This is a genomic window from Gemmatimonadota bacterium (genome assembly GCA_016719105.1).
Classification (GTDB): Bacteria; Gemmatimonadota; Gemmatimonadetes; order Gemmatimonadales; family Gemmatimonadaceae; genus SCN-70-22.
In genome coordinates, this window is sequence record JADKAQ010000017.1 from 1 (window position 1) to 57,671 (window position 57,671).

43 protein-coding genes (1 of these 43 running past the window's edge) are annotated in these 57,671 nt (G+C 69.6%); 19 read left to right on the top strand and 24 right to left on the bottom strand.

Annotation, left to right across the window (positions count from 1 at the left end; translation table 11 throughout):
* Positions 1–927 precede the first annotated feature (927 nt).
* Positions 928–1,077: a hypothetical protein gene (locus IPN47_17265; protein ID MBK9409755.1), complete on the top strand. Its 150-nt coding sequence runs from the start codon at positions 928–930 to the stop codon at positions 1,075–1,077.
* Positions 1,078–1,176: 99 nt separating this feature from the next.
* Here IPN47_17265 and IPN47_17270 read toward each other — a convergent pair whose 3' ends face one another.
* The 10 genes from IPN47_17270 to IPN47_17315 all read right to left on the bottom strand — a co-directional run bounded on the left by IPN47_17270 (position 1,177) and on the right by IPN47_17315 (position 16,222).
* On the bottom strand, positions 1,177–1,581 hold the full coding sequence (locus tag IPN47_17270; protein MBK9409756.1) for a DUF4198 domain-containing protein: 405 nt from the start codon (positions 1,579–1,581) through the stop codon (positions 1,177–1,179).
* A gap of 491 nt (positions 1,582–2,072) precedes the next feature.
* Positions 2,073–2,366, bottom strand: a complete 294-nt coding sequence (locus IPN47_17275) for a hypothetical protein (GenBank protein MBK9409757.1) — start codon at positions 2,364–2,366, stop codon at positions 2,073–2,075.
* Between the two features lie 64 nt (positions 2,367–2,430).
* Positions 2,431–3,096, bottom strand: coding sequence for a HupE/UreJ family protein (locus tag IPN47_17280; GenBank protein MBK9409758.1), 666 nt, complete (start codon positions 3,094–3,096; stop codon positions 2,431–2,433).
* A gap of 97 nt (positions 3,097–3,193) precedes the next feature.
* Complete coding sequence (locus IPN47_17285; protein MBK9409759.1) at positions 3,194–6,229, bottom strand: efflux RND transporter permease subunit; 3,036 nt, start codon at positions 6,227–6,229, stop codon at positions 3,194–3,196.
* Between the two features lie 17 nt (positions 6,230–6,246).
* Positions 6,247–7,767, bottom strand: coding sequence for an efflux RND transporter periplasmic adaptor subunit (locus IPN47_17290; protein MBK9409760.1), 1,521 nt, complete (start codon positions 7,765–7,767; stop codon positions 6,247–6,249).
* 5 nt (positions 7,768–7,772) lie between these two features.
* A complete protein-coding gene (locus IPN47_17295) occupies positions 7,773–9,029 on the bottom strand; it encodes a TolC family protein (protein MBK9409761.1) in 1,257 nt (418 codons plus the stop codon).
* 895 nt (positions 9,030–9,924) lie between these two features.
* Positions 9,925–12,210, bottom strand: a complete 2,286-nt coding sequence (locus tag IPN47_17300) for a carbohydrate binding family 9 domain-containing protein (protein MBK9409762.1) — start codon at positions 12,208–12,210, stop codon at positions 9,925–9,927.
* Between the two features lie 35 nt (positions 12,211–12,245).
* On the bottom strand, positions 12,246–13,178 hold the full coding sequence (locus IPN47_17305) for a DUF1259 domain-containing protein (protein MBK9409763.1): 933 nt from the start codon (positions 13,176–13,178) through the stop codon (positions 12,246–12,248).
* A 109-nt stretch (positions 13,179–13,287) separates the two neighbouring features.
* Positions 13,288–13,890 carry a chromate resistance protein gene (locus IPN47_17310; GenBank protein MBK9409764.1) on the bottom strand — a complete coding sequence of 201 codons (603 nt, stop codon included), beginning with the start codon at positions 13,888–13,890 and terminating at the stop codon, positions 13,288–13,290.
* A 1,843-nt stretch (positions 13,891–15,733) separates the two neighbouring features.
* Positions 15,734–16,222, bottom strand: a complete 489-nt coding sequence (locus IPN47_17315) for a hypothetical protein (GenBank protein MBK9409765.1) — start codon at positions 16,220–16,222, stop codon at positions 15,734–15,736.
* Between the two features lie 290 nt (positions 16,223–16,512).
* Here IPN47_17315 and IPN47_17320 point away from each other — a divergent pair, with 290 nt between their 5' ends.
* Positions 16,513–17,946 carry a hypothetical protein gene (locus IPN47_17320; protein ID MBK9409766.1) on the top strand — a complete coding sequence of 478 codons (1,434 nt, stop codon included), beginning with the start codon at positions 16,513–16,515 and terminating at the stop codon, positions 17,944–17,946.
* A gap of 514 nt (positions 17,947–18,460) precedes the next feature.
* Here the strand turns inward: IPN47_17320 and IPN47_17325 are convergent.
* Positions 18,461–19,252, bottom strand: coding sequence for a Spy/CpxP family protein refolding chaperone (locus IPN47_17325; protein ID MBK9409767.1), 792 nt, complete (start codon positions 19,250–19,252; stop codon positions 18,461–18,463).
* 241 nt (positions 19,253–19,493) lie between these two features.
* On the opposite strand from IPN47_17325, the gene IPN47_17330 reads away from it, so the two are divergent.
* The 3 genes from IPN47_17330 to IPN47_17340 all read left to right on the top strand — a co-directional run bounded on the left by IPN47_17330 (position 19,494) and on the right by IPN47_17340 (position 22,559).
* Positions 19,494–19,817 (top strand): hypothetical protein, encoded by a 324-nt coding sequence (locus IPN47_17330; protein MBK9409768.1) that lies wholly within the window; start codon positions 19,494–19,496, stop codon positions 19,815–19,817.
* A 128-nt stretch (positions 19,818–19,945) separates the two neighbouring features.
* A complete protein-coding gene (locus IPN47_17335) occupies positions 19,946–21,223 on the top strand; it encodes a hypothetical protein (protein MBK9409769.1) in 1,278 nt (425 codons plus the stop codon).
* 160 nt (positions 21,224–21,383) lie between these two features.
* Positions 21,384–22,559, top strand: coding sequence for a membrane dipeptidase (locus IPN47_17340; GenBank protein ID MBK9409770.1), 1,176 nt, complete (start codon positions 21,384–21,386; stop codon positions 22,557–22,559).
* A 21-nt stretch (positions 22,560–22,580) separates the two neighbouring features.
* Here IPN47_17340 and IPN47_17345 read toward each other — a convergent pair whose 3' ends face one another.
* Together IPN47_17345 and IPN47_17350 are read right to left on the bottom strand one after the other, a co-directional pair.
* Positions 22,581–23,042, bottom strand: a complete 462-nt coding sequence (locus tag IPN47_17345) for a VOC family protein (protein MBK9409771.1) — start codon at positions 23,040–23,042, stop codon at positions 22,581–22,583.
* A gap of 254 nt (positions 23,043–23,296) precedes the next feature.
* Positions 23,297–25,348 (bottom strand): PQQ-binding-like beta-propeller repeat protein, encoded by a 2,052-nt coding sequence (locus IPN47_17350; protein MBK9409772.1) that lies wholly within the window; start codon positions 25,346–25,348, stop codon positions 23,297–23,299.
* Between the two features lie 362 nt (positions 25,349–25,710).
* Between IPN47_17350 and IPN47_17355 the strand changes: the two genes are divergently transcribed.
* A complete protein-coding gene (locus IPN47_17355) occupies positions 25,711–27,690 on the top strand; it encodes an MCP four helix bundle domain-containing protein (GenBank protein ID MBK9409773.1) in 1,980 nt (659 codons plus the stop codon).
* Positions 27,691–27,771: 81 nt separating this feature from the next.
* On the opposite strand, the gene IPN47_17360 is transcribed toward IPN47_17355, so the two are convergent.
* Positions 27,772–28,497, bottom strand: a complete 726-nt coding sequence (locus IPN47_17360) for a hypothetical protein (protein ID MBK9409774.1) — start codon at positions 28,495–28,497, stop codon at positions 27,772–27,774.
* Between the two features lie 194 nt (positions 28,498–28,691).
* Between IPN47_17360 and IPN47_17365 the strand changes: the two genes are divergently transcribed.
* The 7 genes from IPN47_17365 to IPN47_17395 all read left to right on the top strand — a co-directional run bounded on the left by IPN47_17365 (position 28,692) and on the right by IPN47_17395 (position 37,710).
* Complete coding sequence (locus IPN47_17365; protein MBK9409775.1) at positions 28,692–29,816, top strand: NAD-dependent epimerase/dehydratase family protein; 1,125 nt, start codon at positions 28,692–28,694, stop codon at positions 29,814–29,816.
* A gap of 3 nt (positions 29,817–29,819) precedes the next feature.
* Positions 29,820–31,667, top strand: coding sequence for a gamma-glutamyltransferase family protein (locus tag IPN47_17370; GenBank protein ID MBK9409776.1), 1,848 nt, complete (start codon positions 29,820–29,822; stop codon positions 31,665–31,667).
* A 116-nt stretch (positions 31,668–31,783) separates the two neighbouring features.
* Complete coding sequence (locus IPN47_17375) at positions 31,784–32,236, top strand: DUF1801 domain-containing protein (protein MBK9409777.1); 453 nt, start codon at positions 31,784–31,786, stop codon at positions 32,234–32,236.
* Positions 32,237–32,343: 107 nt separating this feature from the next.
* Positions 32,344–32,793 carry a DUF1569 domain-containing protein gene (locus IPN47_17380; GenBank protein ID MBK9409778.1) on the top strand — a complete coding sequence of 150 codons (450 nt, stop codon included), beginning with the start codon at positions 32,344–32,346 and terminating at the stop codon, positions 32,791–32,793.
* A gap of 35 nt (positions 32,794–32,828) precedes the next feature.
* Complete coding sequence (locus IPN47_17385; protein ID MBK9409779.1) at positions 32,829–33,215, top strand: VOC family protein; 387 nt, start codon at positions 32,829–32,831, stop codon at positions 33,213–33,215.
* A gap of 54 nt (positions 33,216–33,269) precedes the next feature.
* Positions 33,270–35,198, top strand: coding sequence for a CocE/NonD family hydrolase (locus IPN47_17390; GenBank protein ID MBK9409780.1), 1,929 nt, complete (start codon positions 33,270–33,272; stop codon positions 35,196–35,198).
* 133 nt (positions 35,199–35,331) lie between these two features.
* A complete protein-coding gene (locus IPN47_17395) occupies positions 35,332–37,710 on the top strand; it encodes a protein kinase (protein MBK9409781.1) in 2,379 nt (792 codons plus the stop codon).
* A 6-nt stretch (positions 37,711–37,716) separates the two neighbouring features.
* On the opposite strand, the gene IPN47_17400 is transcribed toward IPN47_17395, so the two are convergent.
* The 5 genes from IPN47_17400 to IPN47_17420 form a co-directional block, all read right to left on the bottom strand.
* On the bottom strand, positions 37,717–38,163 hold the full coding sequence (locus tag IPN47_17400; protein ID MBK9409782.1) for a HEAT repeat domain-containing protein: 447 nt from the start codon (positions 38,161–38,163) through the stop codon (positions 37,717–37,719).
* 45 nt (positions 38,164–38,208) lie between these two features.
* Entirely contained in the window at positions 38,209–40,065 is a 1,857-nt protein-coding gene (locus tag IPN47_17405) for a hypothetical protein (protein MBK9409783.1), read from the bottom strand.
* A gap of 311 nt (positions 40,066–40,376) precedes the next feature.
* The gene (locus tag IPN47_17410; GenBank protein MBK9409784.1) at positions 40,377–41,096 is read right to left on the bottom strand and encodes a hypothetical protein; all 720 of its coding nucleotides are present in this window, start codon (positions 41,094–41,096) and stop codon (positions 40,377–40,379) included.
* Positions 41,097–41,279: 183 nt separating this feature from the next.
* Positions 41,280–42,515: a hypothetical protein gene (locus tag IPN47_17415; GenBank protein MBK9409785.1), complete on the bottom strand. Its 1,236-nt coding sequence runs from the start codon at positions 42,513–42,515 to the stop codon at positions 41,280–41,282.
* 148 nt (positions 42,516–42,663) lie between these two features.
* A complete protein-coding gene (locus tag IPN47_17420; GenBank protein MBK9409786.1) occupies positions 42,664–44,097 on the bottom strand; it encodes an amidohydrolase family protein in 1,434 nt (477 codons plus the stop codon).
* A gap of 519 nt (positions 44,098–44,616) precedes the next feature.
* Between IPN47_17420 and IPN47_17425 the strand changes: the two genes are divergently transcribed.
* From IPN47_17425 to IPN47_17435, 3 genes are all read left to right on the top strand, one after another.
* On the top strand, positions 44,617–45,000 hold the full coding sequence (locus IPN47_17425) for a nuclear transport factor 2 family protein (protein ID MBK9409787.1): 384 nt from the start codon (positions 44,617–44,619) through the stop codon (positions 44,998–45,000).
* A gap of 162 nt (positions 45,001–45,162) precedes the next feature.
* Positions 45,163–45,492 (top strand): DHCW motif cupin fold protein, encoded by a 330-nt coding sequence (locus tag IPN47_17430; protein MBK9409788.1) that lies wholly within the window; start codon positions 45,163–45,165, stop codon positions 45,490–45,492.
* Positions 45,493–45,499: 7 nt separating this feature from the next.
* Positions 45,500–47,149 (top strand): acyl-CoA synthetase, encoded by a 1,650-nt coding sequence (locus IPN47_17435; GenBank protein ID MBK9409789.1) that lies wholly within the window; start codon positions 45,500–45,502, stop codon positions 47,147–47,149.
* Positions 47,150–47,232: 83 nt separating this feature from the next.
* Here the strand turns inward: IPN47_17435 and IPN47_17440 are convergent, their stop codons facing one another.
* Positions 47,233–48,324 (bottom strand): metallophosphoesterase, encoded by a 1,092-nt coding sequence (locus tag IPN47_17440; protein ID MBK9409790.1) that lies wholly within the window; start codon positions 48,322–48,324, stop codon positions 47,233–47,235.
* Positions 48,325–48,499: 175 nt separating this feature from the next.
* Here IPN47_17440 and IPN47_17445 point away from each other — a divergent pair, with 175 nt between their 5' ends.
* Positions 48,500–49,285 (top strand): enoyl-CoA hydratase, encoded by a 786-nt coding sequence (locus tag IPN47_17445; GenBank protein MBK9409791.1) that lies wholly within the window; start codon positions 48,500–48,502, stop codon positions 49,283–49,285.
* Between the two features lie 88 nt (positions 49,286–49,373).
* Here IPN47_17445 and IPN47_17450 read toward each other — a convergent pair whose 3' ends face one another.
* From IPN47_17450 to IPN47_17465, 4 genes are all read right to left on the bottom strand, one after another.
* A complete protein-coding gene (locus tag IPN47_17450; protein ID MBK9409792.1) occupies positions 49,374–51,914 on the bottom strand; it encodes a hypothetical protein in 2,541 nt (846 codons plus the stop codon).
* A 153-nt stretch (positions 51,915–52,067) separates the two neighbouring features.
* Positions 52,068–53,960, bottom strand: coding sequence for an acyltransferase family protein (locus IPN47_17455; protein ID MBK9409793.1), 1,893 nt, complete (start codon positions 53,958–53,960; stop codon positions 52,068–52,070).
* Positions 53,961–54,352: 392 nt separating this feature from the next.
* A complete protein-coding gene (locus IPN47_17460; GenBank protein ID MBK9409794.1) occupies positions 54,353–55,096 on the bottom strand; it encodes a hypothetical protein in 744 nt (247 codons plus the stop codon).
* Positions 55,097–55,115: 19 nt separating this feature from the next.
* Positions 55,116–56,639, bottom strand: a complete 1,524-nt coding sequence (locus IPN47_17465) for a fumarate hydratase (GenBank protein ID MBK9409795.1) — start codon at positions 56,637–56,639, stop codon at positions 55,116–55,118.
* A gap of 137 nt (positions 56,640–56,776) precedes the next feature.
* Between IPN47_17465 and IPN47_17470 the strand changes: the two genes are divergently transcribed.
* A complete protein-coding gene (locus IPN47_17470) occupies positions 56,777–57,103 on the top strand; it encodes a hypothetical protein (GenBank protein MBK9409796.1) in 327 nt (108 codons plus the stop codon).
* A gap of 147 nt (positions 57,104–57,250) precedes the next feature.
* Positions 57,251–57,671 carry the 5' portion of a cytochrome c biogenesis protein CcdC gene (locus tag IPN47_17475; GenBank protein ID MBK9409797.1) on the top strand. 80 nt of this gene lie beyond the right edge of the window, so 421 of the gene's 501 nt are visible here — the first part of the coding sequence; its start codon is at positions 57,251–57,253; the stop codon falls past the right edge of the window.

Consider the following 57,671-nt stretch of genomic DNA (forward strand, 5'->3'; position numbering starts at 1 on the left):
TCACGCGCAGCATCTTCGTCGGCGCATCGTCCCCCTCCGACACCTCCAGCTCTTCCGACTGGCATGAAAAAATGGCTGCGTCGTATCGCGCTCTCGGTCGTGGCCCTCTTGCTCTGCCGTGGTGGTCGCGGGAGCGGAGGTACGGGTTCCTCGGCCATCGCGGCGCCACGCGCGTGACTTCCCGCCGCCGGGGCACTGGTCGACATCGGCGGACGGCGCATTACGTCGATTGTCGCGGGGCGGGATGCCGACGGTCGTCCTGGTGTCGGGGCTCGACATCAACAGGGCGCTCGCACGGTCGGCGGTGCATGACTCCCTCGCGGCCACGTCGCGCACCTGCCGCGGCTGATCGCGCCGGCATCATGTGGAGCGATCCGTCGCCCGATCCGGTCACCGGCAGGGGTCGCGGACGATCTCCGCTGCCCTCACCAAGGCCGGCGAGCAGGCGCCCTTCGTCATGGTCAGGCACTCGCTGGGCAGGCCGTACATCATGACCTACACCAAAAGAAGTACTACGGCGATGAAGTGGCCGGACTGGTGATGGTCGACGCGTCGCATCGAGCAGATGCAACGCATGGCCAAGATTGCGCCAGCAGCGGGCGATCCGGGTCCGCGTTAGGTCCCATCAAGATCGCCTCCGCCCTGTCGTGGGGGCGTAGCTGCTCGCCACCAGCCTCACCCCGCGCATGCCGAACCAGGCGAAGCCAGCGCGCAGGCGTCGAGCGCCTATTCCACGCAGTCGCTTCTGGCGCCCTCAAGGAGATGATGGCGCTCGGCGCCATCTTCGATGAGGCGGACCTTTCGCCAGCTCGGCGATCGGCCGCTGTACGTGCTCACCGCCATGCGCCCGCTGGGCGCAGCCGGGATTGACCGCGCTCAAGCTCACCCCCCGAGAAGGGGAAGGACTTCAAGGCGTTGTGGAAGGCGATGCACGACGAGGAGGCGTCGTGGTCGACGCGCAGCCAGCACGTGTCGCTCGACGACGCGTCCCACTACGTCCAGTTCGATCGCCCCGACGTGGTCATCAAGGCGGTGCGCAGCGTGGTGGATAGCGTGCGGGTGGCGCCGACCCCCTGAACCGTCTGGAACAGAACCCGTCAATTCTGGCGACCAAGCCACGAGGCCGACGCGCCGCCGAGTCGAGCGCCGTCGCGCCGGCCGTGTACCTGCGTTTCGCTACCGCACCTCAAACGTCAGCGTCGCCCACTTCGATTCGTAGTTCACCGGGCCGCTCGGCAGCTTGGTCATGTTGATGAACTTGATGTAGTACACCCCTGCCGTCGTCAGCGGGATGCTGGCAATCCCCTCGGCGTTGGAGCGCGTGCTCTTCTGCTCCATCGCCCCCCTTCCCGACACCTCGCCGCCGTACAGCACGAACTGGTTGCCGGCCGGCTTGCCATCCACCAGCGTCTTCACCTGCAGCGTGGCACCAGCTTTCAACGTGTAGGGGTTCACCGTCGGGATGATCTCGGCCGGATATCCCATCACCGTGGCATAGGCATCGCTGCGCTCGGTCCCCACCTGTACCAGCGCCTTCACGTGCTTGTGGTAGCGCTCGCGCGGGCTTGGCCAGTTCGCCATTCTTCTTGCGCGCCTCCAGGGCGTCGGGAATCCCGTCGTCCTGTAGGTACAGGTTGAAGTCGTCGGCCGAGAGGTCGAGTTCGTTGGGCCTGGTCGAGACGCCGATCACGTATGTCCCCGCCCCGCGCGTGTGGATGTGGAACGTGCTCGTGTCGCCCTTCACCCCCCACTCGGCGGTGTCGAGCTTGATGCGCCCGCGCGGCGTGAGGACGCTGGCATCGGCCAGGCGATTGCGGGCGATGGAGTTCTCGCTCTTGGAGAAGGTCCCGTTGAGCAGGCGCACGCGCACCTCGGCGTTCTCCGGTGCGAAGAAGCGCGTGGGCTTCACGAACATGTCGTGCGCGGCGGCCAGCGTTACCGAGGCGAGGAGTAGGCCGAGCGCAATGGCGGCGGTGCGGCGGGTGCGGGTCAAACGGACGGTCATCGTCGTACTCCGTGGGAAGAAGATGGGAACGGGAGCCTGCAGGTCCATCAGGTGCAGCTGCAACAACTCAGGAAGTCGCGGTGGTGTCGGCGGCGCTGGTCGAATCGACGGCGCTGGTGTCGGCGGCGCTCGCCGCCGCGTCGCTGGCCTTGGCGGCTTCGGCCTCGGCGGCATCCATCGCTGCTTCGTCGGCGGCCGCGTCCTCCGCCGCTTCGCGCGCCAGGCGCACCTTGATCTCACCCATTTGCGTGAGACCCAGCAGTCGCCCCACTCCGGTGGGATCGATGCCGTACTCGGCGGGAAGGACCACCGTCAGTAGCAACGCTCCGGCCAGTGCCAGCGCCGCGAGTGTCGAACGCACCAGCGCACGAGTGGAGGGGAGCTCGGGGGCAGACGGGGACGGCGGAGTCGGAGAAGTCATGGTGTCAGGCGGTGAAGGAACGCGTGATGAAGTAGCCGACCATCTGGTAGCCCATGAGGACAAAGCCCGCCGCCATGATGGCAACGTTGGCCCCCCACGCCCGGCGGCCAAAGCTCGGCAGGCGCCGCCAGTACGACATGGCGATGAGGATCATGCTCAGTGCCAGCACCTGCCCGAGCTCTACCCCCACGTTGAACGCCACCAGGTTGGGGAGCAGCCCCTCGGGCGACACCTGGAAGTCCTGGATCTTGGTCGCCAGCCCCAGCCCGTGAAAGAGCCCGAAGAGGAGCGTCGCCACCCGCGCGTTAGGCGCCCGACCGAACCATCGCTCGAACGCCCGCAGGTTGTCGAGCGCCTTGTAGACCACCGACAGCCCGATGATGGCGTCGATCACGAAGGCGTTGACCGATACCCCGGCCAGCACCCCGCTGATGAGCGTGACCGAGTGCCCCACCGCAAACAGCGTGACGTACAACGCCACGTCCTTGAGCCGGTACAGGAAGAAGATCACCCCAAGCAGAAAGAGCAGGTGATCGTACCCGGTCACCATGTGCTTGGCGCCGAGGTAGGCAAAGGGGATCATGAGCACCCCCGACACCTCCTGCAGGTACCCCTTGTCGCCGCTCGCTACGCCATGCGCGAGTGCCACGCCGGGCACCAGCGGGACCATCAACAGCGCAAGCAGCAGCAACCGAAGCGGCACCACACGGTCGCCGGGACTGCGTGGTGGTTGTGGATGCAACGAAGGCACTGAACGCATGCAACGCCTAGGAGTTGGAGGGGGAGGGGAGCGCCGCGACGACGTATGCCCCGTCGTCCGCGCGTCGTGGATCCAGGACGTCCACCGAAGCGACCGCCACCGTGCGTTCGCCAAACAACCAGTACAGCGCCGGCACCACCAGCATGTTGAGCGCGGTCGCCGAGAGCAGCCCGCCCAGGATCACGATCGCCATCGGCGTCTGCAGCTCGTTGCCGGGCTCTCCGCCTCCCATCGCCAGCGGAATGAGCGCCAGCCCAGCGGTGAGCGCCGTCATGAGGATGGGCGACAGTCGCTCCAGCGAACCCCGCACCACCGCCTCCCGGAACGCCACCCCTTCGGAGAGCAGCTGGCGGTAGTGCGCCACCAGCAGGATGCCGTTGCGCGTGGCGACGCCGAAGAGCGTCACGAAGCCTACCAGTGAGGCAATGCTCACCACGCGCCCCGTGAGGTACACCGCCGCCACTCCACCAATGAGCGCCAGCGGCAGGTTGGCCATCACCAGCGCCGCCGTACGCGCCGAACGAAACTCGGCAAAGAGGATCACGAAGATCGCCGCCACCGCCAGCAACGAGAGCGCCGACAACACGCGCGTCGCCTCCCCCTGCGCTTCGAACTGTCCGCCATACTCCACGAAGTAGCCGGGGGGAAGCGTGACCTGTTGAGTCACCGCCCGCCGGATGTCGTTCACCGTGCTCCCCAGGTCGCGCCCCGCCACGTTGGCCTGCACGACGATCTTTCGCTGCACGTTCTCGCGCGACACGGTGTTGGGGCCGCGCTCCACCGTCACCGTCGCCAGTTGCGACAGTGGAACCCGCTGCCCTGTGGGCGTATCGAACGGGACGGCGGCGATGGCTGAGGCGTTGGCGCGCAGCGCATCGGGAAAGCGCACGACGAGGTCGACGCTGCGCCCCTGCTCCAGCACCTGCGACACCACCTCACCATTGAGCGCGACGTCGATCGCCTCGGCCAGCTGCCCAACGCTCATCCCGTAGCGCGCCAGCGCGGTGCGGTCGGCGCGAATGCGAAGCTGCGGCACGTCGGCCTGCTGCTCCAGCTGCAAGTCGGCGATGCCGGGTACGCCCTGCATCACGTCGCGCACCGCCGTCCCCACCTGGCGCAGCTGGTACAGGTCGGGGCCGAAGATCTTGACCGCGATGTTTGCACGAGTCCCTGACAGCATGTGGTCGATGCGATGGCCGATCGGTTGACCGATGGTGACGTTGGTCCCGGGAATGGCCGAGAAGGCGGTGCGCAGTTCCTCGAACACGCGCTCCTTGTCGATCCCGTCCTTCATCGTCACGTCGATCTCGGCGGCATTCACCCCCTGCGCGTGTTCCCCCTCGTTGAACTCCGGGAGGAAGGCCGAGCCCAGCCCGGGGACCGCGGCTACCGTCAGCAGCAATCCGAGCAAGGCGCCGCCGAGCACCGCCTTGGGGCGCGCGATGACCCACTCCAGCGTCCCGGCGTACCGCCCCTTGAGCCACCGCACCAGCGCGCTCTCCTCCTCGCGCTGCACCGCACCGGCGTTCGGCAGCAGGTAGGCGCACAGCACCGGCGTCACCGTCACCGCTACCAGCAGCGAGGCCAGGATCGAGACGACGTACGCAAAGCCCAGCGGGCGCAGCAACCGCCCCTCCACCCCACCCAGAAAGAAGAGCGGGAGGAAGACGACGATGATGATCATCGTCGCATTCACGATGCTGGAGCGAATCTCCTTCGACGCCTCGTACACCACCGCCAGCGCCCCGCGACGCTCCCCCTCGGGGCGATGGTGGTTTTCCTTGAGCCGCCGAAAGACGTTCTCCACGTCGATAATCGCGTCGTCCACCAGCGCACCGATCGCGATCGCCATCCCCCCCAGCGTCATCGTGTTCACCGTGATCCCCAGCAGCTGCATGGCGAAGATCGCCACCACCAGCGACAGCGGGATGGCCACCAGCGAGATCGCCGTTGCCCGCAGGTTCCACAGGAAGAGGAAGAGGACGATGACCACCAGCACCGCCCCGTCGCGCAGCGCAGTCACCACGTTTCCGATGGCGACCGAGATGAAGTCGGACTGCCGGAAGAGCTGCGCGTTGATTGCCACCCCCTTGGGCAGCATGGGCTGGATGGTGGCGAGTTCGCGCTCGATGCGCGCCGTCAGCTCCAACGTGTTGGCGCCCGGCTGTTTCTGCACCGCCAGCACCACGCCAGGGGCCGCGTCCACCGAACCGTCGCCGTACTTGGGCGCACTGCCAATGTGCACCTCGGCCACTTGCGACAGCAGCACCGGCACACCGCCATGCACCGCGACCACGGTGCGCGCGATGTCGTCCACCGTTTGCACGCGCCCGATGCCACGAATCACGTACTCCTGCCCCTTGTCCATGTACACGCCGCCGGAGGCATTGGCATTGGAGCCGCGCGCCGCGCGCACCACCTCGTCGAGTGTCACGCCGGCGGCGAGCATGCGTGCCGGATCGGGGAGTACCTGGTACTGCTTGACCGCCCCGCCAATCGGGATCACCTGTGCCACGCCCGGGACAGCCAGCAGCCGACGACGCACCGTCCAGTCGGCGATGGTGCGCAGCTCGCGCGCCATGCTGTCGCTGCCGGGAGTTGGGCCCGTGAGGCCAATCATCATGATCTCCCCCATCACGCTCGACACGGGGGCGAGCACCGGCGCCGCGATCCCTTCGGGGAGCGAGGCCGCCACGGTTTGCAGCTTTTCGGCCACGATCTGCCGGTCGCGGAAGATCTCCGTCCCCCAGTCGAACTCGACCCAGACGACGGAGATCCCCTGCGCGGTCGACGAGCGCACGCGCCTCACGCCGGTGGCGCCATTCACCGCCGTCTCGATGGGGAAGGTGACCAGCGCCTCGACCTCCTCCGGCGCCATCCCGTGCGCCTCGGTGAGGACCGTCACGGTCGGGGCGGTGAGGTCGGGAAAGACGTCGACCGGCATGCGCCACGCCGTCCACGCTCCGCCCACCAGCATCAACGCCGCGATGGCGAGGACCACGACGCGGTTGCGCAATGAGAGCGCGATGAGTGCATTCAGCATCGGTTCGCTCTCCGGCGCTAGTGCTCGTGGCCGTGCGCCGGGACGCTCGTCGAGAGCGACGCCAGGCGCACCTGATACGCGGCACCCGTGACGACGCGCTCACCCGCCTTCACGCCCGCGCGCACGAGGATCACGTCGCCCTCGCGCCCCACCACCACCAGCTCGCGCCGCTCGAACGTCTCCCCTTCGGGCTGCACGAAGGCGATCGGGCGCCCGTCTTCCTCCAGCACCGCCGCCGCCGCGATCGCCACGCCGCGCTCCCGCTGCCCGGTACGCACCGCCACGCGCGCGTTGGCCCCCACCTTGATGGAGCCATCGCCATTGGCCACCTCGAACAAGACCGGCACGGTGCGCGACATCGAGTCGATCACGCTCCCGATCGACACCACGCGCCGCGCCGTGTAGCGGCGCGTCGACCCTTCCACCTCGAAGTCCACCCCCGCGCTGCGCGACACCTGCGGCGCCATCGCCGCCGGCACGTTGACGCGCAGCCACACCACCGACGGATCGACGATGGTGAAGAGCGGCGCTCCCCCTTCCACGCGGCTCCCCGGCGTCACCCGACGCTCCGCGACGACGCCGGCTATCGGCGACGTCACCGTCACGCGCCCGCCGACGTCGGCGCCATACCCCGCCAGCGCCTCGCGCGCCGCCGTCAGGCGAATCTCGGCCTCGTGCACGCGGCGCTCGGGCACCGCCTCGACAGCAAGCAACCGCTTGGCCCGTTCGTACTCATCCTCCGCCTCACGCAACCGGGCGCGCGCTTCTGCGATCGCCGCTCCGCCCCCTTCGCCTAACGACGGCGTGAGCGTGGCCAGCACCTGCCCGCGCGACACGCGCTGGCCGGGGACGGGCGAAGTCGCCACCCCCGCCGCATCGACCAGTCCTCCCACCGGCGCGCTCACCTGCGCCCAGCGCCCCGCCTGCGGCTCGATCACCCCCGATGCCTCGAATGATCCCGCCACGTCTCCCTTACGCGCGAACGCGGTCGCGAAGCCCGGCGTCTTCCATTGCTGTTCCTTGAGGAAGCTGATACCGCTGTCTCCCCCGTCGCCCTCGCGCGGTGCCTCGGCGGCCGTGGCGTACACCCTCAACCCCGGCACCGAGATGCTGTCCTTCGCTTGAGGCGAGTCGACCAGGATGGTGAGGTCGTACGTGCCGGCCGCGGTAAACGTCGGCGCCGGCCCGTAGATGCCGGGGGCGCGCGGCGTTTCCTGCACCACTACCACCGGCGCGCCTCCGCCTTGCGGGCGGAAGGTGAGGGTGATGCGCCCGCTGCGCAGCGGGGCGAAGTCGGTGAGGTCGGTAAGGTGCACCGCAAACTTGTCCGGCGCCCCGACGATCAGCGCCGGATGCTCCATGAAAAGTTCGGTCGAGTCGGTCCAGAGCGTGATGGCGCCACCGGCCGGCTCACCCCCTTCGGGGGTCGCCGGCGCCTCGGCGCCCTTGTCACGAGCACACGCCGCCAGCGCGGCCAGCGACGCGCACGCAATCAGGAAGCGCGTGGCGCGGCGGCGCTGCAGAATATCTCTAGTCATCGGGATCATCGAAGGGGCGTGGCCGCGGGGAAGAGTGAAGCGCCCACGGCGCGCGCCAATGCGGCGCGGCGAACGGCCACTTCACCCTGGAGCGTGACGAGGGTCGATTCGGCTTCCTGGTAGGCGCGCATCGCGTCGAGCCACTCCACCAGCGTCACCTCGCCTTCGGCGTACGAGGCTTGAATGGCGCGAATGGCGGCGCGCCCCTCCTCGCCGAGTTGTGGTGCCAGGGCGGCGCGCTGCGCCTCGACAGCGCGCAGGTTGTCCAGCGCGTCGGCCACTTCGCGGGCCACTCGCCGCCGCACCGCATCCCGCGCCGCCTCGACGCGGCGCGTATCGGCCGCGGCGGCCTCGATGGCACCGGCGCGCCGGTCAAACAGTGGCAGCGGTACCGTGAGCCCAGCGACAACGCCGCGAAAGCCGGTGAGCGATCCTGCGGTGGGATCGGCCACGCGCTCCCCCTTGTAGCCCGCCGAGAGCACCGGCGTGGGGATGCGCTCGCGTGCGACGAGGTGGGCGTCGGCCCTGGCCGCCTCCGTGTCCAGCATGATGAGGCGCGCCTCGGCGCGGTCGCGTTGCGCCAACTGCAACAACGAGTCGAGCGGGAGCTGTTCCAGGGTGGTGCCGTCAGACGCAATGCGTGTCGAAATGGCCAGCGAATCGGCTCCGATCATCGGCAGCCCCATCAGCGTCGCAAGCGCCACCCGCGCGGTGCGACGTTCCAGCGCCGCCGCGCTGCGCACCGCCGCGAAGCGTGCCCCTTCCAGTCGCAGGCGGCGCGCGGCGTAGCCCGAGACGTCGCCCGCGGCGAGGCGGCGATCGCTCACGCGCTGTGCTTCGGCAAAGGCCGCGGCGGTTTCGTCGGCAAGGCGCGCGCGCTGGTCGGCCGTCACGACGCGCGCGAAGGTCGTGGCGACCTCGTAGTCGAGCGTCGTCGCCACGCTGTCGAGGCGTGCCATCGCCAGCGACACGCGTACGCGCGCGACCGCACGACGTGCGGCGCGTTGACCGCCCACCTCGATCGACTGCTCGAGCTGCGTGATGTTCTGCGCGTTGGTCTGGTCGCCGCGCGAGGTCTGCTCGCGCCCGTAGACGAGCACGGGGTTGAGCAGCGCCCCCGCCTGGCGCTCGCGCGCCTGGGCGGCAAGCACGGCTTCGCGCTGGGCGCGAAGGTCGGGGCTGGCCGCCTGCGCAACACGTCGCGCCGAATCGAGCGTGAGCTGTGCGGCGCCTATCGCGGGGGTGATCGCGATTGCACACACGACGCCGGCGACGAGCGCCCGCGCGCCTCGGCGCGGGGGCGCGTTGGGGCGCGGGTGCAGCGACGTGACGAGGGACCGTCTATTGAATGAGTGGCGTGACACGGGTGACCGGAGTGGCGTGAGGTCCAGCGTCCCGCTGCAGCTGTCGGCAGAGTGCGCCGCGCGACTGGAGCGAAGAGGGGGACCAGGACAGCCCACGTCGAGTGCGACGTGGGAGACGGCCAGCACGACACGCCCGAGCCACTCCCCCCTGGCGCCTCGCGAGGTCGCGAGCGCGTAGGGCGGTGGCCGGGCGTCGGTCAGCTGAGGGGTGGGCCCCTCGGGGCGGGCGGGAGCTGGTACTCGGGACCGGGACGCGCCAACAGGGCGCGTTCTTCGCACGGTGCCACCGTGCTGCAGGTCCGGTCACCGATCACGGCGATCGGATTGGGGAGTATCGCCGGGGTCGCCACCGAGGATGCGACCCGCGTCGCATCGCGCGGTCCCACGACGGCGGCGAGCGTCGCGTGCTGGTGTCCGTGCGAATCGCGAGGCGTTGAGACGGTGCCTCGTTCATTCGACACGGTGCGTGTGTGGCCTGATGCGCCGGGCGTCGTCGGAGCATGCTCGTCCCCGTCTCCGGCTCGGTGCGCCACTGGATGCGCATCGTCGTGCGCCGCCTCATGCGCATCCTTGTGCGCTGCCGCATGCGCATCCTCGTGCGCCGCCCCGTGCGCCCTGCTGAGGTGCTCATGCACCTCGCCGTGCGCCAGCGCCTGAAGCGGGGCGCTCGTGCCGGCGAGCAGTGCCGTCGCCAGCGCGACGAGTCGGGTCCGAAGGGAGAAACGCACGCCCGAATCTACGGCTTCGCCCCGGTTTTGCCTACCAGCACCGCACCTTGGCGGGTGATCGCCGCTCAGTACCGCACCGCGTACTGCACCTTCACCAGCAACTGGTTCGACCCGAACCCCCAGCGCCGGTCCAGGCGCCGGGTCGGATCGGTCACCAACCCCATGTCGATCGGGCGCCCGGTCTCCGGGTCGATGTCGTGGCGCAGGTTGTGGTTGTACACCACGAACAGGTCGCCTAACGGGGCAAAGGTCCAGCGCAGGCGCGTGTTGGCGCCAAAGCTGTCGGAGCTGTTGTCGTACTGCAGGTAGCTGTTGAGCTGCAGGTTGGAGGAGACGTTCACGCGCACGCGCGTCCCCACCAGGTCCTGCGTGAAGTTGCCCTCCGGCAAGCGCCCCACATTGCGCGTCGAGTTGAGCTCGACGATGAACAGGGGCGACGGCTTCCACGCCCCGGTCAGCACCAGCTCGTCCAGGCGCCCCGTGTAGAAGCCCCCGGTCCACCAGGTGGCCTGCCCGCTCAGGCGTCGCTTGGGGGCAAAGCCCGCTTCGAAGCGGTAGCGCATCCAGTGGTGCGACCCCGCGGGGATCACGACCCCTTTGGCGATCTCGAAGGGTAACGCCAGGCGCTCCCCGGTTGGATTGGCGTTGAACTCGAAGCGATCGCCGCTCTCCAGCCGCCAGTTGACCGGGGCAAAGAAGACGCGATAGCTCTCCCACCGGTCGTCGAGGTCGCCCACCAGGGTGAAGAACAGCTCGTTCATCATCTGCCGCACGTCCAGTCCCAGCACGTTCCCCTTGGGGCGCGGCTTGTAGGTCATGCTGAGGTTGAGCGCCTGCACGGCGGGGCGGGGAATGAACCCTAACGAGGGATCGAAGGCGTCGCCGACGCGTCGAAAGGTGAGCGCGACATCCCAGAGGTCATTGGGGTAGTCGAGCTTCCCACCGACGGCGGTGCGTTCGCCGTCGCCGAGCCCCTCGCGTCCCATGGCGAGCCCCCACACGCCGGCGAGGAAGTTCTTGTTGCCGAACAGCCGTGACGTCTGAAAGGTCGCGTCGCCTCCCGCGGTCCAGCTCCCGGCGCGCCCCAACGGGTCACCGAACGTGGCCAGCATCCCCACGCTCGACTCGCGCAGCGCATTCTGCCGCACGCGCAGGACACCCATGGTACTGGACGTCTGCGGCAGGCCCAACGCCTCCCGATCATCGATGTCACCGGTGTGCAGCACGAGGGCGCCGACATTGGCCCCGCGCCCGCGTCCGCTGACCTTGAGCCCCGCCTGGATCGGGACCTCGTTCCCGCTCAGGAGCCCGATGCGCCGGCTGAAGAAGGGGCGCACGTCGTCTCCGGTCCCCAGGCCGAAATCGAAGATGTCGGCCCCCTGCAGGAAGAAGGTCCGCTTCTCGGGGAAGACGATGGGAAAGCGCGTGAGGTTGGTGCGGCGCGTGTCGACCTCCGTCTCGGCGAAGTCGGTGTTGACCGTGAACGCGGCCAGCGTGTTCGCGCCTAACGTCTTGGTGATGTCGAGGCTCGCGTCGTGCGCCTCCTCGAAGCCCGCCTTGGGCGCCGGGACGCCGCCGCCCGCGGTGAGCGATGGGCGCACGCTCAATCCCAGCCCCAGCGAGAAGGGCGGGACGTCGGTCAGCCGGCCGGCGCGAAAGGTCTGCGTCACCTGGAAGTTGCGCTCGGGGCTCGCCCAGCGGTCGGTCTCGAGCAGGCGCTGGATGCGGCGTTGCACGTTGAACCCCCACTCGCTCGCCCCCTGCTTGAATTGCAGGCTCAGCACCGGGATGCGGATCTCGGCCGACCACCCCGTCGCCGTGCGCGCCGTCACCGCCTCCCACGCGGCGTCCCAGTTGGCGTTCTCGCTCTCTCCCTGGTTGGACACCAACGCGTCGTAGCGTGCCGCATTGGGGTTCACGGCAAACACGTACCCTGACCGTCCGTCGCGGTACGTGTCGAGCACGAGCTTGATGTGATCTTCGTTGCTCAGGTTCGCATCGCGCTCGCGGGCAAAGGCCACGATTCGGGCGGGATCAGGATCGTCGGCACGCACGCCGATCACGATCGCGTCGGCGCTGGCCAGGATGCGTACCACCGTGCGCCCCGCCGGTCTCACCCCCTGCACCGGTTCGATCTGCGTGAGCGCCGCGATCGAGTCGGCGCCGGCCCACATGGCTTCGTCAAGGCGACCGTCGAGGTGCACCACGCCGCGCACCGTCCCCACGCGCAGCGCCGGGACGTTGGTGGTGGGGAGCTGTGCGCCGAGCGACGGGGCGCGACACATCCCCGCCGCGATCGCCAGGAGCGTGACGGGCGTCGTTAGGCGATGTCGACGTGCGGCGAGAGGCATTGTCCGAAGAAGCATGTCGCGCAACCTAGCCGGGCTCAGCGTCCAGCGTCTACCGCCGCCCTCAGCCCCTTCAGCACCTCCGGCAGCGCCCCGTCGGCCCAGAAGTGGATGTAGTAGATCCGCGGCGACTCGCCCACCAGGTGCGAATGCACCGCGGTCGCCGTGATCCCGTTGGTCGCGAGCGCGCGCACCACCGGGTCGACGTGATGCTCCCCCACCGCAAAGTCGCCCGTTGCCACGGCGCGCGTGGCATCGACCATCTGGATATTCACCGGGCTCCCGTACGCCAGCGCCGGCACCAGCACCTTGCCGTGCATCGTCACCGTCCCGGGGACCAGCTGGAAGGCAAGCTGCGACACCGCCCCCGACGCGCGCCCGGTGACCCCCATCGTGCGGTGCACCAGCGCCGTGTCGATCGTGACTGGGGGAGGCGCACTGCTCGTGACGGGGCGCGGTGCCTTCGTGAGCGCGACGGCGCGGTCGAGCCTGCGCGCCAGCGTCACGGCATCCCCCTCGCCATGAAAGTGGATGTACGTGATGCTCGGGCTCTCGCCCGCCAGGTGGTTGTGGATCGACGTGACGCCGATCTCTTGTCGTGCCAGCTCGGCCAGCACCGGTTGGAGTTCATCGCGCGTGACCACCAGGTCGCCCATGAGCATGGCGTCCGAAGGCTCGCCGCTGAAGCCGGCCCAGCCGCCTAACGCCAGCATCGGTGACACCGTCACGTCGCCCATGCGCATCGTGACGTCGCGGCGCGGAAAGTTGAACCGTTGATAGCCACCGGTGGCGACGGCGGGGGTCTGCAGGATGCGGGCGACCTCGCCCCAGGTCGCGGCCGCGCCCTGCGCGCTCCCTCCGCGCGGCGCCAGCAACAACGGCAGCGCGAGCAAGACAAGCCGCCATGGGCGTGTGAGGCGCTGGCGTGAGGACGAACGACGCGCCGAAAGCACGGGAAGAGAGATGGTCATGTGCCTGAACTCCTCACAAGTGGACGAGAAATGATTGGGCGCAGGCAATCGTGCGTGCGCCTGCGGTTGCGCGATGCCAAGCGCCGTTGGTGCGCCGCCCGCGTGTGCCTCACGGCCCGCTCGGGCGAAATCCCGCGTACAGCGCGTCGAAGACGGCCAACCCGTGCTCGAGTCGCGCCTCGTCGGTGGCATGTGATCGCACGAGCCCGTCGATCAGGCGCGCCACCCCGTCGGTTTCGGGTCGAGCGAAGGTGCGTTCCTTGAGGTCGAGGTCGTGCACGATCTCGCCTAACGCCACCAGTGCCGGATCGGCCAGCGCAAAGCGCCGCAGCAGCGTCTCGAAGGTGCAATCGGCCCCTTCATGCGTGTATTCGCCCTCGAACATGTCGAAGCGACGCTGCGGCTCGGCGTGCGTGTAGGCGCTGGCCTCGACAAACAGGAAGCGCGCCGCCGGGTCGATGAACCGCCGAATGAGCCAGGCGCTGGCCAGGCGATCGACGTGAAGATCGCGACGCGTGACCCAGAGGGCGCCGCGCCCTCGCGCCTCCGCGCTCCCATCAGACGCATCGCCCGCCGGTCCAGAAAGGGCGCGCAGCGCGAGCTCGACCCCCCGCACGGACTCCGTGGCCGCCGGCCCCCCCTCGGCATCGAACCAGTCGATCGCCCGTATCTCGTCCAATCGCCGCTGCAGTCGCCCCAATTCGACGGCCACGCCCTCCCGATCCGCGGCCTCGAGAGGCGGCGGCGCGGTGAGCGTCAGCCGCAGCCGATCCCCCGTCGATGGCGACGGCCGCGTAGTCGGAATCGCGCGCCCCCTTGAAGCGCGCCACGAGATCGTCGTTGGACATCCCGGCGACGACGGAGGCCTCGAGGATCGTGCACTCTCCGCCCCCCGCCTCGACCTCGCGGCGGACCCACGACAAGTCCTCCATCGCCTCGTCCCGTCGCGGCAGGACGTACACGGAGTTCTTGAGCGCGATCGCTCCGGCGCGCGCCAGCCGCTTCCCCACCTTCGCCCGGAGGTAGTCCGGCTTGGGGGGAATCGCGTGCACCACAAGGAGCCAAGGGGGCGATGCGACGGACATAGCAACTGTGATAGTGATTCTCACAGTTGCTCGGCGCAAGGCCGCCGGGCGTGGGATTCGCTTGACACATCCGCCGGTCGCTCGTAGCGCGACCGGCTGTGCCCGCCTATCCGGATCGCCGCGGACTGTCGATGCTGGCGCTCCTGCGGTACGTCGCCGAAAGCGCGCCGCCGGCGCCGCGCCGCCGACGCGCTTGTCGCGAACGCCCGTCGACGCGGCAGCGCGAGCCGCGGCTCATGAAGCTCCCCTTCGACAGGCGACCGCGCGATGTGTACCTGCGCCGCGCCCTGACGCCCGCTTCGTGTTGCCCCGAACGCTCGTTCACGCGCCCGACCCACTTGACAAGAAAAGGGGTGCCGGGGGAAAGGGTAGGGGGGCTCGCGTCGAAAAAACGCGCGCAGGCGGCCGTCGACCGTGTCCGGCCACCGGTGAATACCTCCCAACGCCTGCTGTAACGCCATGATCGAGCCGCAGTCCGTGCGCGCTCGCGCTCGGGCCGCACGCACCCGCGCTCGGTCCGTGCGCACCCGCGCTCGGTCCGCACGCACACGCACTCGGTCCGAGTACACCCGCGCTCGGTCCGTGCACCTGTCGGGTCGGCACGTGGATGTGTCGGCTCGGTCCGTCGACGATGTCGGTCGTAGCGCCCACATCGTTGTTCGCACCGTCGACGACGACGCGCGGACCGTCGACTCGCCACCTGCAGTCCAGCGGCGCGTCGGCCGGTCCGGCGACGACGACGCTCGGTCCGTGCATCGCGCCAGTCGGTCCGTCACGGTGTCTGTCCCGTTCGTGCACGACGCAACACGAACCGTCCACCGCGTCGCCCGGTCCGCCCACGCCGTCGCTGGGGTCGTCGACCATGACGGCCCGTCCGCGCACTCGTCGCGTCGCACCGTCGACGTGTCAGCTCGGAACGTCCGCTGTACCGCTGTGAACGCGCGCGTGTCGGGCGGTGTCGGGTCGGTCCGTCGACGAGGTCGCGTGGTCCGTCGACGCGTGCGTACGGTCCGCAGAGGATGCAATCCGCACCGTCGATGTGTTGGTCCGGACCGACGACGATGCAACGCCGAACGTGTCCCGGTCGAACCTAACGAGGCACCTCGCAACAGGCACCGGTCACGTCGCGATCGCTTTCATGAGGGGATGGCGCGGCTGGTGGCGGAGCACGAGGCGCAGTTTGCCGAGCACGGGCTCCCGGCGGGCCACGCCAAGCGGCTCACCCAGGCGGCGGGCGACTTGCGGCTGGCCATCAACGCCCGCGGCCTCCAGCAGGGCAAGCGGACGGCGGCCACCAGCGGCGCGCGCGAGGTCACGCGCGAGGTCACGCGCGAGGCGCTCCGTCAGCTGCGCATCGTGTCGTCGCTGGTGGTGCCGAAACAGGCGCCTAACGCCGAATGGATGGCGGCGTGGCGGACCGCCACCGCGGTGGCGCGCCGGGGAACACGCGCGGGCAGCGGCCCGCTGTGCTCAGGGCGCCAGGCGCGGGCGAGACTCGCCCTCGGCAAGTCGCATCAAGCGCTCGCTGATGGCCAACTCCAGCTCTCCCGCAAACTCGCGCGCCGCGTCGCCGTGCCGCCTGTCGATCGTCAGCACCAACTCCCCCGGGTGCTCCATCGAGAGCCCGGTTGGACCGGCCACCGCTTCGAAGGTGCGCAGGTCGCTGGCCGTGAGGACCAGGCGCGGGGCCGCGAACAGGCGCGCTGGGCGCACCTGCGCCGAGGCGAGCTGGTTGAGCGGGACCGAGACCTCGCGCACCGGCTCGGTCACTTCCTTGGTCTCGTACCCCCTCCCCATGCGCTCGGTGGTGCGGCTCACGCGCCACTGGATCACCAGCCGGTCGTCGTCGACGCGCAGCAGCCCATGCGCCGTCTCCGACGTGCTCGTGTACTCGCTTCCCTTGAAGGCGTCGGAGGAACGCGTGAAGGTGAAGGGGAGGGCGGCGACTGGTGGGGACACGGATCGGCGGGAAAGGAGACAGAAGGAAGCTGCCCACTGCATTCGATCCTACGCAACCGCCCCACGCGGCCTGCACGCGATCCAGGTGCGGGATGATCCAATCGTCGTTCACCACGCCGCAGCAAACGCCTCGAGGCCGAGCCGCGCCGCCGCTGCACCTTCGTATCAGGCGATTGCGTGGTTGTGCCGGGTGCCGACTGTGCTGGTGACGGTCGGCTGGCTTGCCCCGACCGGCCGTCGTCTCCATTGTCGTACCGGCCTTCAGCTCCCCCTTACACCCTCCGACGCCAGTGATCGCGCCTCGCCTCGTCCATCCGCTCGCCCTGGCCGCTCTCTCTACCCTCGCGATCCCGGTACCCCGGGTGCTTGCCCAGAGCTCGGGCAGCTACGAGTTCATCGACTTCGTGGCCCCTCGGGGGTGGAAGGTCGAACGCGCCGCCGAATGGGTGGTCTTCAAGAAGGACGATGGCACGCACTACTCCAACGTCTTCATCATCAAGCCACGCCCGAGCCTCGGGACGCACCGCGCCGATGTGGACAAGGACTGGGCCCTGCACGCCGCCAAGCAGGGGCTCGCTGCGCCTGCGCAGTCGGATGGTTCGTCCAGGGACGGGTGGGAGGTGACGGTTGGTGCAGGTGCAACGAAGGGACGCAATGCCTTCGAGATTTCGGTGACCACGTTCACGGGACGTGGCCTGAGCTGGGCATTGGTGGGCTACTACAACGACACGTCGTTGCTGGCCGACATGGAGTCGCTGTCGCAGTCGCTCAAGCTCCACGAGGGACGGCTGGCGGCCTGGCGCGAGAAGAACCTGGGAGCGAGCGCGGTCGCCGCGGCGGATGGACGCTCGCCGCGACCGCCGGCCACCGCGCGTCCCGCAGGTCCCACGGCCCGTCTCCCGGCGTCGCCGAGCGGCCCGATGATGATGACGAAGTCCACCACCAACTTCGACGATGGATGGCAGGCGACGGTTCAGGGTGACTTCGTGCAGGTCACGCGCCCGGGGCTCACGGTTCGCCTGTACCACCCGAACGATGCGCTCGAACAGGCCAGGCCGAGGGAGGTGGACGCGCCCGAGTGGTATTGGAGCCGCATCGTCGAGCCGGGCTTCCGGACGAGCGCCGCGCAGAAGTGGGAAGGGGTGCAGTACCCCCCGATCTACTTCATGGAGGGCGCTGGCACCGACCGGCAGTCGGGGCGTGCCGTGCATGTCGCGATGAAGGTGGTGTACGAGGGTGGAGCGCGCGTGATCGTCGCCTTGGCGAACGATCGGGCCACCTTCCAACAAGCTTTCCCGCACCCCAACGACATGAATCGGATGCTGGGCTACAACAAGTTCGCCGTGACCGCCAGCGACATCCTCGGCAGCTGGAGCAAGGGCGGTGGCGGAGGCGTGGAGTACTACAACGTCTACACCGGCAACTACGCGGGGATGGCGGCGATCTCCAGCACCGACGAGTTTGTCTTTCGCCCCGACGGCACCTATCAGAGCATCCATCGGTCGGCGAACACGACCAATGGCTCCACGCGCTTCTCAAGGCTCGACTACCAAGGGCGCTTTACCGTGACCGACTGGTCGGTGACGGCGACCAACCGTGTGGAGGGGAAGACGAAGCTGTTCCACGCCCAGCTGGAGGCGATCAAAGGAGGGTACCTCCTGTGGTTGACCGACAGCGACTACGCTCCGCTGCGCTACGGGTTGTTCCGGCGACCGGTGCCGTGACGGTGGGGCGTTGAGGCATTGGGGCCGGGTCCTGGAACGAGTGTCTCGATGACGCCGCCCCCACCCGGGCCCCCCCGGCGGCCCCGGGGGGGCGCCCCCCCCGGGCGGGCGGGGGCGGCGGCCCCCCCGGGGGGGGCCGGCCCCCGGGGGGGGGGCCGGGGGGGGCGCGGGGGGGGGGGGGGGGGGGGCCCCCGGCGCGGGGGGGGGGGGCGCCGGGGGGGGGGGCCCGCCCGGGGCGGGGCGGCGCCGCCCCCCCGCGCCCCCCCGGCGCCCCCCCGCGCCCGGGCGCCGCGGGGGGGGGGGGGGCCCGCCCCCGGCCCCGCCCGGCCCGGGGGGGGGGCCCCCCAGGGGGGGCCGGGGGGGGGGGGGGGGGCGGGGGCCCGGCCCCCGGGGCCGGCGGGGGGGGGGGGGGGGGGGGGGGGGGGGGGGGGGGGGGGGGGGGGGGGGGGGGGGGGGGGGGGGGGGGGGGGGGGGGGGGGGACGGGCGACGCCATCCCCGACTCCACCCCGCTGCCTAACGCCCCGTCAACATCCTCACCAGACAGGCGTTGTTGCGCTGCTCCGGCGTCAGCACGGCGAGAATCTGCGCGCTCAACCGCTCCTCCGCGGCCTTCACCGCCTGCATCGCCGCGTCGGCCTTGGCCAGGATCTTCGCCACTTCCTCACGCGTCGCGCCGGCCCTCGACGCCGCCATGGCCTCCAGCCCCACCTTCATGATCGTCTCGAGGTCCGCCTTGACCGACTCGCCAAAGGCGGCGCGCAACTCGCGGATCTTCGTGCTCTGGGCTGGCGTGAGCGACTTGAGCACGTCGGCGCCGCACGCGCTGGGTCCAGGGGCACCCGAGGCGAGCCAGCGCTGCTGTGCGGGCGTGTACACGGCGAACACGTCGCGTTGCAGCTGAGCGAAGGCGCGCGCCAGCCGCGCGCGGATCGGGTCGCCCTTGGCCAGGATCGCCATGACCTCGGCCCGCGACTTCTTCGCGGCGATCGCCGCCCGCGCCTGTGCCTCGATGGCCTGGAGCGCGGCGACATCGGCCGCATTCGCCTTGAAGTAGGCCTCGTGCAGCGCCTGGATCTTCGCCTTCTGCTCGGCCGTGAGCTTGAGGCTGTCCGGGAACGCCGAGCCCCCGATCCCGCCGCGATCGATCGCCGCGGCCGCGGTATTCGCGTACTCCTGCACGAGGTCGACGCTGATGTCGTCGAGCGATTCCTGCGTCGTCGCAGGGGCGGTCGCCGAGTCGCGGGAGCAGGCCGAGACGGCCGCCAGCAGGGCGAAGGCGAAGGGGAGGGCGCGGCGTCTGGTCATGCGGAGGAGTGTGCGCCGCGCGGGACGATGGGGCAAGGGGGCCGCGAAACTCCAACCGGTCGCGCCCTTCGACGCGGACGACCGCCCCCTGAATCGACTCACCGCTCCCACGCCTCGCCGCGGATGTCACACTCCCGAGGACGGCAACGGCGAGTGGTTGATTCGAGCCGAGGCGCCCGCGGATTGCGCGTGAGAGGGAGAACCCTCCCGTGCGCACTCGTCCGACGCTCGTCCCCCACCCATGTCTACCTCCTCGCCAAGCGCGGTCGCTCGTCCCCGGCGCTTTGCCCTCGTCCGTGCGCTCGCCGGCGGAGTCGTGATCCTCTTCCTGCTCGCCTCCCTCGTCACCACCGCCTCCGAGATGGGTGGAGAGGGGACCATGTGGATGTTCGTGGCGGCGGCCAGCGGGCTCCTGCTCCTCGTGGCGAGCTGGCGCAACTGGCCGCTGCTCTGGAATCCGCTCGGGCGAATCCTGCGCGCCCTGGTCGGGGAAACCATGGCGCGCGTCGCGTTCGGCGCGATGGCGCTGGTCTTCGTGGCGTCGGCGCTGCTGGCGTGGCGATAGTCCCGCCGCCGACGTCGGGGAGTTAGGGGCACGCGTCCGCCGACAGCGGTTGCGGCTGGCGACTCACGGCGCGTGACTCCCCGCCAAGGTCGGGCGTCACTTGAGGACTCTCTTCCGCGAACGTCCTCATGCGCCAGTCTCCTCGTGCGGTCCATCACGTCGTCGCCCGCGCCGGTCTCACGCTCCTCGTGGCCGCGTGCAGCGGCTCGGATGCGGGACCGGCGGCAGTCACCCCGCCAACGCCGAACGCGACCGTCGTCACGTGGACGCCGTGTCCGGCTCCCGCTGCTGCTCCCATTTGGGCTGCCCAACAGGACGGGAGCGGCGCCTGGGCGGCGGTCGCCCCTTCCAGCGGCAGCTATCGCTTTTCCTTTCAGTCCAGCAAGGGAGCGATTGCGTACGTCACGGGCGACGTCGGCAGCTACAACACATACGTGCTGTACGGCACCCTCGCCGACCTCACGCAGTTCGCCAGCAACACGTGCAGCGCCTCATTGCGCAACGTGACCGGTTCGTTCTCGACGCTGGGCGCCGGCGAGCAGGCCGAGGTGGGGCTCGGATGGAGCAGCACGCTCGCCGCCGGTCCGGGGAACAAGTCGGTGAGCGTCAGCGCGCAGAATGCCGCCATGGACCTGCTGGCCGTGCTGCATCGTCCGGGGGCTCCGGCGGCGCGGGCCGTCATCCGCCGCGACATCCCGTCGTCGGTCATGACCTTCGACCCGATCGACTTCGCGAGTGCCGAGGCGTTCGACACCGAGCATCCGAGCCTGACCATCACCGGCGCCAGCGGCGAAGCCATCACCTTTGCGCAGTGGTACCGTGGGACCAACGGCTCGCGCAATTCGCTCTACTATGGCAGTGCATCCGTGACGCTCCCCACCAGCTACGCAGCGATTCCCGCGGCACGGCAGCGCCCCGCCGACCTGCATGAGGGGTGGGCCTTCAGTTCGGTGACGCAGCCGAGCGGCGTCGTGCGTGGGCGGACCGTCACGGCGTACTGGCACGATGCGGGGAGTCGCGTGATCGCCCTTCCCGCCGTCCCGTCGTCCGATCCCAGCGTCACGGTCGTCTCATCCTCGCCGTTTGCCAAGTTGCGCGCGCAGGTTGCCGTCCCGGCCGGTGCGAAGTCGCTCGAGCTGTTCTACTATCGCACGGGCGCCAACGGCGTGAGCGCCCGCGTCCAAGCCACGGTCGATTTTCTGTCGGCTGCCGCGGCGGACCTCACGCTCCCGGATCTGTCGTCGGTCGCCGGCTTCCAGTCGGCGTACCTCCCGCAGGGAGGAGGACCGATCAGTTGGGGGCTGTACGCCTATTCCTGGACGGGGAGTCACGCCGGCTTCTACGGCCGTCCGCTCGACGCCACGAACTCCACCCTGGTGAGCTGGCGATCGACGGTCACGCCGTAACCCCGGGGAGGGCAGCGTCGGGAGGACGTCGCACGGCGCGCGGCGAGGATCTCGACTCAGGGAGTGGGAGGGGCGAGGGGTGGCAAGGGGTGGCGGGTCGTCGTTCCCGCGCGGAATATGGAGGCGATCGCTTCCCCCTGGCTCAGCCCATCCGCCCGCCATGACCTCCCGTCGCTCCGTCATCAAGCTCGGCGCCGCCGCCGTCCTCGCCCCGATGTTCAACCGCGGGCGCTTCACGCTCCCGCACCTCCCGCAGCAGCAATACTCGGCGCGCGCCATCGAATTGATGCAGCGTGCGACGGTGATCGACATGCTGTCGCCGTTGCACATCGCCTCGAACGGGAACAAGTGGTGGCAGAAGCCGGACTCCATCACGGCCGAGGATTTCGCCCCGTTCAAGGCGTCAGGGATCCACGTCTTCCATACGGCGGTCGGCTTCGGCGGTCCGAACGGGTACATGCAGGGGCAGCAGTTCTTCCATCGGCAGAACTCGATGATCGCCGCGCGCCCCGACCTCTTCATGCGCATCGACTCGGCGGACGATTTCGCCAAGGTGAAAGGGTCGGGACGCATCGGGATCCTGCTCGGCGCACAGAACTCCGACCACTTCATCCGTCCGGACTACAATCCGCGCGACATGCTGTCGACGGTGGACGAGTTCTTCCTGTACGGGCAGCGCGTCTCGCAGCTCACGTACAACTCGCAGAACTGGTTCGCCAGCGGGTCGACCGAACGTGTGGACGGCGGGATCTCCGATCTCGGGGTGCAGCTCATCGAGCGGATGAACAAGGTCGGCATGGCGGTTGATACCTCGCACTGCGGTGACCGCACCACGCTCGACGCGCTGTCGCTGTCCAAGAAGCCGGCGCTCATCACGCACTCCAACGCGCGCGCGCTGGCCAGCAACCACCCGCGCACCAAGCCCGACGAGGTGATTCGCGCCGCGGGCAAGGCGGGGAGCGTCGTCGGGATCACGGGCGTGCGCATGTTCGTGAAGGGGAGCGAGCCCACGACCGTCGAGGACTTCTTCAACCACATCGACTACGTGGCGAAGATGATCGGCGTGGAGCACGTCGGGATCGGGAGCGACATCGACCTGCAGGGCTACGACGACATGCCGCCTGACGAGTACAAGCGCCTCAAGGACAGCTACAAGGGGAGCTACGGTTTCCGTGACAAGATCGACATCGAGGGGATCGACCACCCCAAGCGCATGTTCGACGTCACCGAGGGGCTCATCCGGCGCAAGTACAGCGATGACCAGATCCTCGGCATCCTGGGCGGCAACTTCCAGCGCGTGCTGAGCGACATCTGGGCGGGGATGCCGGGGAAGTAGTCGCGGGGGCCGGCGCCGAGCCTAACGTTTCGCGTACGGTCCCAGCACCTGCAGCACATTGCCGGCGTTGTCCCGGAACATCACGTTCGCCCGCGCCTCGGGGCGTGACGGGTAGGGGCCGCTCATGAACACCACGCCGCGCGCGCGGAGGGCGGTGACGGTGCCGTCGAAGTCGGCGACGATGACCCCGGCCTTGGCAACGCCGTGGGTGAGTTCGGGCTGCGGCGTGGCGGTACGTGCCTCGTCGTGCTGTATCAGCTCGACGATCACTCCACCGCCTTCGAGCGCGACGACACCGGCGATCTTGCCCGTTCGCGGCACGGTCATGATCCGATGCAGCCCGAGCTTGGCCTCGTACCAGGCGGCGCTCGCCTCCAGATCGGGCACGGAGAGCGCGATGAAGGCGCCAACGGCGGAGACGAACGGCTGGGCGGTCGACACCGCCGGTCGCTGACCGTCGGCGACCGCCGTCATGAAGCTCATGGCCAGCGCGACCCACGGGAATCGAAACGTGCGCATGCGAGCACCCATCGTCGGTTGTCGGTACGGAATGCGGGACGATCGAACGGCGCTGCCAGCTCCCGCGCCCGTGTGCCTCCTTGAAGCCCTGGGGCGTGGCGTAGTGTATCCCGCGGGTGATGAGTCCGCGTCATCGCGGGGACACTGCGTGCGCGCCCCGGGATGAGTCGCGCACGACGGTGACCTCTGCCGCCGGGACGGTCCGGTCGACTCGACGCCTACGGCAACGCGAACGCCACGTACGTCCCGCCACTCGGCGCCCCGTTCTTCCCGCCGCCGCAGGCAATCACGACAAACTGCTTGCCGTTCACCATGTACGTCGACGGCGTCGTGTTCCCTGCCGCCGGGAGCGCCCCCTCCCACAACAGCTTCCCGTTGGTCTTGTCGAACGCGCGGATCTTGTTGTCGTAGGTCGTCGCCGCGATGATGAGCAAGCCGTTCTCCGTCACGATCGCCCCACCATAACTGTCGCTCCCGGTGTCCTTCATGCCCTGCGCGACGAGCTTGGGGTACTCGCCGAAGGGAATCGACCATTTCGTCTCGCCCGTGTTGAGGTCGATCGCATTGAGCGTCCCCCACGGCGGCTTGATGGCCGGGTAGCCCTCGTGGTCGAGGAAGATGTCGAAGGTGGTGTTGCGGTACTTGAGGAAGGTGGGGACGTGCGCCGGGGCGAGCGTCGGTTGCTTCCCGCTCACCAGGTACTCCGTGAGCTGCTCCACCGCCGAATCGCCTAACGCGGTGACGAAGGCGGGCATGCGCCCGGTCCCGGCGCGAATGGCGTTGGTGATCTGTTCGCGCGTGAGGCGCGTGGCCACGCCGGTGAGCGTCGGCCCGATCGGCGTGCTCTTTGCCCCATGACACTCGGCGCAGTATGCGCCAAAGAGCGACGTCGTCTCGCGCGGCACGATCTTGAGGATCCACCCCATCTCGTTCGAGTTGACGTACAGCATCCCCGTCTTGGGATCGAACGAGGGACCGCCATATTCGCCGCCGCCGTCAACGCCGGGGAAGATGATGATCCCCTTCGTGTTGGGCGGGGTCCACGGATCGGGGGTGGGGTTCTCCTTGAACAGCTTGAGCGCCGCCGCATGCGCCTCGGGGGTGCGGTCGGTGAGCAAGTCCTCCGTCAGCTGCTGCCGAGCGAACGGCTTGGGAAGGATAGGAAAGCGCTGCGAGTCGGCGGTGACGTCGCCCTCGAGGATGGCCGGCGGCATCTTGCGCCACTCGCTGGGGAAGAGCTCCGCCCCCGTCTCGCGGTCGAGCACCCACACGTGCCCCGTCTTGGTGATCTGCGCGACCGCATCGACCGGCGCGCCGTTGCGCCTGACGGTGACGAGCGTGGGGGCCGCGGGAAAGTCGCGATCCCACAGGTCGTGCCGGAGCCCCTGATGGTGCCACTTCCGCTGGCCCGTATTGGCATCGAGCGCCACGATGGAGTTGGCAAACAGGTTGTCGCCCACACGATTGGCGCCATAGAAGTCGAACGACGCCGATCCGGTGGCGAAGAAGACCATCCCGCGCCGTTGGTCCACCGTCACCCCGGACCACGCGTTCGCCCCCCCCGCCACCTTCCACGCCTCGGCGGGCCACGTGTCGTAGCCGAACTCGCCGGGGTGCGGAATGGTGTGGAAGCTCCAACGAATCTTCCCCGTCTTCACGTCGAAGGCGCGCACGTCGCCTGGGGCCGACGGGAGTGCTTCGGGGACGGATGTGCCGACGATGAGCATGTCCTTATAGACGGCCCCCGGCGTGCTGGCACTGACCGAGAGCCCCTCAGCCGGCCGCCCCAACCCCTCGCGCAGGTCGACCCACCCGCTGTCGTTTCCCCACCCGGCTGCCTTCTGCCCCGTCGACGCGTCGAGCGAGAAGAGGCGGTAACGATAGTTGAAGTAGACACGACCGTCGTGCACCACCACGCCGCGATACCGAATGCGCGGCCCGGTGAACTTCCCCCCCGTGGGATCGAAGCTCCACAGCTCCTTCCCGGTCGCCGCATCGAGCGCGAAGGCGCGCTGCTTGGGCGACATGGCGTACAGCACCCCGCCCACAACCACGGGGTTCGACTGCATCTCCGACCCCTCGAACGCGTCCCGTGTGTCGTAGCTCCACGCCACCCGCAGCGTCGAGACGTTCTGCGGCGAGATCTGCGAGAGCGTCGTGTAGTGGGTCTTCTCGTCGCTCCCGTGGTACACGGGCCAGTCGACGTTCTGCGGCGGCGCGTTGCACGCGGCGGCGACGAGGGCGGCGGCAACGGTGTGGCGAAGGCGCATGGAGGGGGGACCGAGAGGGGAGCGATGGGGGGGAGGCCGTGAGCCGGGAGGCGCGGCCCCCCTCGCCGCCCCCGATATGCCGCCATGTCACGCCGAGCGCAACGGACCGCCGGGGCGGCAGGACCCCGCTCGCGTCGCGATCGGACTAGAGGCCAAGTCTCCAAAGGACCACCACGCCGTGCCGACGCAGGGTGCCGGCGCATGAGTGCTCACTGGACCGGTAGCGACTAGAAGTCCGTTGCCGCCATGCAGCTTTTCCCCTGCTCAAGTGCCACGACTTGCAGCCGATACCGTACCTACAGGGTGAGTCACGTCGCTGCATTGGATGCTCCATCGGTCAACGGTCGAGGCGCAGGCGAACGATGCTACGGAATGTGAAGGTGGGAACGCGCGTCCAGGCGGGGTTCGCGTTCATCGGATCCGCGATGGTCGTCTCGGCCGCGGTGGCGATTGGCGGGATGGCGATGATCAACGATCACGCACGGCTGGTCTACAACGACCGCGTGATCCCGATGCAGGAACTGAAGTTCGTGGCCGACGGCTACGCCGTCGCGATCGTCGACAACACGCACAAGATGCGCGCGGGGACCGTCTCCATCGCCGACGGCGTGGCGACGATCAAGCGCTCGCAGCTTGCGATCGACAGCGCCTGGACGTCCTACGCGCAGCACCAACTCTCGGCAGACGAGAAGGCGCTCGCGGCGACCGCCGAATCCACGGTGAAGCGCGCGAATGCGGCGATCGAGAAGCTGATGGCCATCCTGGCGCGCAACGACTCGGCGGCGCTCGTCGCCTTTGCCGAGCAGGAGCTGTATCCCGCGATCGATCCGGTGTCGGACGCGCTCTCGAAACTCATCGACGTGCAGGTCAAGGTCGCCGCCGCCGAGTTCGCCGACGGGGAGTCCATCTACACGATGTTCCGCTTGGCGGCCATCATCGGAACGCTCCTCCTCTTCCTGACCGCGTTAGGCATCGGGCGCTGGACCGCCCGCTACCTCTCCCGCGGCACAGGGGGACTCGTGGCCCAGCTGGAGTCGCTGCGCAGCGAGCAGATTCCCCGCCTGCGCCAGGGTGCCGTGGCGATGGCCGATGGTGACCTTGCCACCCCGATCGCCTTCGAGGCGGCCCCGCTCCCGGTGGACGGCGGCGATGAAATCGGGCAGCTCGCCTCGGGACTCAATGGGGTGCTCGACGAGATGCGTTCGATGGCCGAGGCGATCGAGCGATCGCGCACGACGCTCAGTGCCGTGATCGCGCAGGCCTCCGCCGTGGTGGCCGCCGCCCGCGAGGGGGCGCTCGATCACCGGGCGAACGCCGCTGCCTTCAAGGGGGCGTATCACGACCTCACCGACGGGCTCAACGACACGCTCGCTGCGGTCGCCCGCCCGCTCACCTCGGCGTCGCACGTCCTCACGCGGGTGGCCGCGCGCGACCTCACCGTGCGCATGGACGAAGGGTCACTCGCCGGCGACTACCGCCAGATGCAAACCGCGCTCAACGACGCCGTGGCCCAGCTCAGCCGCGCGCTCAGCGACGTGGAGCGCGGCATCGAACAGGTCTCTACCGGCTCGGACCAGGTGGCGCGGGGAAGCCAGGACCTCGCCAACGGCGCCACGCGCCAGGCCGCCGCCCTCGAGGAGATCTCCGCGGGACTCACCGAGCTCGACTCGCTCTCCCGGCAGAGTGCCTCGAGTGCCGGCGAGGCGACGGCGAGCGTGGACGAGACGCGACAGAGCTCGCGGCGCGGCGTGGAAGTCATGGAAGAGCTCTCGGCCGCGATCCTCGAGATTCGCGCCAACGCCGAGGCGACGTCGCAGCTCCTCAAGACGATCGACAGCATCGCCTTCCAGACCAACTTGCTGGCGCTCAACGCCGCGGTCGAAGCGGCGCGCGCCGGTGAGGCGGGACGCGGCTTTGCCGTCGTCGCTGAGGAGGTGCGCGCCCTCGCCGGCCGGACCAGCGAAGCGTCGCGCGAGACTGCCGCGATGATCGAACGCTCGCTCGGCGCCACCGCCCGTGGTGTCGCGCTCAACGAGTCGGTCCTCGAGCAGCTGCGCCAGATCGACACGCGCGTGGGCCACGTGAGCGCGATGATCGGCGAGATCGCCGAATCGTCGACACGCCAGCGCGATGGGGTGCACCAGATCACCGCGGCCGTCGAGCAGGCGAGCCAGGTGACGCAGGGGACGGCCGCCAGCTCGGAAGAATCGGCGGCGGCGTCGGAGGAACTGTCGAGCCAGGCGGCACTGATGCTGTCGACGATACGACAGTTTGCCCTCGACGACGAGTCAGGGCGTCCGCGCTCGGCGCTCAGGGTGCGCGCACTGGCGGCGCGCGCCTAACCAGCGCGGCGCGCCTAACCAGCGCGGCGCGCCTGGCTGGCGCGGCGCGCCCAACCAGCGCGGCGCGCCTCGTCCCCGCGTTCAGCCAGCGCGCTTCATCCGCTCGCGCTGAATCTCGGCGTGCACGTCGCTGGTCAGCCCCTTCCCCAGGGTGGCGAGCCGGTCGAGCTCCGCCTTCGTGATCCCCCCGATCTCGCCGCGATACGCGGCCTTGAGCGCGTTCATCCGGTTCTGCGAGGCGATCATCTCCTCGTGCGTGTGGATCACGCGCGCCGAGACGCCTGGGCGCCCCTTGAGGTGCGCGGCGACGCGCGCCACGTGTCGGGCATGGACCTCGGCCGGCGACGTCGTGGCCGGGAGGTACTCGGTCACGATGAGTGGTGGGTTCTCCATCGCCGCCGCCGCCGCCGCGTTGCTCGTCGCCACGAACGAGCCGTCGCTGCATTCGGTCTCCATGTCGGTCACCTTGCCCGGCGTCTTGCGCAGGAGCCAGAGCAGGAGACGCAGCCAGAGCTTCTTGATGTGCGGATGATAGAGCGCCGCCGTGACCGTGCAGTCGCGCGAGATGAGCGTGCGCACCAGGATCGCGCTCAGCACCGTCCCCGGCGTCTCGGTGATCGTCTTGTCCTCGACGTCGGCCAACAGCTTGAACCCCCGACTGGTGAGGAGGGCGGCCGTCTTGTCGTACCACCCCAGGTCGAGGTGCCGGAAGTCCTGCGGCCTCGCCATGACGAAGCGATGCGTCGGCTGGTAGGTGGCCTCGATGATGGCCAGAATGTCGTGGGCGGCCTGTTCGACGGGTTCCATGCGGGCGAGTGTGGTCGGGGGGACGGAGGGCGAAGCTGCTGGAAGACGTGTGGCGCGCGGCGACGGTAACCCAAGGCCTTGCAGCTGTGCGGCGGGTCACACCCGGAACGGTCAAACCCCTAGCGCCCCCCCGCTCCACCCGACAACATCCTCGCCACCCCCTTGGCGCCCGTCCCCGAGCCCCCGCCCCCGCCATGACCAGCCGCCGCGACTTCCTCGGCACGACCCTAACGACCCTCAGCGCGGCCGCCCTGCTCGACCCGCGCGCCCTCGTCCCCCGGCTCACCAGGGCCGCGCCGAAGAAGATCCTGATCCTCGGCGGGACCGGCTTCGTGGGGCCGCACGACGTGAAGTGCGCGCTCGAGCGCGGTCACCAGGTCACGATCTTCAACCGCGGGCGCAGTGCCCCGGGGATGTTCGGCAAGGACGTCGAGGAACTCGCCGGCGATCGCGCCGCCGAGCTCACCGCGCTCAAGGGGCGCAAGTGGGACGCGGTCATCGACGAGTCGGCCTCGCTCTCCAGCGCCCCCGACTGGGTGAAGAACTCGGCGAACGCACTCAAGGACTCGGTCGACCAGTACCTCTTCATCTCCACGCGCTCGGTCTACGCCGACGTGAGCCGCGTCCCCATGACCAACGAGGCGCCGGTCCTCACGCGCGAGAACTCGCCGCTCAAGGAGGGACAGGCCCTCCCGTACGGTCACGCCAAGGCGTACGCCGAGAAGGAGGCGCACGCCGCCATGCCGGGGCGCGTGACGGTCGTTCGCCCGGGACTCATCATCGGTCCGGGCGATGACACCGATCGCTTCACCTACTGGCCGGTGCGCATCGCGCGCGGTGGCGAGGTGCTCGTGCCCGGCGACGGCACCGATCACGTGCAGATCATCGACGTGCGCGACCTGGTGGAATTCTGCGTGACGCTCGTCGAGAACCGCACCTATGGCGTCTTCAATGGCGTCACTCCGCAGCTGGGGATGCCGTTCCGCGAGTTCGTGCAGCGCATCGAGAAGGGGGTCGGCGGGAACGGGAGCTATACCTGGGTCGACGCCGACTTCCTGCGGGAGAACGGGGCCAATCCGTACGGGCGCGAGCTCCCGGTCTTCCAGGTGATGAAGGGGCGCACCGCCGGCTTTGCGCGGTTTGACCTCACCCCCGAGGTCAAGGCGGGGCTCAAGTGGCGTCCCATGGAGGTCACCGCACGCGAGACGCTGGAGTGGTTCCGTACGCTCCCGGCCGACCGCCAAGCGGGGCTCAAGACCGGCTTCACGCCCGATCGGGAGCGTGAGTTGCTGGCCAAGTGGCACGCGCTCGGGAAGTAGCGCATGCGCCCGATTCACGCCGCCCCGCCACGCGCGGTACTCGTCAGGCAGCTCCTCTTCCTCGCGCTCATGATGTCGTCGCCGGCCTCGCTCGCGGCGCAGCAGCAGGCGGCCGAAGCCCCCGCCACCGCCGCGCCGCGCTTCCAGACGCGCCCTGCCGTCACGGGGCTCAACGGGATCGTCTCGTCCGGACATCCGGTCTCGAGCGCGGCCGGGCTTCGCATCCTCATGCAAGGGGGCAACGCCTTCGACGCGGCCGTGGCCACGGGCGCTGCTGCTGCGATGGGCGAGCCCGAGATGAACGGGATCGGTGGCAACGGCTTCATGACCGTCTACCACAAGGCGACCGGGAAGGTCTGGTCGCTGTCGATGGCCGGTGCCGCCCCCAAGGGGATCAACCCCGCCGAGATGACGCCGGCGACGCTCAACGCGGGGATGAAGGCGGGGATCGTACCGGGAAACCTGGGCGGATACCTCGCCCTGCTCCAGCGGTTCGGCACGATGTCGTTAGCGCAGGTCTTCGCCCCGGCCATCGAACTGGCCGAGCACGGCTACCCCATCGACCGGCTGCTCGCCGGTTCGATCGATCGTGGCAAGGGGAACCTCGGGCGCTATCCCACGACTGCGGCGCTCTTTCTCCCCGGCGGTGAGCCGATCAAGGCCGGTGAGCTGTATCGCAACGCCGACTACGCCGCGACGCTTCGCAAGCTGGTCGAGGCCGAGAAGCGGGCAAAGGGGCGTGGTGCCTCGCGCACGGCGGCGATCCAGGCGGCATTCGACCGCTTCTACAAGGGCGACATCGCCGCCGAGATCGATCGCTTCTTCAAGGCAAACGGCGGCGTGCTGACGGCGGCCGATCTCGCCGCGTACTCGCCCGAGTGGACCGAGGCGCTGCACACCACCTATCGCGGGTATGACGTCTACTCGAACCCGTCGACCTCGCGCGGTGGCTTCGAGGTGTTGATGCAGGCGTCGCTGGTGGAAGGATTCGACCTGTCGAAGTCCGGGGCCGCATCGTTGCACGCGCAGATCGAGGCCATCAAGGTCGCCAAGGCCGACATCTACCGGTACGTCGCTGATCCCAAGTTCCACGCGGTCCCCACCCACGGGATGTTGTCGAAGGAGTACCTGTCGAAACGGCGCGCGCTGATCGACATGGCCAAGGCGGGCGGCTATCCCGACCCCGGCGTTCCCGTGGGCGCCACGTCGACCCCGGCCGGGGCACACGACTTTCCGACCTTCGACGAGGTCTACGACAGCGAGGTGCATACCACCTCGTTCTCCGTGGTCGACAAGGCCGGCAACGCCGTGGGCGTCACGCCCACGTTAGGCGGGCTGTTCGGGAGCAACGTCGTCGTCGGCCACACCGGGCTCCTGCTCAACAACGGGATGCGACTCGGCTCCACGTCACCCTATCCCGAGAACGTCAACTACGTGGGGGCGGGGAAGGTCCCCATCCTCAACAATGCGCCGGTCGTGGTCCTCAAGGAGGGGAAGCTGGCCTTCGTCTTCGGCACCCCCGGTGGCGAGACGATTGGGCAGACGGAGTTTCAGGTGCTGGTGCGCCTGCTGGACGAGAAGCTCCCGGTACAGGAGGCGATCGAGGCGCCGCGCTTCGCGCTCGACGCGGCTCCCAACTTCTACAAGCAGGGGGCGGCGATCGAGGTGCGCATCGAGGGGCGGGCCAGCGTCGACGACATCGCCGCGCTTCGGGCGCTTGGGCACAAGGTGACCGTCCTCCCCGGGTGGGGGAGCCTGGGCCACATGCAGGTGATCGCGGTCGATCCCCGGACCGGGCGGCTCGTCGCGGGGGCCGATCCTCGGCGTACGGGATACGCGATGGGGTTCTAGGCGTCGCCTCATCGTCTGATCCTCGCTCGCGCCCCGGCCTCCTCCGGGGCGCGTTGCTTTGACGGCTGCAACGGTTGGCGCTACTGTTGGCGCGCCCTCACTGGAGACACGTGCCCATGCCCGCGGCCAAGGAGTCCACCCCCGCCGAGTACCTCGCCTCACTCCCCGCCGACCGCCGCGCGGTGGTCGAGGCGGTGCGCAAGGTCATCAGGAAGCACCTCCCCAAGGGGTACGCCGAGTCGTTTCGCTGGGGGATGCTCGCGTACGAGATCCCACTCAAGCTCCATCCCGAGACGTACAACAAGCAGCCGCTGATGTACCTCGCACTCGCTGCGCAGAAGAACAACTTCGCGTTGTACCTGACGAACATCGCCAGCGACAAGGTGCTGATGGGAAAGCTCGCGGCGCACTACAAGGCCATCGGCAAGAAGCTCGACATGGGGAAGGGGTGCCTGCGTTTCAAGACGCTGGAGGAGTTGCCGCTGGCCCTGGTTGGTGAGATGGTCGCCTCGACGCCGGTGGAGCGGCGGATCGCGTTGTTCGACGAGGGGCGGAAGGCGAAGAAGTAGGGAGGCGGATGGGGCGGCCGTCCCGTCGCGCGCGGGATCGGCCGCCCGCATTGCGCCCTGGCCCCGAGCGCTGCTTCTTTGTGCCACCCCTCACCCGCGCACCAACCATGAAAAACCTCTACGACCCCGCGCGCGTCACCGAGCTCAAGTCCCGCATCGCGCAGCTGCGCGCCGACAGCCCGCGCCAGTGGGGGAAGATGGACGTGCCGCAGGCGGTGGCGCACATGTCGGTGGCCTTCGAGGCGGCGCTGGGAGACGTGGATGTTCCGCGCCTCTTCATGGGGCGCCTCGTCGGGGGCTTCGTGAAGCGGTCGGTGCTCAGCAACGACGCCCCCTTCATGAAGAACGCTCCAACGGCGCCGAGCTACATCGTGGCCGACCAGCGCGAGTTGGATCGCGAGCGCCAGCGCCTGCTCACGCTCATCGACCGGTTCGCCGCTGGCCCGTCGGTGTGTACCACGAAGCCGCACGCCTTCTTTGGCCCCCTCACGGCTGACGAGTGGGCGATCCTCATGTACAAGCATGTCGATCACCACTTGCGGCAGTTCGGCGCGTAACGCGCCTCCTCCTCCTCCTCCTCACCGGAGTCACCATGCGACGTGTCACCGGAATTGGCGGGATCTTCTTCAAGGCGAAGGACCCCACGGCGCTGCGCGCCTGGTACCAGCAGCATCTTGGCATCGACGTGCAGGCGTGGGGCGGGGTGTCGTTCAGGTGGACCGATGCGGCCGGGGCGCCCTACGCCGGGACGACCGTGTGGAGCATCATGCCCGACACGACGAAGTACTATGCGCCCGGCACCTCATCGTTCATGATCAACTACCGGGTCGCGGACCTGCACGCGTTGCTGGCCGCGCTGCGCAGCGAGGGGTGCCAGGTGGACGAGAAGGTGGACGAATCGGAGTACGGGAAGTTCGGGTGGGTCGTCGACCCCGAGGGGAACAAGGTCGAGTTGTGGGAGGCGCCGGAGGGACAGTAGCGCGCGGTTCCCACCCCCCTCACCACCCTGCCGGGTGACTCGTAGCTTCCCGGCATGTCGATCCGCTCTGTCTCGCGCGTGGCGCGCGTGTTCGCATCGCGCGTCGCGCGCGCGTTTGCATCGCGCGTCGCGCTCGCGCTCGCTGCGAATGCCTGCCTAACGCACGCCGCGCAGGGGCAATCCGCCCGCCCCGCGCCCTTCGACGTCGTGCGCCAGGACGGCGTCATGGTCCCCATGCGCGACGGCGTGGCGCTGTACACCGAGCTCTATCGCCCCGCCCGCGGCGCCGCGCTCGTCGACAGCGTCTTTCCCGTCCTCCTGCTGCGTACGCCGTACGAGCTGCGCGGCGAGGAGATCGTGCGGCAGGCCAACGCCTTCGCCGCCACGGGCTACGTCGTCGCCCTGCAGAACATTCGCGGACGCTATCGGTCTCAAGGGCGCTTCACCAAGTACTCCGTGCTGGATGCGCCAGACGGGTACGACGCGATCGAATGGTTAGGCACGCGCCCCTTCTCCAACGGCATGGTCGGCACGTGGGGACGCTCGTATGCGGCGCACGCGCAGGCCGACGCCGCCAAGCTCGCCCCGCCCCACCTCAAGGCGATGATCGTGAACCAGGGCGGGATGGCCAACGCCTGGGATCACGCCGTGCGCCAGGGCGGCGCCTTCGAGTTGGGGCGCGAGATGACGTGGGTCTGGCAGGAGGCGCGGCGCGAGACGAAGGACCCCGCCGTGCGCGCGCTCCTCGAGCAGGAGAAGGTGGAGACCTGGTACGAGCGCCTGCCCCTTCGCACAGGACAGAGCCCGCTCGCCACCGTCCCGGAGTACGAGCAGTACTTCCTCGACGAATGGACGCACGGCGACTACGGCCCGTTCTGGCAGAAGATCTCGCTCAACTGGGCCCCGTACTACACGCGGACTGCCGATGTCCCCATGCTGCACCTGGGCGGATGGTACGACATCTTCCTGCGCGGGACGATCGACAACTACCTCGGGCTCCGGAACGGCAAGCGCGGCCCCGTGCGCCTGGTCGTCGGTCCGTGGGTGCACGGGGGCAACGGGCGCACCTACGCCGGCGACGTCGACTTCGGGGCGCCCTCGGCCATTCCGGGGTTCGACGTCGAGTATCACCTGCGTTGGTTCGACCACTTCCTCAAGGGAGTGCCCAACGGCGTCGATCGCGACCCGGCGGTGCGCCTCTTCGTGATGGGCGGTGGCGACGGCACGAAGACATCGGCGGGGAAGCTCTCCCACGGCGGTGCCTGGATCGAGGGCGACCGCTGGCCCCTCCCCGGGACGCAGTTCACGAGGTTCTACCTGCACGCCAACGGCACGCTGTCGCCGAGGGCGCCATCGCCCTCGGGCGGGGCGACCACCTTCACCTTCGACCCGGCACACCCCGTCCCGACGTTAGGCGGCAACGTCTCGGCGCGCGTGAAGGACGGCGCCTACGACCAGCGCGAGCGCCCCGACTTTCCCGCCTCGCGCGCTCCCTACCTTCCGCTCAAGTCGCGGCGCGACGTGCTCGTCTTCGAGACCGAGCCGCTCGCCGAGGATGTGCGCGTGATCGGCCCCATCGAGGTGCACCTGCAGGCGTCCACCACGGGGGTGGACACCGACTTCACCGCCAAGCTCGTCGATGTCTACCCGCCGAGCCCCGACTTCCCGGGCGGCTTCGACCTCAACATCACCGACGCGATCCAGCGAATGAGCTATCGCGACGGGCGCGCGACGCGCGCGCTGGTGACGCCGGGGCAGGTGTACCACATCGCCATCCGCCCGTTTCCCACGGCCAACGTCTTCCGGAAGGGGCACCGCATCCGGCTCGACATCTCCAGCAGCAACTTCCCGCGCTTCGACGTGAACGCCAACACGGGAGAGCCGCTGGGGCGCGAGCGGCGGATCCGGGTGGTGGACAACACCGTGCACCACAGCGCGGCGCGGGCGTCGTACGTGACGCTGCCGATCGTGCCAGTGCGCTGACCGGGCGGGACCAGCCGTTCGTCAACCGGTTGGCCCCGCGACGCTTTGGCGGGGGAGAACCCCGCCGCATCTTTCGCTGTCCCACGCAGGGGTGCTCGCCCGCTTCGCTCCCTCCACCGCCACGGTCCACCGGATGCCCGATCCGCTCCGCCCCCTCCTCGACCATCTCGCCGAGCGCTACGACATCGAGCGTGAACTCGGCGGCGGGGGGATGTCGCGGGTCTTCCTGGCCAATGAGCGCGCCCTCGGCCGGCGTGTCGTCATCAAGGTCCTCTCCCCGGAGTTAGGGCAGCGCGTCAACATCGACCGCTTCCTGCAGGAGGTCGCCACCTCGGCCACCCTGCAGCATCCGCAGATCGTCCCCGTGCTGCACGCGGGGGGAGAGGAAGGGATGCGGTACTACGTGATGCCGTTCATCGCCGGCGAGTCGCTGCGCGCCCGGCTGCAGCGCGAGGGAAAGCTGGACGGGCGCGACGTGTTGCACCTCATCGCCCCGCTCGCGCGCGCCCTTGCCTACGCGCACCGGCAGGGGATCGTGCACCGCGACGTGAAGCCGGAGAACATCCTCCTCTCCGAAGGAGAGCCCATGCTCGCCGACTTCGGGATCGCCAAGGTCGTGCGCGAGGACAACAACGCGACCGGGCTCACCTCGGCGGGGATGTCGATCGGGACCGTCACCTACATGCCGCCCGAGCAGGTCGTCGCCGACCCCGGCATCGACGGACGTGCCGACGTCTACTCGCTCGCCGCGGTCGCCTACGAACTCCTCACCGGGCAGCCGCCATTCACGGGGACGCCGGCGCAGGTGATGTCGGCGCACGTGGTCAAGCCTCCCGCCGACCTGGCCGGCCAGTTGGCCGAGGCCGACATGGCGTTAGGCGCGGTGATCATGCGCGGGCTGGAGAAGGAGCCGGCACAGCGTCCCGACGCCGAGTCGTTCGCCGCCATGCTCGAGGAGGCGCGCGGGCAGCCGGTGTCGGCCTCGCGTCCGGCGCTCGTGGCACCGGTGCCACGCGGGGGGCAGCGCGGGACCATCATGGCCATCGCCCTCGCCGTGGCCGCGGTGGTCGCCGCCCTCGTGTGGCGTACCCCGGGGAGCGATGCGGGGACGGCTCTGGCCGCCACCCCGGCGATCGCCGTCCTCAACTTCGAGATGATCGGCCCCCGCGACGATGCCTACCTCTCGGCGGGGGTGACCGACGAGATCACGACGGGGCTCGCACAGCTGCAAGGCATGCGCGTCCTGTCTCGCACGACCGTGCGTGCGCTCGCCGACTCGCACTTCACGCCGGCCGACTACGCCGCCAAGGCCGGGGTGCGCGCGCTGGTGGAAGGGAGCGTGCAACGGTCCGGCGAGCAGCTGCGCGTCTCGGCGCGACTCGTCGACACGCGCGACGGGAGCGCCATCTGGTCCGATCGCTACGAGCGCGCGGTCACCGATGTCTTTCGCACGCAGCAGGAGATCAGCAGCGCGGTGGCCGGGGCGCTCACGAGGCACCTGGGGCTGGCAGGGAACGCACCGCGGCAGGAGTATGTGGCCGACCCCGCGGCCTACGACCTGTACCTGCGCGCGCGCTACGCATTGCGTGAGCGCGGTGAAGCCGGGCTTCGACAGGCCCTGGCGCTGTTCAGCGAGGCCGCGCTGCGCGATCCGGGCTACGCGCGAGCGCACGCGGGGATCGCCGAGGCGGCCGTGCTCCTCCCGCTGTACGGCGCGGTCACGCGGGCCTCGGTCGCCGACACGGTACGCGCCAGCGCGGCCCGGGCCATCGCGCACGACTCGCTGCTGGCCGCACCGCACGTCGCGCTCGGCCTGCTGGAGAAAGGGCTCGGGCGATGGGCCGACGGCGAGCGCGAACTCGTCGTGGCGCTGCGACGCGACCCTAACGATGCATCGGCCCACCAGAACCTGGGCGAGCTGTACTACACGCTGGGACGATTCACCGACTCGCGCGAGGCGCTCGCGCGGGCGGCCGAGCTCGAGCCCACCGATGCAGCCATCGTGGCCGAATTCGCCTACATGCTGGCGCAGACCGGCGCGCGGGACAGCGCGCGGCGAGTGGTGGCGCGCGCCGCAGCGTCGGCGCCGCGCAATCCGTTCGTGGCGTACACCCAGGGCGTGATGGCCGAACTCGACGGCGACGCGACAGCGGCGGCGCGTTTCATGACCGCGGCGGCAACCGAGGCCCCCCTCCCGTTCTTTCTCGGGGCACAGGCGCGGGCGATGTCGCTGGCCGGCGACAGCGCCGGGAGCGCGGCGGTGCGGGCGAAGCTCGACGCCCTGGGGCAAGCGCCCGGTGCCGCGTTCGGTCGCGTGATCGCCGGCCTCGCCCGCGACCCGGCGGACGTGCTGTTCGCGGGCCTCGCACGCGCGGCTGACGAGCACGATCCCTTCGTCCTTCTGCTCCCGCTTAGGGTCGCCTGGTACGACCGGGTGCGCGACGATGCGCGCTTCGCGGCGCTTGCCGCACGGTTGGGGCTGCCGCCCGGGAGCACGGCGGCGTTGCGGTGACCGTTTCTAGTCCGAGCTCTTGTTGTCGTGCGAACCAGGCATGGCACGCAGGCGCTCCGACGCGAGCGCTTTCAGTGCGGCATCGGGCTCCGTGCGCAGCGCCGCCTCCAATCGCTCACGGACGGCCGGCCCGCTCGATGCGCCCACAGCCCTGATCGCGAACTTCCGCACGCCGACGTTTGCGTCGCCGAGCAGTGTCGCCACCAGCGTATCCGCAATCGCCGCTGGCGCCGACGGGGCGCCCGAGGCGAGCGCCACGCGCACCTCCGGACGTTCGTCGCCGAGCGCCTTCAGCAGCGCGTCGTGCGCCGCCGGCACGTCGATGCGCAACAACGCATGGACGGCGCGCGCGGCCATCCACGGCTCGTCGTCGCGCAGCAACTCCACCAGTGGCGCAACGTCCGACGCCTCAAAGCCCTCGTACATCCTGGGCGACGGCTCGATCTGGCCCAATCGCCCGCGCAGTTCCGCGGCAGTCATCCGCATGCTCTCCTCTCCTCAGCAATTGCGCGAGAGTGCGCTGTCCCGCATTCGCGTCCGGTTCGTGTCGTCGATCTCAGGCGGAACGTTCGTCCAGCCAACGTTTGGGTTCATGAGCAGGTCGGTGTTTGTCACATGCCTGGCCCCCAGGACGTGCGCGACCTCGTGCGCCGTGAGCCACCGCGCCGCCGACTGCACCACCGCGGCGTTCGGCTGGGCGGCCGGCGAGACCGCGCACCCGAGGAAGTTACCCGTGGGCGAGACCAACGACTGCACCACATACACGACGATGTCGTCGGCGCCAACGTTGTTGCGATTGCCGGCCAGCGTGACTTGTTCCGCCGTCGGCGCACCGAGAATGCAATTGGCCACGTCGAGCGCCGTCAGGTTGGCCAGGGTCGCATCGCCGCTCAGGTCCTCGACGGTACCGAAGTTCGTGGCGATGCCGATGTCGTCGAAGAGCTTCCACATCGCGTCGTACTGTGCATCGATGAACGTCTGCACCGCCGCCGTGTTGGCGATCAGCGTCTTGAAGTGCACGCGGATGAACTGATCGCATGCCCGCCCCGTGTCGCTGCGCAGCGACCAGTTCAGCTGGCCCGCGTTGAGATCACCAAGCCACCAGTGTCCGTCGCCGTTGTAGTAGAAGAGCAGCTGCGTCCGTCCGGCGACGCTGAAGTTGCCCTGCCAGGTCGGGTGACGGCCGTCGAGGAGGTCGCCGAAGCCGGCGCTCTGGCTCACGAGGCGCCACTGGATCTGGCGGTTCGCGAAGTCGCCAAGCCACCAGTGACCGTCGCCGTTGTAGTAGAAGAGCACCTGCGTGCGACCGGCGCCCGTGAAATCGCCGAACCGGATCGGGTGGCGGCCGTCGAGCAGGTTGCCGAAGCCGGCGCTCTGACTCGCGAGATTCCATTGGATCTGCCCGTTGACGAAGTCACCGAGCCACCAGTGACCGTCGCCATTGTAGTAGAACAGCACCTGGGTGCGGCCGCCCCCGGTGAAGTCGCCTAACCAGATGGGGTGACGACCGTCGAGCAGGTTGCCGAATCCGGCGGTCTGGCTCACGAGACTCCACTGGATGCTGCCGTTCACGAAGTCGCCGAGCCACCAGTGGCCGTCGCCGTTGTAGTAGAACAGGATCTGCGTTCGGCCCGCACGCGTGAAGCTCCCGAGCCAGATGGGGTGCCGTCCGTCGAGCAGGTTGCCGAACCCCGCCGTCTGGCTCGCCAGGCTCCACTGCATCTGCCCATTCACGACGTCGCCGAGCCACCAGTGGCCGTCGCCGTTGTAGTAGAACAGCACCTGGGTGCGGCCGACGCCGGTGAAGTCGCCTAACCAGACGGGATGGCGACCGTCGAGCAGGTTGCCGAAGCCCGCGCTCCGGCTCACCAGGCTCCACCGGATCTGCCCGTTGACGAAGTCGCCGAGCCACCAATGCCCATCGCCGTTGTAGTAGAACAGGATCTGCGTACGGCCGACGCCGGTGAAGTCACCGAGCCAGATGGGATGGCGACCGTCGAGCAGGTTGCCGAAGCCCGCGCTCTGGCTCACCAGGCTCCACCGGATCTGCCCGTTGACGAAGTCGCCGAGCCACCAGTGACCATCACCATTGTAGTAGAACAGGATCTGCGTACCGCCGACGCCGGTGAAGTCACCGAGCCAGATGGGATGGCGACCATCGAGCAGGTTGCCGAAGCCCGCGCTCTGGCTCACCAGGCTCCACGCAATCTGTCCGTTGGTGTCGTCGCCTAACCACCAGTGGCCGTCGCCGCTGTAGTAGAAGAGCACTTGCGTGCGACCCACCCCGGTGAAGTCGCCAAGCCAGACCGGATGCTGACCGTCAAGCAGATTGCCGAAGCCACTCCAGCACGTCATGGATCCCTCGCGGAACGAGTGCCGCACGAACACACGCGTCATTGCGCGCGCTGCAAGGCGCGCAAAGGTTGTGCCGGGCACGAATCGTGTCTCGGGCGACCCGTGGGACGCCCTCCCGCCCGAATCGCGCGGCGAAACGCCGCGTGCCTGGCTCAGGACTGTCGCGCGGATCCTCGGCCGAGTGCGAACTCAGCCGCCAGGATCCCGGCGGCCTCGGCGGTCCCAAACTCTCGATGGCAGGGAGCAGCTCTGCGGTGGCGTGCCACCGCTCGCCGCGGCGCGCCGTGGATGCGGGCGCCGTGCACGCACACCTAACGCGCCATCGCGTCGGTAAACGCCCCCCACCACGCCGTTCGCGACACCGGCCCCATGTAGAGCTCCAGCGCGATCATGCAGCCGAGCACGACCGGCCACACGACGTCGCGCACGATGAGCCAGAGCATGATCGCGTTGCCCAGCCAGAAGCTCGCGTGCAGCCCGGTCATGAAGGGGAGTCCGACGAGCGACCCGCTCAGGAAGCGCGCCAGCGCCGGCGGAATCGCCAGCATCGCGGTCGCCCCCAGCGCGCGACGATGAATCGCGGTGCGCCGCACGTTGGCCAGCGCCACGGAGAGCAGCGCGGTGAAGAGCACGAGCGCGGTGACGTCGTAGACCACCAGCATCCGCGCGAGCGGGCGAAAGCCGGGGTTCGCCATCCCGCCCCGCAGGATCGACTCCATCATCGGGATCGACGTGACGATCATCGCCACGGCCATCGCGATCATCACCTGCGCCACGCGACGATGCCAGGCGCGCTCCCCGCGGTCGATGAGCCAGGCCTGCAGCACGAGGCCGACGAGCCAGCCGCTGGCGGTGAAGCCGTGCAGCGTGTGCGCGAGGTCCTGCGCCCGGAGGCTCCGAAAGAACGACGGCCAGAAGCCGAGCACGACGACGCCGAGGCTGGCCAGGAGCCACCAGTGATCAGGACGCCCCGTGCGGCGAAGCGGCGTGGACGGACGATCGGCGAGCGTGGGGGCGACGGAGGAGGTCATGCGTGGAGCGGCGGGGAATCGGCGAGGCGGCGGCGGGGTTGGCGCTCGACCCAAGGCACTGGCCCGCCGGAGTATCGCACGATGTCAGTTTACTGACAAGTCCCGCCCGTCACGCGCATTGCACGCCTACCTGCACGCCTACCTGCACGCCTACCTGCTCGCCCGCAGCGTCTCCCCCGCGCGTCAGCGCGGCGGGGGGCGCCGCACGTACCCCACGCCGTCGAGCCAGATCGCGGTCTTGGGATCGCTCGGGTCGGCGATGAGCATGCGCGATTCGACCGAGCCGTCGTCGTAGCTGATCTGCAGCATCAACCCCTCGATGCGGTAGCGCCCGCGTCGGTCGGGGGCGACGCTGCTGGTAGCGACCGAGGCGTTCCCCGCCTCCGAACGGCCACCGGCCCCGCCACCGCGCAGCACGCGTCCATCACTCCAGAAGCGATACTCGCGCCAGGCGACGACTTCCTGGCTGCCACCCACGGCGAGCGTCCCGGCCCCCGAGAGGGCACGGAAGAAGCCGTCGAGGCGGAAGCCGTCGGGGAGGCGTGGGTAGGTGGCCTGGAACGCCGGCCTCTCCCATCCCCGCTCCTTCGCCAGCTGCAAACTCCCGCCGGCCCGCCGCCACCGCGTCCAGTCGTCCGGGTTGGCGCGCCGGTGCGCCTCGAGCCCGGCCGGGAACGAGAGCCCCGTGACGTCGATGAGGGCCTCACCGGTCGCGAAGAGGACGATGGGGTAGATGTCGAGCGTCATGAATCCCCCGACGCCCATCTTGGCGCGTGTATCGAAGCCGAACGAATCGACCTGCTCGAGCAGCGGTGCGCGCGGGGGAGGCGGGGGCGCAGCCGCAGCGGCGGTCGCGGCTGGTGTGATGGTCGCGACTGGTGCGGCGGTTGCGGCTGCCGCGGCGCCAGCGGCACCCCCCGACGCCACGGCAGGAGCGTTGGTAGTCGTCGGCGCCGGCGACTCGGCGGCAACCGCCGTTACCCCTGGCGGCGCCGTCGCGACGCCTAACGCCGCCAGCATGCGCGGCGCGTTGGTGGCGAACTGCGCCTCCGGCCGCTTGGTCGACTGCAGCGTCGCGCGGCAGGCGAGGACGCTCAGGTTCCCGTACTTCTTCACCACGGCGGCGCGCGCCTGGTCGACCTGCGCGCGCTGCACCGGGTCGCCGTCAAGCTCCGCCAGCCGCATCCGCAGCAGGTCGATCCGGTTGGCCGATCGCCACGTCTCCACCTGCGCCGCATCGTTCGCTGAGAGCCCCTTGGCGGCGGCGCACTTCGCGGCGAAATGATCGTAGGTCAGGAGCGCCGCGACGGCCTGCGAGAAGTCGGGGTCGTGCATGTCGGGGCGCTGGGCCGCGGCAGGCCGAGGGGCGAGGCAGGAGGCGCCCAGCACGAGCAGGACGGGGACGATGAAGCGGCGCACGGGCATCGGCACGGAAGCGGGGACGGTCGGGGCGACTGGACGGCCAGTAGTATCGCCGTCCGCCCCGAAATTCTGTGAGCTACGCCGACTGGCGTGACGCGAGATGCGCGCGCGGCCCCGTCCCCCTGCCTCCGCCCGACCCTGCCCCCTACGGCTTCGCCTTGAGTCGACTGATCACCGGAGCAACCGGGAGCGCCCCGAGGTCGACGACCTTGCCGTCCTTGATCACGGCGTTGATGCGCCGATAGTTGCGCGCGCTCTCGAGCGGATTGGCGTCGAGCATGACGAGATCCGCGATCTTGCCGCGCTCGAGCGTCCCGAGCTCGCGGTCCACCTTGTAGGCGCGGGCGATGTTGCTGGTGGCGCTGGCGAGGATTTCCATGGGCGCCATCCCCGCCTCTTCGAGCGCGACGAGGGCGTTGAAATGTCCCTCGCCGAGCTTCACGCGAGCGTCGATGGTGTCCGACACCAGGGTCGGCGACTCGGCGAGCAGGACCGGGTTTTCGACGCCGGCGTCGGTGGAGACCATGAGGCGCACGCCGCCCTTGACCATGTTGCGGATGTTCACCGCGGCAATCTTCATGTACGGCGTGAGGACGCCGTTAGGCGAGTGCTTCTCCATCGATTCGATCTGGCGCCGGGTGACGGCGAGGACCGACACGGCGGTCCCGCGCGCCACCATCTTCGCGATCGTCTCCTGCGGGATCGGATAGCGCGGGCCCGAGATGTCGCCGTGCGTGAGGATGTCGACACCGGCCTCGACGGCCATGTCGATGCTCTCGGGGGAGGTCACGTGCGCCTGTACCGTCTTGCCGGCGCGGTGCCCCTCGTCGACGATGACCTTCTGGGCGCGTTCCGAGAAGGAGATGAAGTTCATGTCGACGTGCCCGCTGGCGCCGTACTTGAGGAAGTCCACGCCTAACGCGGTGTAGGCACGGATCGCGGCGCGCAGCGAGTCGGGGGGCATCCACAGCAGTTCGCGCCCGGTTCCCTGCTCCCACGTGTCGTTGGTGCGCTTGACGAACGCCTTGCTCAGGTGATCGGCCGACATGCCGCGAAAGTCGGGAGAGAAGGGGCCGCCGAAGCCGATGATGTTCCCGGCAAAGTAGATCCGGCTTCCCGGCGCCTGGCCGGCGGCGATCATGTCGCGCGCCTTGGCCAGCGGGGCGCGCGGCCCCCAGGTGTCGAAGACCGTCGTCATCCCGGTCTTGAGGGCGATCTGCGCCCCCTCCAGGACGACCTCGTGGTAACGATCCTCGAGCTTGACCAGGCTCTCGACGTCGCCGTTGAGGTAGAGGTGCAGGTTGGCGTCCATGAGCCCAGGGATCACGAACTTGCCACGTCCGTCGATGCGCGTGGCCCCCTTGGGAACGGTCACCTCGGCCGCCGAGCCTAACGCAGTGATCCGGCCGTTGGTGATGAGGACGATGGCGTCGGCGATCGGGGGGCGCCCGGTCCCGTCGATCGCGGTCGCGCCGGTGATCGCGAGGACCTGCGCGGTGGCCGGCGTGGCGACGATCAGGAGGACGGACGCGAGGACGGAGGCGAAGACGGACGCGAAGCGAGCGGAGATGGCCGGCATGGCGGGCGCTGAAGGTTCGGGATCGACGGCTCATCGTGAACCGGCGCCACTACGCTGCAGCGTCGCGCCTCGCTTGTCGAGGCGCGCGACCGGCATGGAGTTGCCGGCCGCGACGCCCGCGAGCGTATGCTACTGCCGGTGGTACGACAGTCCGGCGCGTGTTGCCTGCTCCACCGCCACGACCATCGCGGGGACGAGGTGGACGCCGGGGAGGATGTGTGTGCGCAGCTCGTCGTACACCACCTTCGCGTCGAGCCCGGGGCTGGCGAAGCTGCAACGCGTTGTGCGGGCCCCCCCGCCGCCCCCGCGCGGCCCCCGGGGCCCGCCCCCCCCCCGCGGGGGCCCCGCCCCCGGCCCCGGCGCCCGGCGCGCGCGCGCCGGCGCCCCCCCCCCCCCCCCCCGGGGGCCCGGCCCCGCGGGCCCGGCCCCCGCGCCCCCGCCCGGGGGGCGGGCGTGGTCCGCGCATGTTCCGTTGCGTGTGGCGAGGCATCATCACGCCAACCCCGAAACGAACTCCCCATGACTGACCACGTCTCGGCCATCCGCGCCCGGCGCGCCGAATCCAACCAGGCGATCGCCCAACGCGACGCGGATCGCGTCGTGGCGGTGATGCTCGACGATGTATCGGTTTCGGTGGCGGGGGGGCCGGTGCTCACGGGGCGCGCGGCGAACCGGGCAGCGTTCGCCGAACAGTTTGCCGATCGGGCCTTTCGCGGCTACGTACGCGAGGCCGACGAGATTGTCGTGCACGATCCGCCCACCGAGGCCACCGAACGCGGGCGCTGGACGGGGCGATGGCAGGTGGGCATTCGCACCGAGACGATGCGCGGGAGCTACCTCGCCCGGTGGCGACGGGATGCGCTGGGGTGGTTCATCGTCTCGGAGGTCTTCGTCCCCGGGTAGCGCACCGTGAGGAGTGCTCAACCCGGGCGGCGCCGGGCCTAACGCTGGAACCGCTCCACGCGTCGCCGGTGGCCCGCGACCGCCTCGCGCGATACGTTCTTGGCGCCGCGTCCCCGTCACCGGCGCGTCGTCGCCGTTCGCCCGCCCTTTTCGAGGGTCCCCGTGCAGCTCACCGACATCCCGTTTGGCGTCACCGACTGGCGCGAGGTCCCGGCCACCGAGCATCCCGGCGAGACGGGGATGGCCCGCTGGCGCACGAAGCAGTTCGGCGCGATTCGCGTGCGCATGGTGGAGTACTCGGCCGACTACCTGGCCGATCACTGGTGCGAGAAGGGGCACATCCTGCTGTGCGTCGCCGGCGTGCTCGACACTGAACTGGTCGACGGGCGCGTGTACACGTTGCACCCTGGGATGAGTTACCAGGTGGCCGACGGGGCGGCCGCGCACCGCTCGCGGACCACGGGCGGTGCCACGCTGTTCATCGTCGACTGATCGATTCATGTCCTCCATCTACGACCAGCACCTCGGCCGCACCGCCGCCAACTTCGCCGCGCTCTCGCCGGTGAGCTTCATCGAGCGCAGCGCCGAGGTCTTCGGCGACCTGCTCGCGGTGATCCATGGCGCGCGCCGCTATACGTGGCGCGAGACGCGCGAGCGGAGTGCGCGGCTGGCGGCGGCGCTACGCGCGATGGGGGTGGGGCGCGGGACGACGGTGAGCGTCATGCTCCCCAACACGCCGGAGATGATCGAGGCGCACTACGCCGTCCCGGCGCTCAACGCGGTGCTGCACGCCATCAACGTCCGCCTCGACGCGGCGCTGATTGCCTGGCAGATGCAGCACTGCGAGTCGGAGGTGCTGATCACCGATCGGGAGTACTCGGCGACGATGCGCACGGCGCTGGAGATCCTGCGGCGCGAGTACGGGCGCGAGGTGGTGGTCATCGACGTGGTCGACGCGCAGTACATGGGCGAGGGCGAGCGCATCGGTGCCGTGGAGTACGAGGGGCTGCTCATGGGGCACGCCCCGTTGGCGCAGCTCGAGGGGCCCGCCGACGAGTGGGACGCGATCGCCGTCAGCTACACGAGCGGCACGACCGGCGATCCCAAGGGGGTGGTGACGCACCATCGCGGCGCGTACCTCAACGCGGTGTGCAATGCGGTCACGTGGAACATGCCGCACTTTGCCCGCTACCTGTGGACCCTCCCGATGTTCCACTGCAACGGGTGGTGCTTCCCGTGGACCATGGCGATGCTGGGTGGGGTGCACGTGTGCCTGCGCAAGGTGGAGGTGACGGCGATCTTCCACGCCATGCGGGCCCACGGGGTCGACCACTACTGCGGCGCCCCGATCGTCCACACCATGATCTACCAGGCGCCGCCCGAGCTGCGCGAGGGGATCACGCACCAGGTGCGCGGGATGGTCGCCGCGTCGGCGCCGCCAGCCGCAATGATCGAGGGCATGGCGCGCATCGGCTTCGACATCACGCATGTGTACGGCCTCACCGAGGTGTATGGCCCCGCCTCGGTTGCGGTAAAGCGCCCGGCGTGGGCGCACGAGTCGCTCTCCGAGCAGACGCGGCTCAACGGGCGGCAGGGGGTGCGCTACGCGCTGCAGGAGGGGATGACCGTGCGCCACCCCGAGACGCTCGAGGAGTGCCCGGCCGACGGCGAGACGATGGGCGAGATCATGTTCCGCGGCAACATCACGATGAAGGGATATCTCAAGAACCCGGCCGCCACCGAGCGGGCCTTTGCCGGCGGCTGGTTCCACACCGGCGACCTCGCGGTGCTGGAGCCCGATCGCTACGTCAAGATCAAGGATCGCAGCAAGGACATCATCATCTCCGGCGGCGAGAACATCTCGTCGCTCGAGGTGGAGGATGCCCTCTATCGCCACGCGGCCGTCGCGGCGTGCGCGGTGGTCGCCATGCCGCACCCCACCTGGGGCGAAGTCCCGGTGGCCTACGTCGAGTTGCGGCCGGGGGCGAGCGCATCGGCCAACGATCTGGTGCAGCACTGCCGCACCCTGCTGGCCGGCTTCAAGGTCCCGCGCGAGATCCGCTTCGAGGCGATCCCCAAGACCTCCACCGGCAAGATCCAGAAGTTCGTGCTCCGCGATCGCGCGGGATCGGCGTCGGCGATCGAGTAAGGCTCCCTGATCGCGCGGCCGCGACGCGGCAGTGCGGTGGCGCGTCGGTGCGGTGGCGCGGCGCCCCCGAGGGCGCGATCGCCCTACGGCGTCTTGGCCGCCGACAGCTGCTCGACGTACTGCCGCAGGCGCGTCCCCGCCGGGTCGAGCGCCGCCGCCGCCGCCAGGTACGGCGCCAGGTCTCCGCCTAACGGGATCGCCAGGCGCGTCCCGCGGTGCACGGCGTACGCCGTCCCCGCGTCCACCTCGAGCGCGGCGAGCGCCGAGCCGTACGCCGCCGAGAGGCCGATGTCGATCATCAGGACCTTGCCGCCAAAGCGCGGCATGATCGTCCCCGGGGTCACGGTGTGCCCGATGACCACGTGCTTGACCCCGAAGCGCGCCAGCACGCTGTCGACGTGTGCGGCGAGCAGGGGCTCGTCGGCCGACGCCAACCCGCGATACCAGAGCGGCCCCTCCGGATCCTCCGCGATGTTCCCCTCGGGCGGCGACGTGCTTCCGGAGAGTGCGGTGCGCACCCCGGCGTTCATCGCGGCCATGGTGGAGTCGACGTACTTCGGGCCGATTCCGCCGTGCACGAAGAGATAGTCGTTGATCTTGACCATCGCGTTGTTGCCACGGATCCACGTGGCGTAGCGCCCGTTCCCCTCGAAGGCGAGGCGGTGTTCCACCCACCCCAGCGGGTGCTCGGCGTACCACTGCGCCTTGTACGTGTCATCCGTGCGCCTGGCGGAGTCGGAGAGCACGGCCCAGGCGCGCCCCTGCAGCTTGGACGAGTTGGAGCTGCGAAAGGCGGCGTACTCACCGGGGTCGACGTAGCGCAGGTCGCCCAGGACGTTCATCGCCTCGTGGTTCCCCACCAGCGCATGCACGCGCCCCCCCGCCGCCTTGGCCTCATCGGCGAGCGACATGAGCAGCTCCATCACCTTGCGCGAGTCGGGGCCGCGATCGGGGACATCGCCGGTCTGCACCAGGTGCGTGCGCCCCCCCGTCCATCGCGCCCGGCCGTCGATCACCCCCAACTGCCGAAGGAGGGTGACGAACTGCTGGTAGTCGCCGTGTACGTCACCCACCGCGACGATGCGCGGGACGTCGGTGAAGACCTCCTGCGCGCGCGCCACGCACGGTGAGGCGAGCAGGGAGAGGAGCAGCAGGGTCGGTGCGCGTCGAGGCATGCGAAAGGGGAGGGGGCGCTGGATTCTACCCCGGGACCGTCAGATTGGCACGGGGAGGAGGCCAACGCGGTCGTTCCCTGAGGCGAGCGGCGGGTGCTGGCCCTCCCGTGACGCGCGCGCGAGATTCGGCGCAGCGACCACGCCACATCCTCTCCGCGCACCCGGCGCGCCTCCCATGACCGATACCACCACCGAACCGCTCGTGATCCGCGTGCAGGACGCACGCGGCGTGGTCACCCTGACCATGAATCGCCCCTCCGCCTTCAACGCGCTGAGCGAGGCGATGCTCGACGCCTTGCAGCGCGAGCTGGACGCCATCGCCGCCGACGCCACGGCGCGCGTGGTCGTCATCAAGGGGGCAGGGCGCGCCTTCTGCGCCGGCCACGACCTCAAGGAGATGCGCGCCGAGCCCTCACAGGACTACTACGAGCGGCTGTTTGCCCAGTGCGGGCGCATGATGCTGTCGATCCAGCGGCTCCCGGTGCCGGTGATCGCGCAAGTGCACGGGATCGCGACCGCCGCCGGGTGCCAGCTCGTGGCGATGTGCGACCTGGCCGTCGCCACCACCGATGCACGCTTTGCCGTGAGCGGGGTCAACCTCGGCCTCTTCTGCTCGACGCCGAGCGTGGCGTTGTCGCGCAACGTGGGGCGCAAGGCGGCATTCGAGATGCTGGTGACCGGCGCGTTCATCAGCGCCGATCAGGCGTTGGCGCGCGGGCTCGTCAATCGGGTCGCCGCGGCCGATGCGCTGGAGATGGAGGTCGAGACGCTCGCGGCGTCGATCGTCGCCAAGCCTCGCGTGGCCGTCTCGATGGGGAAGGCGCTCTTCTACCGGCAGCTGGAGACGGGAATCGAGGCCGCCTATCGAGACGCCGAGCGCACGATGGCCTGCAACATGATGGAAGAGAGCGCGCTGGAGGGGGTGCAGGCCTTCATCGAGAAGCGCTCGCCCAAGTGGTAGGGAGACGCGCTGCGACGCACCGCACCTAACGACGCGGGGCCCGGTCGCCAGCTGCAGCGACCGGGCCCCGCGATTCGTTGGCGGGTGGTTATGGCGTGAAGGTCCCCTGCCGCTGCCCGATCCGGTACAGCGCGCCGTCGACCAGGCCGCCGTTCGCCGAGATCCACCCCGTCATGGCGACATTCCACGTGGTGACGGTGCCGGCAATCGGTCCCCACGTGTTCTGCCACCCGCTCACGCCCGCAAAGTCGGGGATGCCCAGATCGAGCGTCGATCCGGCGCCGAGATAGGCCGCCGACATCGTGATCGAGACGGCGCGACGCGACGACGTGGCGATCTGCGTGAAGTTGACCGACCAGAAGTCCTGGTAGTCGTTCTGCCGCGTCACCTGCGCACGCAGCCGGGCATACGGTGCGCTCGCCAGCGTCGAGATGGTCGGCGTCCCCACCACGGCGCCCAGCGTCACCGAGGCGTTGGCCGGGTCACGGAAGGCCGCGGTGACCGAGCGAATCTGGGTGGCTAACGATCCGGAGATGGTGGCCGCGTTGACGGCGATGGCCTGCACATCCCCAGCCGCCGTCTTCGTCGACGGGACGATGGGGATGGTGAGCGTCGACCCGGTGGCGAGCGAGACCGCGCCGAGCGAACCGTACGAGAGCGTGTTCGTGATGAAGGTGTTGGACGCCGCCACCTGCTCGCCGCCGGCGATCCCGTTGATCGTCACCGATGTGCTGGCGGGATCGAAGGCTTCGGGGCCGTTGAAGTCGACCGTCCCCACCGAGCTGAGATTCGGGGGATTGATCCCGCGCTTGAGATAGATCTTGGTGAGCGTCAGCGGGTTCGCGACGTTGGATGCGTTGAACGACGAGCGGGTGGCGACGAGGTCGCGCACGCCATCGGGGACACCGGTGATGGTGAAGTTGGGCTGTGCCTGCGTCGGCGACAGCTGCGCGAATGCGTTCCCGACGGCGACCGACGCGAAGTCGTTGGCCGACTGGAAGCCGGTGACGGTCCCATTCACGGTCTTGAGGAAGGTCCCCAGCGGCGGGCAGGGGCCCGTCCCCTGGCCGGAGAGTTCGGCGCGCGTGCCGTGCACGATGTTGAGCGTGAAGTTGTCGGGGTTGTTCTGTATCACGTAGGCGACCGCGCCGCGCGTCCCGATGTCGAAGGCGTAGCGGTTGCCGGCCCCCATTTGCACCTGCGACCATGGCGCGGTCGGGCCGCCGTCCTGGTAGGCGAACCAGACCGGGAAGCCGGTAACGCTGCAGAAGGTCCACGCCACATTCCCGCCTGACGAGACCTGCGTGATGACGAGGATGATGGAGAGCTGCGTCGTCGCGATCCCGTTCCCCGAGGCGGTGACGGTGAGGGGATAGCTCCCGACCGCGGCGCCGCTCCCGACCGCCACGCCTAACGTGGCGCTCGAGCCGGTGGTGGCGGTCGTGGTGAGGGTGAGCGTGACCGCCGTTGGCGCCCCTGACGCCGCGAGATTCACCGTCCCGGTGAAGTTGCTGCGGGCAATCGTGAGCACGGTCGACGTGGTGCTCCCCGGCGCGACGTTGAGTGTCGCCGGCGAGGCGCTGAGCGCGACGCTCGACGAGCCGGCGCCGGTCGTCACCGTCAGGGCGATGGTCACCGTCCCCGGGGTCGCCTGGAAGCCGGCCCCCTGCAACACGACGTTGTACGTCCCCGGAACGGCCGCTGACGAAGCCGTGAAGGTGACCGCGACCGAGTTGCCGACCACCGGGCCGGCCGGGTTGTTGGTGGCCGTCACCCCCGCCGGGAGCCCCGACTGCACCGCGACGACTACGGTCCCGGCGAAGTTCGTGCGGGCGATGGTGATCGTCGTCGCGACGCCACTCCCGCCGGCCTGCACGCTGATGGCGTTAGGCGTGGCTGAGAGGGCGATCGACGCTCCCGCGGGGGCGGTCACCGTCAGGGTGAATGTCGCCGTCACGGCGGTGACCCCGCTCCCGCTCGCGGTGGTCGTGAGCGCGTAGGTCCCGGTGGCGGTCGACGCCGCCACGTTGACCGCGATGGTGGTGACGTCGCCATTCGCGGTCGTCGTCGTCGTGACCCCGGCCGGCGCGCCGCTCACCGCGATCGCCACGGCGCCCGTGTAGTTCGTGCGCACGACGCTCGCGGTGTAGCTCGTCGTCCCGCCTTGCACGGCGGAGGCCGTGGCCGGGGCGAGCGTCATCGCGATCGCCGGCTTGGCCGTCACCGTGAGCGAGACCGTTGCCGTCTGGTCGGTGACCCCGCTCCCCTGGGCGCGCACCACGAAGGTGTAGCTCCCCGGCGCGACCGTGGCGATGGCGCTGACCGTGATCGCCGACGACGTCGCCCCGCTTGCGACGGTCGCGGGATTGAACGTCACCGCGATCCCCGCCGGCACCGTCTCGGCGGTCAGCACCACGGGGCCGGTGAAGCTCCCGCCGCGTGTCACCGAGGCGTTCAGCGTCCCGCTGGCCCCCTGTTCGATCGGGAGCGTTGCGGGGGAGACGGCGATCGAGAGGCTCCCCTGAGTGTTGGGCGGCGTGGGATTGGTTCCCGAGTCGCCCCCGCCACCGCAGGCAGCGGTCGCCACGGTCAGGAGCGAAAGGGCGAGCAGACGACGGATGATGGGCACGGGGTCCTCCAGCGGCAGCTGGGCGCAGGGGCAGGGGGGCTCGGCCGCGTGAGCGACCGCACCCCGCATTGCGCAGGACCGCGCGAAAAGCGCGCATTTCCGTTTTCAGGTTCTTCGGCGGTGCACGCGGTCCGCGCGCGCCCGCCGATGCACCTACGGCCGGAGCACCGGGGTGAAGAGGCGCTCGGCGATGTGGATCGCCCCGGCCGGCGTCAGGTGTCCGTCGTCCCGCGTGGTGATCCCAACCGCGCCGGTGTCCAGCGCCACCAGGCAGCCGAGTGCCGTGCACTGGGCGTCGAGCGGCGCGATGAACGACGCGCCACCGCGCGCCGCGACCGCGCGCAGCGTGCTGTCGACCTCGCGCAGCTTGGGCATCATGTGCGGGTGCATGCGCGTAGGGGCCGCGCCGCTCGACAGGGCCATGAGCAGCAATCGAGGGACCGGCTGGTGATACTGGGCCGAGGAGCCGATGAGGATGACGCGGGGGATACCGAGCGCCTTGAGCGCGTCCAGCGTCTTCGCGACCTGCGGATAGGCCGGGTAGGAACTCCAGCGTCCGCTGAGGACGACGACGTCAGGGTGGCTCTCGGCGATGCGCGCGAGCGCGAATCGATTCAGCACGGCGCAGTTGGGGCGTGCCGCCTCCACGTAGTCGAGGATGGGGGCGCACCCCGCCGATGTCATCTGTGAGATCGTCGTCGAGTCGCCGAGGATGCGCTTGAGTCCGGGGCGCCAGTGCGCGGCGAACGAGTCGCCCCAGAGCACGACGTGCTGCGGCGGGTTTGCGCCTGACGGTGGGGTATAGCACCGTGGGTCGAAGGCCCGCTCGTCCCACATGATCATGCACAGCCCGGCGATCGTGTCCGAAGGGGTGGCGTCGGCATCCGTCGCATGGATGTCCACGGCATAGATGCGGCGATGGACCGCGTCGCCGCGCGCCGGAAAGCCCGCCTTCCACACGAGCACCAGCCCGGCGGCGAGCAACATCGCTTGCACCGTGCACAGGGCGACGACGATCCGCGTCCCGCTGGTGTGGCGCACCCACCGCTCGAGCACTCGATAGGTGAGGTACGCCGCCACGAAGGCGCCGAGCAGCGCCCCTCCCTTGGCGACGTACGAGACGTCGGGGTAGTGGATGCGGATGAGCGCGAGGACTGGCCAGTGCCACAGGTAGAGCGGATAGCTGATCAGCCCGATGCCGACGACGGCCGGATGCGACAAGATCGTGCGATTCACCCACGCCTTGGGGCCGGCGCTGATGAGGAGCGCCGTCCCGACCGTGGGGAGCAGGGCCCATGCCCCGGGAAAGACCGACGTCGTTCGCAGGAGGGCGAGGGCGAGCGCGATCAGCGACAGGCCGATCCACGCCATGGCGTCGCGGGTGTGCGCGATGCGCATGGCGTCGGCGTCGCCCCCTCCGCGCGTCGTCAGGCGCAAGACGAGGCGCGCCGGATCGCCGTGGGCGAAGACCGCGTACGCCACGAGGCTCCCCAGCAGGAGTTCCCACAGTCGCGTGACGGGGAGGTAGAACGCCGAGCGCGCGTCGGTGAACGAGAGCGTGAGGCTGATGGCGAAGGAGACGACCATCAGCCCGACCATCGGCGCCACGCGGTGCGAGCCGCGCCACAGGAAGGCGAGCACGAACGGCCAGAGCAGGTAGTACTGCTCCTCGATCCCGAGCGACCACAGGTGCAACAGCGGCTTGGCGTCGACGTCGGGGCCGAAGTAGTTCGTCTGCGTCCAGAACCTGATGTTGGAGACGAAGCCGGCCCCCGCCGCGACATCGCCCCCCAGGTCGGCGAGTTCACCGGGGAGGAGGACGAACCACCCCACCGCGAGACAGGTGACGAGGACCAGGCTCAGCGCCGGGAAGATTCGCCGGATGCGCCGCGCGTAGAAGTCGGCGATCGAGAACGTCCCCTTCTGCAGGCGCTGGAGGATGATCCCGCTGATGAGGAAGCCCGAGATGACGAAGAAGACGTCGACGCCGACGAAGCCGCCGGGCAGGACCCACGCCTTGGTGTGGTAGGCGACGACGGCGAGCACGGCGACGGCGCGCAGGCCATCGATGTCGGGGCGATACTCGCCGTGGGGCGCGCCTGACGAGTCGCGGGGCCGCGACGAGCCCTCACCCCGCGGGGGAGGCGACGGTCGAACACGACCTGTGGGAGCAGGTGCAAGGAGCGGCGAAGCCGTCATGCGTGCCAATGAGCCGGTGGAGGCAGCGCGAGCGCCTGCGCGCTGATCGGCGCCCGATGGGCTACCTCAGCGAGGTCCACCGCGAGCCGACGAATCATGCCAGCATCGCGCATTGGCTGCGTCGGGCGTACGTCACAATGCCCGGCGGAAAAGCGCCGTTCTTTACCGGTGCGTGACGTGCGCACTCGTTATGGTTGTGCTCGGTGGGCGAGTCGTGCGGCGAGGCCGCTGCGCGCGGGCTACGGCGTGGAGTCGGTCGGTGTCGCCGCCGGCGCTCGCCATCCCGGGACGAGCGTCGGAATGCGCCGCTGCGGGACGCGCCGACGTCCGAGGTAGGCGAGGTTGTCGCTCGGGATCACCCGCGTCTCGTAGTTGGTCGGGAAGTAGGCGAAGACGTAGCCCGACGTCACGGTGATGATCAGCGCCGAGTCGGTGGGGAAGGGGCGCGGGGGGATGCCGGCATTGGACAGGGAGATCGCCACGCGCGCCCCCTCGCCACGCCGGATACGCCCCGACACGATGTTGGCATAGACGATCTGGAACGAGATCGCCCACACGACGCCGGTCAGCAGCTGCAACGCCGCCAGGAAGCGCGGGTCGGTCATGCGCGGGTTCTTGCGGCGCCCCTCGAGGAACTTGCCCGGGTTGCGGTGCGAGGTCCACTGCCCGAACCAGACGTAGAAGCCGTAGACCAGCACCCCAGGGATCGCCGAGGCGAGCACGACGAACGGGTCGCGGATCGCCGCGAGCAGGAAGTCGGCGAGCTGCGCGTACTCCACGTAGTTGACCCCGAATCGCCGCAGCACCATTGCCTGGTGCAGGAGACCAAGCAGCGAGAGCACGACATACCCGGCGGTGATCCAGGCGCCGGTATGCTCGGCCATCAGCAGGCGCAGGAGCCCGCGCTCGGCACCTGAACGCGCCGCGAGCTCGCGCTCGAACTCTGCGCGATCGTCCGGCGAGAGCTCGTCGATCGTGGCCATGTCGTGAGGGGGAGTACGACTAGCTGGCCAGCACCGGCAACCGCCGGATCTTCTCCTCCCACTCCTTGGGGCCGGTCTCGTGCACGTTGCTCCCGGCGGCGTCCACTGCGACCGTCACCGGCATCTCCTGCACGTCGAATTCGTAGATCGCCTCCATCCCCAAATCGGCGAAAGCGACCACGCGCGACGAGCGGATGGCCTTGGAGACGAGGTATGCGGCGCCGCCAACCGCCATGAGGTAGGCCGCCTTGTGCTTGCGGATCGCCTCCAGCCCCACCGGGCCGCGCTCGGACTTGCCGATCATGGCGATGAGCCCGGTCCTGGCGAGCATCATCTCGGTGAACTTGTCCATGCGCGTCGCCGTCGTCGGCCCCGCCGGTCCCACCGCCTCGTCGCGCACCGGGTCGACCGGGCCCACGTAGTAGATGACGCGATTGGTGAAGTCGACCCCGTCGGGGAGCGGCTCGCCCTTGGCGAAGAGGTCGGCGATGCGCTTGTGCGCCGCGTCGCGCCCGGTGAGCAGCTTGCCGTTCAGCAGGAGGCGATCGCCGGCCTTCCACGTGGAGACGACTTCGGCCGTGAGCGTGTTGAGGTCGACGCGCTTGGCGTTGGCGTCGGGCTTCCAGGTCACTGCCGGCCAGTCCGACAGCTTGGGGATCGGGAGCTGTGCGACGCCCGAGCCGTCGAGCGTGAAGTGCGCGTGCCGCGTGGCCGCGCAGTTGGGGATCATCGCGATCGGCTTGGAGGCGGCGTGCGTCGGATAGTCGAAGATCTTGACGTCGAGCACGGTGGAGAGCCCGCCGAGCCCCTGGGCGCCGATGCCTAACGCATTGATCTTGTCGTGCAGCTCGATGCGCAGCTCCTCGATCTTGTTCTGCGGACCGCGGGCCTTGAGCTGCCCCATGTCGATGTGCTCCATCAGCGACTCCTTGGCCATCAGCATCGCCTTCTCGGCCGAGCCGCCGATCCCGATCCCCAGCATCCCCGGGGGGCACCAGCCGGCGCCCATCGTGGGGACGGTCTTGAGCACCCAGTCGACGATGGAATCGCTGGGATTGAGCATCGCGAACTTCGTCTTGTTCTCCGACCCGCCCCCCTTGGCGGCGAGCTTCACCTCGACCGTGTTGCCGGGGACGATCTCCGTGTGCACGACGGCCGGCGTGTTGTCGCGCGTGTTCTTCCGCGAGAAGGCCGGGTCGGCGACGATGGAGGCGCGCAGGACGTTGGTCGGCTCGAGGTAGGCGCGGCGAACCCCTTCGTCGACCATCTCCTGCAGCGACATCGTCGCATCCCAGCGCACGTCCATCCCGACCTTGAGGAAGACCACCACGATGCCGGTGTCCTGGCAGATGGGGCGGTGTCCCTCCGCGCACATGCGCGAGTTGGTGAGGATCTGCGCGATGGCATCCTTGGCGGCGGGGGACTGCTCGCGCTCGTAGGCGTCGGCCAGCGCGTGGATGTAGTCCAGCGGGTGGTAGTAGGAAATGTGCTGGAGCGCGTCGGCGATCGACTGGATGAAGTCGGCTTGTTTGATGGTCGTCATGGCGTGGAAATTAGGGGCCGGAGGGGGCGTTCCGCATCGGGGACGCGACCTGCTGGGCCGCGGAAGGGGCGCCGCCTCCGACGAAGGCCCGTCGCACGGTAGATTGGTGGTTGGCCGCGTCGCCTTGCCCTGGTGCCATGCAGATCCGCATCGTTCGCCTCAACAGCCGGAATCCGCTCGTCGCGATACTCGTGATCGCAGTGATCGTCGCGCTCCTCGCCTTTCTCTTCACCGCAGGGCTGGCGCTCGCCGTGGGTGGCGCTGTGCTCGGGGCCGTGGGCTATCTCGTCCGTCGCGTCGTCGGTGGACAGGTCCCGCGGGACGGGGGGCGCGTGATGGAGGGGGAGCGCGTCGTCGTGCTGGGCGAGGAGGTCTTCCCCCCGATCCCCGACCGGGGGACGTCCGCTCGCGACGCCGGCGGCGATCCGATCGAGGTGCGGCGCCTGCCAGGGCCCGAGGCATAGTCGGCCGACGATCCTGGATGAATCGTGCGCTGCCCGCCGTACGGGGGGCGCGTTCACGCCCCGCCGATTCCCGTGGGGGGGCGCACAGCCGGTAGATTGCGGTCGTCACTGTTTGTCGCTCCACCCCCCGTCGCGCCTCACACGTCGGTGAACCTCCAGGATCTGTACGCGCACTATGCGCCCGTCCTGCGCCCCATCCTGCGCGTCGGCCCCATTTTCGGGGGGATCGCGATGCTGGCGTGGCGCGTGCGCGAGACGCGCGTCCCGGTCTCGACCAAGGCGATCGTGATCCCGCCGGTCGCCATGAGTTCGGGCTTCGCGATCTTCGCAATGCCGATGGCGCGTGTCCCGTGGACGTGGGCGATTAGCGCGACGTTGCTCGGCCTGTTCGCCCTCTCCTGGCCGCTCGTGAACTCGACGCGACTCGAGCCGCGCGACGGGGTGATCTACATGAAGCGCTCGCGGGCCTTCCTCGCGATCCTGCTCGTGCTGCTGGCGGTGCGCCTCCTCCTGCACGACTACATCGGGCACCTCGTCTCGCCGCTGCAGACCGCCTCGCTCTTCTTCC

What these genes read in the sequence shown, in the direction of transcription:
- IPN47_17265 (MBK9409755.1), top strand. Translation starts at nt 928, where the DNA reads ATGCACGACGAGGAGGCGTCGTGGTCGACGCGCAGCCAGCACGTGTCG.
- IPN47_17270 (MBK9409756.1), bottom strand. Translation starts at nt 1,581, where the DNA reads ATGGCGAACTGGCCAAGCCCGCGCGAGCGCTACCACAAGCACGTGAAG.
- IPN47_17280 (MBK9409758.1), bottom strand. Translation starts at nt 3,096, where the DNA reads ATGGTCCCGCTGGTGCCCGGCGTGGCACTCGCGCATGGCGTAGCGAGC.
- IPN47_17285 (MBK9409759.1), bottom strand. Translation starts at nt 6,229, where the DNA reads ATGCTGAATGCACTCATCGCGCTCTCATTGCGCAACCGCGTCGTGGTC.
- IPN47_17290 (MBK9409760.1), bottom strand. Translation starts at nt 7,767, where the DNA reads ATGACTAGAGATATTCTGCAGCGCCGCCGCGCCACGCGCTTCCTGATT.
- IPN47_17300 (MBK9409762.1), bottom strand. Translation starts at nt 12,210, where the DNA reads ATGCCTCTCGCCGCACGTCGACATCGCCTAACGACGCCCGTCACGCTC.
- IPN47_17305 (MBK9409763.1), bottom strand. Translation starts at nt 13,178, where the DNA reads ATGACCATCTCTCTTCCCGTGCTTTCGGCGCGTCGTTCGTCCTCACGC.
- IPN47_17325 (MBK9409767.1), bottom strand. Translation starts at nt 19,252, where the DNA reads ATGACCAGACGCCGCGCCCTCCCCTTCGCCTTCGCCCTGCTGGCGGCC.
- IPN47_17330 (MBK9409768.1), top strand. Translation starts at nt 19,494, where the DNA reads ATGTCTACCTCCTCGCCAAGCGCGGTCGCTCGTCCCCGGCGCTTTGCC.
- IPN47_17335 (MBK9409769.1), top strand. Translation starts at nt 19,946, where the DNA reads ATGCGCCAGTCTCCTCGTGCGGTCCATCACGTCGTCGCCCGCGCCGGT.
- IPN47_17340 (MBK9409770.1), top strand. Translation starts at nt 21,384, where the DNA reads ATGACCTCCCGTCGCTCCGTCATCAAGCTCGGCGCCGCCGCCGTCCTC.
- IPN47_17345 (MBK9409771.1), bottom strand. Translation starts at nt 23,042, where the DNA reads ATGAGCTTCATGACGGCGGTCGCCGACGGTCAGCGACCGGCGGTGTCG.
- IPN47_17350 (MBK9409772.1), bottom strand. Translation starts at nt 25,348, where the DNA reads ATGCGCCTTCGCCACACCGTTGCCGCCGCCCTCGTCGCCGCCGCGTGC.
- IPN47_17355 (MBK9409773.1), top strand. Translation starts at nt 25,711, where the DNA reads ATGCTACGGAATGTGAAGGTGGGAACGCGCGTCCAGGCGGGGTTCGCG.
- IPN47_17360 (MBK9409774.1), bottom strand. Translation starts at nt 28,497, where the DNA reads ATGGAACCCGTCGAACAGGCCGCCCACGACATTCTGGCCATCATCGAG.
- IPN47_17365 (MBK9409775.1), top strand. Translation starts at nt 28,692, where the DNA reads ATGACCAGCCGCCGCGACTTCCTCGGCACGACCCTAACGACCCTCAGC.
- IPN47_17370 (MBK9409776.1), top strand. Translation starts at nt 29,820, where the DNA reads ATGCGCCCGATTCACGCCGCCCCGCCACGCGCGGTACTCGTCAGGCAG.
- IPN47_17375 (MBK9409777.1), top strand. Translation starts at nt 31,784, where the DNA reads ATGCCCGCGGCCAAGGAGTCCACCCCCGCCGAGTACCTCGCCTCACTC.
- IPN47_17380 (MBK9409778.1), top strand. Translation starts at nt 32,344, where the DNA reads ATGAAAAACCTCTACGACCCCGCGCGCGTCACCGAGCTCAAGTCCCGC.
- IPN47_17385 (MBK9409779.1), top strand. Translation starts at nt 32,829, where the DNA reads ATGCGACGTGTCACCGGAATTGGCGGGATCTTCTTCAAGGCGAAGGAC.
- IPN47_17390 (MBK9409780.1), top strand. Translation starts at nt 33,270, where the DNA reads ATGTCGATCCGCTCTGTCTCGCGCGTGGCGCGCGTGTTCGCATCGCGC.
- IPN47_17395 (MBK9409781.1), top strand. Translation starts at nt 35,332, where the DNA reads ATGCCCGATCCGCTCCGCCCCCTCCTCGACCATCTCGCCGAGCGCTAC.
- IPN47_17405 (MBK9409783.1), bottom strand. Translation starts at nt 40,065, where the DNA reads ATGACGTGCTGGAGTGGCTTCGGCAATCTGCTTGACGGTCAGCATCCG.
- IPN47_17410 (MBK9409784.1), bottom strand. Translation starts at nt 41,096, where the DNA reads ATGACCTCCTCCGTCGCCCCCACGCTCGCCGATCGTCCGTCCACGCCG.
- IPN47_17420 (MBK9409786.1), bottom strand. Translation starts at nt 44,097, where the DNA reads ATGCCGGCCATCTCCGCTCGCTTCGCGTCCGTCTTCGCCTCCGTCCTC.
- IPN47_17425 (MBK9409787.1), top strand. Translation starts at nt 44,617, where the DNA reads ATGACTGACCACGTCTCGGCCATCCGCGCCCGGCGCGCCGAATCCAAC.
- IPN47_17435 (MBK9409789.1), top strand. Translation starts at nt 45,500, where the DNA reads ATGTCCTCCATCTACGACCAGCACCTCGGCCGCACCGCCGCCAACTTC.
- IPN47_17440 (MBK9409790.1), bottom strand. Translation starts at nt 48,324, where the DNA reads ATGCCTCGACGCGCACCGACCCTGCTGCTCCTCTCCCTGCTCGCCTCA.
- IPN47_17445 (MBK9409791.1), top strand. Translation starts at nt 48,500, where the DNA reads ATGACCGATACCACCACCGAACCGCTCGTGATCCGCGTGCAGGACGCA.
- IPN47_17460 (MBK9409794.1), bottom strand. Translation starts at nt 55,096, where the DNA reads ATGGCCACGATCGACGAGCTCTCGCCGGACGATCGCGCAGAGTTCGAG.
- IPN47_17465 (MBK9409795.1), bottom strand. Translation starts at nt 56,639, where the DNA reads ATGACGACCATCAAACAAGCCGACTTCATCCAGTCGATCGCCGACGCG.
- IPN47_17470 (MBK9409796.1), top strand. Translation starts at nt 56,777, where the DNA reads ATGCAGATCCGCATCGTTCGCCTCAACAGCCGGAATCCGCTCGTCGCG.